The 56,708-nt window shown below is 60.3% G+C and carries 54 protein-coding genes, 4 tRNA genes and 1 pseudogene (1 of these 59 only partly in view); 15 read left to right on the top strand and 44 right to left on the bottom strand.

Annotated elements, in window-relative coordinates; genetic code table 11:
• Positions 1-218 precede the first annotated feature (218 nt).
• A complete protein-coding gene (locus L1C91_RS04900; protein WP_234858289.1) occupies positions 219-1,181 on the bottom strand; it encodes a porin PorA family protein in 963 nt (320 codons plus the stop codon).
• A gap of 61 nt (positions 1,182-1,242) precedes the next feature.
• Between L1C91_RS04900 and L1C91_RS04895 the strand changes: the two genes are divergently transcribed.
• The 3 genes from L1C91_RS04895 (at position 1,243) to L1C91_RS04885 (ending at position 3,743) form a co-directional block, all read left to right on the top strand.
• Positions 1,243-2,103: a TIGR03943 family putative permease subunit gene (locus L1C91_RS04895; RefSeq protein WP_234858288.1), complete on the top strand. Its 861-nt coding sequence runs from the start codon at positions 1,243-1,245 to the stop codon at positions 2,101-2,103.
• Positions 2,100-3,131 (top strand): permease, encoded by a 1,032-nt coding sequence (locus L1C91_RS04890; protein WP_234858287.1) that lies wholly within the window; start codon positions 2,100-2,102, stop codon positions 3,129-3,131. The genes L1C91_RS04895 and L1C91_RS04890 overlap by 4 nt, the downstream gene beginning before the upstream one ends.
• Before the next feature lie 123 nt (positions 3,132-3,254).
• Positions 3,255-3,743 carry an OsmC family protein gene (locus L1C91_RS04885; protein ID WP_234858286.1) on the top strand — a complete coding sequence of 163 codons (489 nt, stop codon included), beginning with the start codon at positions 3,255-3,257 and terminating at the stop codon, positions 3,741-3,743.
• Between the two features lie 139 nt (positions 3,744-3,882).
• Here L1C91_RS04885 and rplL read toward each other — a convergent pair whose 3' ends face one another.
• The 12 genes from rplL to L1C91_RS04825 form a co-directional block, all read right to left on the bottom strand.
• On the bottom strand, positions 3,883-4,269 hold the full coding sequence (rplL, locus tag L1C91_RS04880) for a 50S ribosomal protein L7/L12 (RefSeq protein WP_020975547.1): 387 nt from the start codon (positions 4,267-4,269) through the stop codon (positions 3,883-3,885).
• A 138-nt stretch (positions 4,270-4,407) separates the two neighbouring features.
• Positions 4,408-4,923 (bottom strand): 50S ribosomal protein L10, encoded by a 516-nt coding sequence (gene rplJ, locus L1C91_RS04875; RefSeq protein ID WP_234858285.1) that lies wholly within the window; start codon positions 4,921-4,923, stop codon positions 4,408-4,410.
• Positions 4,924-5,373: 450 nt separating this feature from the next.
• Positions 5,374-5,748, bottom strand: coding sequence for a hypothetical protein (locus tag L1C91_RS04870; RefSeq protein ID WP_234858284.1), 375 nt, complete (start codon positions 5,746-5,748; stop codon positions 5,374-5,376).
• A gap of 443 nt (positions 5,749-6,191) precedes the next feature.
• Positions 6,192-6,899 (bottom strand): 50S ribosomal protein L1, encoded by a 708-nt coding sequence (rplA, locus tag L1C91_RS04865; protein WP_020975544.1) that lies wholly within the window; start codon positions 6,897-6,899, stop codon positions 6,192-6,194.
• Between the two features lie 134 nt (positions 6,900-7,033).
• The gene (gene rplK / locus L1C91_RS04860; protein ID WP_020975543.1) at positions 7,034-7,465 is read right to left on the bottom strand and encodes a 50S ribosomal protein L11; all 432 of its coding nucleotides are present in this window, start codon (positions 7,463-7,465) and stop codon (positions 7,034-7,036) included.
• Between the two features lie 301 nt (positions 7,466-7,766).
• A complete protein-coding gene (gene nusG / locus L1C91_RS04855) occupies positions 7,767-8,660 on the bottom strand; it encodes a transcription termination/antitermination protein NusG (RefSeq protein ID WP_234858283.1) in 894 nt (297 codons plus the stop codon).
• A 79-nt stretch (positions 8,661-8,739) separates the two neighbouring features.
• Positions 8,740-9,078 (bottom strand): preprotein translocase subunit SecE, encoded by a 339-nt coding sequence (secE, locus tag L1C91_RS04850; RefSeq protein WP_234858282.1) that lies wholly within the window; start codon positions 9,076-9,078, stop codon positions 8,740-8,742.
• A 29-nt stretch (positions 9,079-9,107) separates the two neighbouring features.
• Positions 9,108-9,180 (bottom strand) — tRNA-Trp (locus L1C91_RS04845).
• 207 nt (positions 9,181-9,387) lie between these two features.
• Positions 9,388-9,459 (bottom strand) — tRNA-Met (locus L1C91_RS04840).
• A 60-nt stretch (positions 9,460-9,519) separates the two neighbouring features.
• Positions 9,520-9,592 (bottom strand) — tRNA-Thr (locus L1C91_RS04835).
• A 262-nt stretch (positions 9,593-9,854) separates the two neighbouring features.
• A tRNA-Tyr gene (locus L1C91_RS04830) sits at positions 9,855-9,936 on the bottom strand.
• A gap of 244 nt (positions 9,937-10,180) precedes the next feature.
• Positions 10,181-11,176, bottom strand: a complete 996-nt coding sequence (locus tag L1C91_RS04825; protein ID WP_234858281.1) for a polyprenyl synthetase family protein — start codon at positions 11,174-11,176, stop codon at positions 10,181-10,183.
• A gap of 251 nt (positions 11,177-11,427) precedes the next feature.
• Here L1C91_RS04825 and L1C91_RS04820 point away from each other — a divergent pair, with 251 nt between their 5' ends.
• On the top strand, positions 11,428-12,720 hold the full coding sequence (locus tag L1C91_RS04820) for a geranylgeranyl reductase family protein (protein ID WP_234858434.1): 1,293 nt from the start codon (positions 11,428-11,430) through the stop codon (positions 12,718-12,720).
• Between the two features lie 24 nt (positions 12,721-12,744).
• Here L1C91_RS04820 and L1C91_RS04815 read toward each other — a convergent pair whose 3' ends face one another.
• Genes L1C91_RS04815 through L1C91_RS04795 form a run of 5 tightly spaced genes read right to left on the bottom strand, consistent with a single transcriptional unit; the run spans position 12,745 to position 18,019 of the window.
• Positions 12,745-13,434: a demethylmenaquinone methyltransferase gene (locus tag L1C91_RS04815; protein ID WP_234858280.1), complete on the bottom strand. Its 690-nt coding sequence runs from the start codon at positions 13,432-13,434 to the stop codon at positions 12,745-12,747.
• A complete protein-coding gene (locus L1C91_RS04810) occupies positions 13,416-14,618 on the bottom strand; it encodes a glycosyltransferase family 4 protein (protein ID WP_234858279.1) in 1,203 nt (400 codons plus the stop codon). The genes L1C91_RS04815 and L1C91_RS04810 overlap by 19 nt, the downstream gene beginning before the upstream one ends.
• Positions 14,619-14,625: 7 nt before the next feature.
• Entirely contained in the window at positions 14,626-15,087 is a 462-nt protein-coding gene (locus L1C91_RS04805; RefSeq protein ID WP_234858278.1) for a DUF3592 domain-containing protein, read from the bottom strand.
• The gene (gene menD, locus L1C91_RS04800; RefSeq protein ID WP_234858277.1) at positions 15,084-16,868 is read right to left on the bottom strand and encodes a 2-succinyl-5-enolpyruvyl-6-hydroxy-3-cyclohexene-1-carboxylic-acid synthase; all 1,785 of its coding nucleotides are present in this window, start codon (positions 16,866-16,868) and stop codon (positions 15,084-15,086) included. The genes L1C91_RS04805 and menD overlap by 4 nt, the downstream gene beginning before the upstream one ends.
• A 17-nt stretch (positions 16,869-16,885) precedes the next feature.
• Positions 16,886-18,019: an o-succinylbenzoate synthase gene (locus L1C91_RS04795; RefSeq protein WP_234858276.1), complete on the bottom strand. Its 1,134-nt coding sequence runs from the start codon at positions 18,017-18,019 to the stop codon at positions 16,886-16,888.
• A 72-nt stretch (positions 18,020-18,091) separates the two neighbouring features.
• Between L1C91_RS04795 and L1C91_RS04790 the strand changes: the two genes are divergently transcribed.
• The 5 genes from L1C91_RS04790 to menE all read left to right on the top strand — a co-directional run bounded on the left by L1C91_RS04790 (position 18,092) and on the right by menE (position 23,509).
• Positions 18,092-19,009, top strand: coding sequence for a 1,4-dihydroxy-2-naphthoyl-CoA synthase (locus L1C91_RS04790; RefSeq protein ID WP_234858275.1), 918 nt, complete (start codon positions 18,092-18,094; stop codon positions 19,007-19,009).
• 305 nt (positions 19,010-19,314) lie between these two features.
• A complete protein-coding gene (locus L1C91_RS04785) occupies positions 19,315-20,745 on the top strand; it encodes an inorganic phosphate transporter (protein WP_234858274.1) in 1,431 nt (476 codons plus the stop codon).
• Entirely contained in the window at positions 20,746-21,039 is a 294-nt protein-coding gene (locus L1C91_RS04780; protein ID WP_234652672.1) for a hypothetical protein, read from the top strand.
• Between the two features lie 381 nt (positions 21,040-21,420).
• On the top strand, positions 21,421-21,567 hold the full coding sequence (locus L1C91_RS04775; RefSeq protein ID WP_234858273.1) for a hypothetical protein: 147 nt from the start codon (positions 21,421-21,423) through the stop codon (positions 21,565-21,567).
• A gap of 790 nt (positions 21,568-22,357) precedes the next feature.
• Complete coding sequence (menE, locus tag L1C91_RS04770) at positions 22,358-23,509, top strand: o-succinylbenzoate--CoA ligase (protein ID WP_234858272.1); 1,152 nt, start codon at positions 22,358-22,360, stop codon at positions 23,507-23,509.
• Positions 23,510-23,539: 30 nt separating this feature from the next.
• Here menE and L1C91_RS04765 read toward each other — a convergent pair whose 3' ends face one another.
• Positions 23,540-24,439 (bottom strand): glycosyltransferase, encoded by a 900-nt coding sequence (locus tag L1C91_RS04765; protein ID WP_234858271.1) that lies wholly within the window; start codon positions 24,437-24,439, stop codon positions 23,540-23,542.
• 210 nt (positions 24,440-24,649) lie between these two features.
• Here L1C91_RS04765 and L1C91_RS04760 point away from each other — a divergent pair, with 210 nt between their 5' ends.
• Complete coding sequence (locus L1C91_RS04760) at positions 24,650-25,585, top strand: 1,4-dihydroxy-2-naphthoate polyprenyltransferase (protein ID WP_234858270.1); 936 nt, start codon at positions 24,650-24,652, stop codon at positions 25,583-25,585.
• Positions 25,586-25,621: 36 nt separating this feature from the next.
• Here the strand turns inward: L1C91_RS04760 and L1C91_RS04755 are convergent, their stop codons facing one another.
• Positions 25,622-25,963 (bottom strand): DUF4229 domain-containing protein, encoded by a 342-nt coding sequence (locus L1C91_RS04755; protein WP_234858269.1) that lies wholly within the window; start codon positions 25,961-25,963, stop codon positions 25,622-25,624.
• 31 nt (positions 25,964-25,994) lie between these two features.
• Between L1C91_RS04755 and L1C91_RS04750 the strand changes: the two genes are divergently transcribed.
• Positions 25,995-26,384 (top strand): hypothetical protein, encoded by a 390-nt coding sequence (locus L1C91_RS04750; RefSeq protein WP_234858268.1) that lies wholly within the window; start codon positions 25,995-25,997, stop codon positions 26,382-26,384.
• On the opposite strand, the gene L1C91_RS04745 is transcribed toward L1C91_RS04750, so the two are convergent.
• The 15 genes from L1C91_RS04745 to L1C91_RS04675 form a co-directional block, all read right to left on the bottom strand.
• Positions 26,346-27,986, bottom strand: a complete 1,641-nt coding sequence (locus L1C91_RS04745; RefSeq protein WP_234858267.1) for a cutinase family protein — start codon at positions 27,984-27,986, stop codon at positions 26,346-26,348. The two genes, L1C91_RS04750 and L1C91_RS04745, sit on opposite strands and share 39 nt — an antisense overlap.
• Positions 27,987-28,046: 60 nt before the next feature.
• Positions 28,047-28,925 (bottom strand): c-type cytochrome biogenesis protein CcsB, encoded by an 879-nt coding sequence (gene ccsB, locus L1C91_RS04740; RefSeq protein WP_234858266.1) that lies wholly within the window; start codon positions 28,923-28,925, stop codon positions 28,047-28,049.
• Between the two features lie 15 nt (positions 28,926-28,940).
• Positions 28,941-30,533, bottom strand: a complete 1,593-nt coding sequence (locus tag L1C91_RS04735) for a cytochrome c biogenesis protein ResB (protein ID WP_234858433.1) — start codon at positions 30,531-30,533, stop codon at positions 28,941-28,943.
• A 132-nt stretch (positions 30,534-30,665) separates the two neighbouring features.
• On the bottom strand, positions 30,666-31,421 hold the full coding sequence (locus tag L1C91_RS04730) for a cytochrome c biogenesis CcdA family protein (protein ID WP_234858265.1): 756 nt from the start codon (positions 31,419-31,421) through the stop codon (positions 30,666-30,668).
• On the bottom strand, positions 31,418-32,029 hold the full coding sequence (locus L1C91_RS04725; protein WP_234858264.1) for a TlpA family protein disulfide reductase: 612 nt from the start codon (positions 32,027-32,029) through the stop codon (positions 31,418-31,420). Before L1C91_RS04725 ends, L1C91_RS04730 begins: the two co-directional genes overlap by 4 nt.
• A gap of 2 nt (positions 32,030-32,031) precedes the next feature.
• Positions 32,032-32,640, bottom strand: coding sequence for a histidine phosphatase family protein (locus L1C91_RS04720; RefSeq protein WP_234858263.1), 609 nt, complete (start codon positions 32,638-32,640; stop codon positions 32,032-32,034).
• 35 nt (positions 32,641-32,675) lie between these two features.
• Complete coding sequence (gene hemL / locus L1C91_RS04715; RefSeq protein ID WP_234858262.1) at positions 32,676-33,971, bottom strand: glutamate-1-semialdehyde 2,1-aminomutase; 1,296 nt, start codon at positions 33,969-33,971, stop codon at positions 32,676-32,678.
• An 85-nt stretch (positions 33,972-34,056) separates the two neighbouring features.
• Positions 34,057-35,583: a protoporphyrinogen oxidase gene (gene hemG / locus L1C91_RS04710; RefSeq protein ID WP_234858261.1), complete on the bottom strand. Its 1,527-nt coding sequence runs from the start codon at positions 35,581-35,583 to the stop codon at positions 34,057-34,059.
• Positions 35,584-35,588: 5 nt separating this feature from the next.
• Positions 35,589-36,650: a uroporphyrinogen decarboxylase gene (gene hemE / locus L1C91_RS04705; RefSeq protein ID WP_234858260.1), complete on the bottom strand. Its 1,062-nt coding sequence runs from the start codon at positions 36,648-36,650 to the stop codon at positions 35,589-35,591.
• 92 nt (positions 36,651-36,742) lie between these two features.
• Positions 36,743-37,216, bottom strand: a complete 474-nt coding sequence (locus tag L1C91_RS04700; protein WP_234858259.1) for a hypothetical protein — start codon at positions 37,214-37,216, stop codon at positions 36,743-36,745.
• Positions 37,216-38,172 (bottom strand): porphobilinogen synthase, encoded by a 957-nt coding sequence (hemB, locus tag L1C91_RS04695; protein ID WP_234858432.1) that lies wholly within the window; start codon positions 38,170-38,172, stop codon positions 37,216-37,218. The genes L1C91_RS04700 and hemB overlap by 1 nt, the downstream gene beginning before the upstream one ends.
• Before the next feature lie 114 nt (positions 38,173-38,286).
• Positions 38,287-39,990, bottom strand: a complete 1,704-nt coding sequence (locus L1C91_RS04690) for a uroporphyrinogen-III synthase (protein ID WP_234858258.1) — start codon at positions 39,988-39,990, stop codon at positions 38,287-38,289.
• A gap of 149 nt (positions 39,991-40,139) precedes the next feature.
• A complete protein-coding gene (gene hemC / locus L1C91_RS04685) occupies positions 40,140-41,030 on the bottom strand; it encodes a hydroxymethylbilane synthase (RefSeq protein WP_234858257.1) in 891 nt (296 codons plus the stop codon).
• A 7-nt stretch (positions 41,031-41,037) separates the two neighbouring features.
• Positions 41,038-42,327 carry a glutamyl-tRNA reductase gene (gene hemA / locus L1C91_RS04680; RefSeq protein WP_234858256.1) on the bottom strand — a complete coding sequence of 430 codons (1,290 nt, stop codon included), beginning with the start codon at positions 42,325-42,327 and terminating at the stop codon, positions 41,038-41,040.
• Positions 42,328-42,453: 126 nt separating this feature from the next.
• Entirely contained in the window at positions 42,454-42,711 is a 258-nt protein-coding gene (locus L1C91_RS04675; RefSeq protein ID WP_234858255.1) for a glutaredoxin family protein, read from the bottom strand.
• 109 nt (positions 42,712-42,820) lie between these two features.
• Between L1C91_RS04675 and L1C91_RS04670 the strand changes: the two genes are divergently transcribed.
• Positions 42,821-43,855 carry an HAD family hydrolase gene (locus L1C91_RS04670; RefSeq protein ID WP_234858254.1) on the top strand — a complete coding sequence of 345 codons (1,035 nt, stop codon included), beginning with the start codon at positions 42,821-42,823 and terminating at the stop codon, positions 43,853-43,855.
• A 244-nt stretch (positions 43,856-44,099) separates the two neighbouring features.
• Here L1C91_RS04670 and L1C91_RS04665 read toward each other — a convergent pair whose 3' ends face one another.
• From L1C91_RS04665 to L1C91_RS04645, 5 genes are all read right to left on the bottom strand, one after another.
• Positions 44,100-44,201 (bottom strand): 30S ribosomal protein bS22, encoded by a 102-nt coding sequence (locus L1C91_RS04665; RefSeq protein WP_003855542.1) that lies wholly within the window; start codon positions 44,199-44,201, stop codon positions 44,100-44,102.
• Between the two features lie 85 nt (positions 44,202-44,286).
• Positions 44,287-44,481: a helix-turn-helix domain-containing protein gene (locus tag L1C91_RS04660; protein WP_020975501.1), complete on the bottom strand. Its 195-nt coding sequence runs from the start codon at positions 44,479-44,481 to the stop codon at positions 44,287-44,289.
• Positions 44,482-44,681: 200 nt separating this feature from the next.
• The gene (proC, locus tag L1C91_RS04655; RefSeq protein WP_234858253.1) at positions 44,682-45,491 is read right to left on the bottom strand and encodes a pyrroline-5-carboxylate reductase; all 810 of its coding nucleotides are present in this window, start codon (positions 45,489-45,491) and stop codon (positions 44,682-44,684) included.
• A complete protein-coding gene (locus L1C91_RS04650; protein WP_234858252.1) occupies positions 45,491-46,342 on the bottom strand; it encodes a hypothetical protein in 852 nt (283 codons plus the stop codon). Before L1C91_RS04650 ends, proC begins: the two co-directional genes overlap by 1 nt.
• Positions 46,339-47,346, bottom strand: a complete 1,008-nt coding sequence (locus tag L1C91_RS04645; protein WP_234858251.1) for a Ppx/GppA phosphatase family protein — start codon at positions 47,344-47,346, stop codon at positions 46,339-46,341. The genes L1C91_RS04650 and L1C91_RS04645 overlap by 4 nt, the downstream gene beginning before the upstream one ends.
• 33 nt (positions 47,347-47,379) lie before the next feature.
• On the opposite strand from L1C91_RS04645, the gene L1C91_RS04640 reads away from it, so the two are divergent.
• Positions 47,380-48,315 carry a hypothetical protein gene (locus L1C91_RS04640; protein WP_234858250.1) on the top strand — a complete coding sequence of 312 codons (936 nt, stop codon included), beginning with the start codon at positions 47,380-47,382 and terminating at the stop codon, positions 48,313-48,315.
• Positions 48,299-51,034, top strand: coding sequence for an ABC transporter permease (locus L1C91_RS04635; RefSeq protein ID WP_234858249.1), 2,736 nt, complete (start codon positions 48,299-48,301; stop codon positions 51,032-51,034). Before L1C91_RS04640 ends, L1C91_RS04635 begins: the two co-directional genes overlap by 17 nt.
• A gap of 26 nt (positions 51,035-51,060) precedes the next feature.
• Here the strand turns inward: L1C91_RS04635 and L1C91_RS04630 are convergent.
• The 3 genes and pseudogenes from L1C91_RS04630 to mshA all read right to left on the bottom strand — a co-directional run.
• A pseudogene (locus L1C91_RS04630) lies at positions 51,061-51,195 on the bottom strand (winged helix-turn-helix domain-containing protein); the annotation flags it as partial.
• Positions 51,196-51,272: 77 nt separating this feature from the next.
• Positions 51,273-52,019: a phosphoglyceromutase gene (locus L1C91_RS04625; protein ID WP_020975495.1), complete on the bottom strand. Its 747-nt coding sequence runs from the start codon at positions 52,017-52,019 to the stop codon at positions 51,273-51,275.
• A 10-nt stretch (positions 52,020-52,029) separates the two neighbouring features.
• The gene (mshA, locus tag L1C91_RS04620; protein WP_234858248.1) at positions 52,030-53,259 is read right to left on the bottom strand and encodes a D-inositol-3-phosphate glycosyltransferase; all 1,230 of its coding nucleotides are present in this window, start codon (positions 53,257-53,259) and stop codon (positions 52,030-52,032) included.
• A gap of 66 nt (positions 53,260-53,325) precedes the next feature.
• On the opposite strand from mshA, the gene L1C91_RS04615 reads away from it, so the two are divergent.
• Complete coding sequence (locus L1C91_RS04615) at positions 53,326-55,062, top strand: long-chain-fatty-acid--CoA ligase (RefSeq protein ID WP_234858247.1); 1,737 nt, start codon at positions 53,326-53,328, stop codon at positions 55,060-55,062.
• A gap of 169 nt (positions 55,063-55,231) precedes the next feature.
• Here L1C91_RS04615 and thiC read toward each other — a convergent pair whose 3' ends face one another.
• Positions 55,232-56,708, bottom strand: partial view of a phosphomethylpyrimidine synthase ThiC gene (thiC, locus tag L1C91_RS04610; RefSeq protein WP_419178715.1) — the 3' portion only. Its footprint extends 251 nt past the window's final position; only the last 1,477 of its 1,728 coding nucleotides appear in the window; the start codon falls outside the window, past its right edge; the stop codon is at positions 55,232-55,234.

The raw sequence follows: 56,708 nt of genomic DNA, 5'->3' as shown, positions 1-56,708 counted from the left end.
CGCACTGTGTGCACACGATGCTTATGTCGCGCCCAGATAGCACTAAATGGCCTTGTCAAACCGGTTTTTTCGGTTTGTTTGCAAGGCCTGTTTTTATGCTCTGCTGCACGGTTTTCACTGCGTAGCAGGGGCTTTTCCTTATACATGCGCCTTCAACTAATCCCAGCGCAACGGTTAAGCCTATAGGATCCAGCGGCAAATGTAAAGTGTGAATCTTATCACTTCTTTGGTGTGGTTCTTGCTGTACGTCCACGCCGTGTCTGCGTGAGCGCTAACCCTACCCCAACTAAAAGCAGTAGACCACCAACGACACCCGCGACACGCACAGCCCATGTGCGGACTGCTGGGTTCGGCAGTGCGTCGACGTAGGCGATCATCGCATCCACGCTCTTCTGCGTCGCTCGGCCCTGAAACACGCCGTCACGGCCATCAGGCATGGGGCGCCTTTCGGCTCGGTCCAGCACTACCCCACTGTCTTGGTCGACGACATAATCTACATAAAAGTCCTGTCCATTGCCATCTTTCCCTAAGTTTTGCCTGTAGGTAATGACGTCGCGTCCGTAACTGTCGGCGCGCGCCTGAAGCCCAGCGGCGTCATTATCTGTGGTGCCATTGTTGGGGGAGGATTCGAGCCGGGTGGCTTCGCCGGTTTTCATGCTGATGGGGTCGAAGACGGTGTAGCTGTCGGCCTGGGCGCGCTCGGGGAAGGTCAACCATAGAGCACCTTGAGGGGGCGTGATTTGCTGGGTGGGCATGCCGAGGGTCCGCGAAACGGTGACGGGGCTTGTGAGCTCCCCGGTGGCGGGGGTGAATTCTGCGGCCATAACGGTGGCGTCGATGAGCCCCTCAAAGCCATCATCGCCACCAGCACTCCCCTCACTGTCCGCACTACCGGCACTGCCAGCGTTCGGTTCGGCGATGGTGGTGATGCCCAGACGAGCGGTAAGCACCTGCTGCCCTTGCGGGCCGAAGTCACCATTGGGCCCGGGAAACTCGACGTGCTGTTGTTCAGTGAGCCCCGCGGCGTCATCGGTGATGGTGATGGTCCACGGCCCGGAGCCTGCATCAATGCCGGTGGGGTTTGGTGCGATGGTCGGATAGACCAGGGAACCGACGGCCAAACCTGCCCCCAAGAAGATGGTTGTGGCGGTTGCTGCTGTGCGGCGTGGGCGTGCGGACATGCCCGCAATCATACTGACTATGCTGGCCGTCAGAAACGTTCGACGACGAGGAGGCCCGTGGGTGCAGCACGATCATGATCACCGGCTGTCCACGACCCAGTTAGTGGCCTGCGCGCTGTTGGGGTTCAGCTGCCTCATTCTGGCTATCTCTGGGCGCGCCGCGGCCTATGTGCAGGGTTTTTGGTTGCCGTTTGTCGGCTTGGCTTCTGCGTTGATTGTTATTTCGTCCCTGTGGGCACTCTGGACTCGCCTAGGCGGTGATGGTGCGCACCGGTGGGGAGTATCGCGGCGTCGTGATCTTTTATCAACGTGCGTGTTGCTGTCGCCTGCGGTGCTGTTGGCGTTGGCTGCGCCCGGCGCGTTGGGGGCTGGGTCGCTGGGGCACAATGGTGTGCTTGCGGCGGGCGATTCTGGCGCTGGGAGTGTTGGGGGTGGGCCTCACCGTTCTTTTGTGCGAAACACGCCGCACTCTTTTCCGCCGCTGGGCGATGGGCTCAATGAGGTGACGCTGGAGGACATCCAGGACCGTTACGTTTTTGGTGATGCGCACAGTTTGGATGGTCACCAGGTGCGTTTCGAAGGGTTCGTGTCTTATCCACGTGAGCGTGGTTCGCGTGGGGTCGACGGGCAGGATACTTCCGAGCAGCCGGCCGATGGTGCGACGGAAGTGTTAGTAAGCCGCTACAAGATTTATTGTTGTGCGGCAGACGCCGTGCCCTATACCGTCGCGGTGCGCATTCCCAGCACTGCTGGCAATGCCCGGGGCGGGTCCGCCGCTCTACCGCAGGAGGATCAGTGGGTGCAGGTCACAGGGGTGGTTCTGCCGCCTGATGCTCCCCCTGGCACGCCGACTCCACTGTTTCCCACTATCGATGCTTCAACTGTTCGCGCGATTGACACCCCGAAGGACCCCTATCTATGAGCGCGCCGTTAGATTCACCGTCCAGGTCTGCGGCTTCCCCGCGCCGTTCGAGCGTCGGCATCGTGTTGTGGGCAGCTTTTTTGGCGATCACGGTGTCGCAGTTTCACTCTCCCCTGTTCGCCCTGCCCGGCAGGCTGCAGGCGTGGGGCTCGTTATGGGTGGCGATCTGTGTGCAGGCGTTGCCGTTTTTGGTGTTGGGCGTGTTGGTGTCGGCGTCGATTGCGACGTTTGTTCCGGCGAGTTTTTTAGGCAGAATGACGCCGCGTAACCCCTTCTGGGCAGTTCCCGCTGCGGGTGCTGCGGGGGTGGCGTTGCCGGGGTGTGAGTGTTCTTCTGTTCCGGTGGCTGCTTCTTTGATGCGCAGGGGGGTGTCTCCGGCTGCGGCGTTGTCTTTTCTGTTGGCGTCTCCGTCGCTGAATCCGGTGGTTATTGTGTCTACTGCGGTGGCGTTTTATGGTTTGCCGCAGATGGCGTGGGCCCGGTTTGCGGCCGCTGTTGTGGCGGTGTTGTGTGCGGGGTGGTTGTGGTTGATTGTGGGTGATAACAGCACCCTAGCTGAGCATGATGAGCGTCTTGGGGAGTGCACCCCAAGCAAGCCTTGCGCCGCCACTGCGGTGGCGCGGGGGGAGGTGTTTAGGGATGCAGCGCTGGCTGATTTCTTCCCAGCTGCCAGCTATCTGGTGGTGGGGGCTGCGCTGGCCGCTGCAGTGAAGATCATTGTTGCAGCACAGTGGTTTTTGGGGCTCGCGGACACCCCGTGGTTGTTGATAGCTGTGATGGTTGTGTTGGCGATCGTACTGTCGCTGTGTTCGGAGGCCGATGCGTTTGTGGCGGCGTCGTTTACAGCGGTGTCCCCCACCGCACAATTGGTGTTTTTGGTTGTGGGGCCGATGGTGGATTTCAAGTTGATTGCTATGCAGTTGGGGGCGTTCGGTCGGGGGTTTGTGCTGCGTTTCGTTCCGGTAGTCTTGCTTAGTGCAATAGCGTCAGCATGCGTGGTGGGCGTCGTGTTTTTTGGCGGCCTCTAGTGTGGTTTTAGGTCAACAACACCGAGAGAAGGTTACCCCCACCTATCACCGCAACGTCCCTTCATCATCTACCCAGGCCGGTGGGTGGGGAATTCTGAAACAAGCAAACGCGTTACAAAGGACATGTCCACAAAAAACATTGAGATCCCTACCCGCGACGTCAACACCCAACCCAACGACGTCAACACCCCACAACACCCCGCAAACGGCGTCACCGCCAGCACCCCCACCCCACAACAAGCACAAGGCTCCGACTTCGCAACCACCATCGCCAACGCCACCCACACCTGGCTCCTCGACGAACCCACGTCCGTCCCCGGCGCAAAAGACCTCGGCCCCAACCCCTTCCACATGGTCCTCGCCGGACTCGCCGGCTGCACCCACATGACCATGGGAATGTACGCCCGCCGCAAAGGCTACAACATCGGAAACACCGAAGTACACGTCGACGTCACATCCGAAGGCGACACCACCACCTTCCACCGAGACATCACCTTCGACCCCGCACTCGACGCACAACAACGGGCAAAACTGCTAGAAATCGCAAACAAATGCCCCGTCCACCGGCTACTAGAACGCGACATCCACATCGAGACCCGCGAAACACCGTAACCCCACCGGCACATAAACCCCCGCGGCGTCATACCCCACGGGGGGAGCCACAAGCCCCCAGACATAGCAAAAGCCGCGACCACCATACGGTGACCGCGGCTTCAAGCATATGGCGCGCTATGCTGCGCACCTGCAAGAATTACTTGAGGGTAACCTTTGCGCCAGCCTCTTCGAGCTTGGTCTTGGCAGCCTCAGCGTCGTCCTTGTTAGCACCCTCGAGGATAGCCTTCGGTGCGCCCTCAACGAGCTCCTTAGCTTCCTTCAGGCCCAGGCCGGAAACGATCTCGCGGACAGCCTTGATAACGCCGATCTTCTTAGCGCCAGCGTCCTCGAGAACGACGTCGAACTCGCTCTTCTCTTCAGCAGCGTCGCCGCCAGCAGCGGGAGCGCCTGCAGCTGCAACAGCAACCGGAGCAGCAGCGGTGACCTCGAAGGTCTCCTCGAACAGCTTGACGAACTCAGAGAGCTCGATGAGGGTCATTTCCTTGAAAGCTTCGATGAGCTCGTCGTTGGTGAACTTAGCCATGGTGGCAGTCCTTTCAAAAATTATCTGGCCCAACACCACCGAACATGTGAACAGTGGTTTCGCGTCAGGCCGCGAAGTGATGGTTATAAAGGTGTAGAAACTCTAGCCACACGCCACCGGGGCGCGCAACAAAAGCCTTTAGGCGTCCTTCTTCTCCTGCAGAGCAGCGCCGAGGCGTGCGATCTGAGAAGCGGGAGCGTTGAACAGGCCAGCGGCCTTTGCCAAGTTGCCCTGCATGGCGCCAGCAAGCTTTGCGAGAGTGGTCTCGCGGTTATCAAGCTCGGCGATGGCGTCGACCTGAGCTGCGCTCAGAGCGTTGCCGTCCATGTAGCCACCCTTGACCACGAATGCCTTGTTGTCCTTGCCGAACTTCTTCAGCGCCTTAGCTGCGTCAACAGCCTCGCCCTTGATAAAGGCAACAGCGGTGGGTCCGGTAAGGAGATCATCAAGACCTTCAACGCCAGCCTCTTTAGCGGCCAGCTTGATCATGGTGTTCTTGGCGACGGAGTACTGGACATCAGCACCAAGTGCACGACGCAGCTCGGTGGTCTGTGCAACAGACAGGCCACGGTACTCGGTGAGCACGACAGAGTTCGATTCCTCGAAACGGTTCTTCAGCTCAGCCACTGCAGCGGTGTTCTTTGCGTTTGCCATTACTTCGCCTCCTTCCTCAATGGTCATATATGTTTTCCGCCGAGGCTTATGCGCAAAATATGTCTGCATAACAAAAGCCCCGTGCAAGAGCACAGGGCGCATCCAACCTTTGAGGGTTTTCGCTTCCAAGTCCTCCTGCGTGGGCCGATCCTTTGTTGGGATTCCTTCGAGCCTTGCGGCTGACCGACGGTCTTCGGTGAAACCTAAAGCATGACGGTTACCCGCCTATTTAAGTTCCTGAGCAAGGATAATGACGCCGCGTCAATAAAGCAAATCACGCGCCTTGCGCTCCCAACCGGCCCCCTCTAGCCTCCTACTCAACCGGCTCACGTCAGCCCCGCCCCACCTCCGCGTACAAAAAACCGGCAGATTTGCATAGACCACCCCTAAAACCCCAGGTCGAGCTTTTCAAAGATGCAAATCTGCCGGTTTTTTGTACGTCTTGTGCCCCTAGCACGAATAGTCCGCCCAGATCTTCCGACTCTCGCTATCGACGGTCAGCTGCCCACCATAAGGCAGTACCCACTGCGGCCGGGTATGACCAAAAGGCACACCAAACACCGCAGGCAGCGCAGGATTGTAGTACTCCAACTGCTCAAAAATGACGTCGCACTGCGCCTGCCAATCAGCATCCTGTTGCTGCTCGCTCGGAACCACTTCCAGGCTGCTCACCGGGGGTGATGCGACAACAACAGCCGACGCGACGTCATAAATCCCCCACTCGCCCAACGCGCGAACACGCCGCATAATCTGATCGGGCGGAGTAAGCGACTCAGCAGCCTCCAACAAAATGATGTGCCCACGCAGAGACTCCAGCTCCGGCAAGCACCCAGCTGGCGGGTGGTGGGATACTCGACGGGCTCGAATCCCAGGTCACAGAGCCTGCGCATAGCCTGTTCGTGAATGTCAGGGAAAGCGCCCGGGGCCGCGAAACTTGGAGACAATACGGCAATTTTCATGCCACCCGATCCTAGCAACGCAGCTGCCGCCGGAGTCTAGGATTCTTCGATGAGGTTGCCTGGGTGAAGTTGCGTGGAGGCGGGTGCTTAGCCGGTTAAGTGCACCGAGCCTTGCAGATTTGCACCTCCACAAAACGCGACCTGGAAAACGCAGACCGAAAACCACAATCTGCAAGGATCAGTGCACATATTGAACTAGTTGGCGGCGCTGCTTCACATTCTTAAAGCATCCTCCCGTCGCAAAAGCAAAAAGCCCCCACCAGCCATAACGGCCAGCAGAGGCTTCGGAAAAACGCTCAGCGCAGTGTTTTACTCTGCGGTGAAGTTCTTGGAAATGCTCGGGTCAACCGGAACACCAGGGCCATTGGTGGAGGCCAGGGTGATCTTCTTCAGGTAGGTGCCCTTTGCAGAAGAGGGCTTCAAGCGCATGACCTCTTCGTACAGTGCTGCGTAGTTCTCAGCGAGCTGCTCAGCGGTGAAGGAAGCCTTGCCCAGAACAGCGTGCAGGTTGGAAGCCTTGTCAACGCGGAAGGAGATCTTACCGCCCTTGATGTCAGCAACAGCCTTAGCAACGTCGGTGGTGACGGTGCCGGTCTTGGGGTTCGGCATCAAACCACGGGGGCCGAGCACGCGAGCCACGCGACCAACCTTGGCCATCTGATCGGGGGTTGCGATAGCAGCGTCGAAGTCGGTCCAGCCGCCCTGGATCTTCTCGATCAGGTCCTCGGAGCCAACAACGTCAGCGCCAGCAGCCTCAGCCTCGGTTGCCTTCTCGCCAGCGGCGAAAACGATGACGCGGACGGTCTTACCGGTGCCGTTAGGCAGGGAGACGGTGCCACGAACCAGCTGGTCAGCCTTGCGGGGGTCAACGCCGAGACGCATTGCAACGTCAACGGTAGCGTCGTAGTTCTTGGAGCTGGTTTCCTTGACGACCTCAGCGGCCTTCAGGGGGGTGTACAGGCGGCCGGCGTCGATCTTTTCGGCGGCGGCGCGGTATGCCTTAGAGCGCTTGCCCATTTTAAAATCCTCTTTCGATTCGGATTGTGTGGTTGTGCGGGCCGGAGCCGACCCTTCCACAAAATATTTTTTAGTGATGACGTCGCGTTTACCTGATCACACAGGCGCCCGCGGCGTCATAAATGGTGAGGGTTTTAGCCCTCGACCTCGATGCCCATGGAACGAGCGGTGCCGGCGATGATCTTGGCAGCAGCCTCGATGTCGTTGGCGTTGAGGTCTTCCTTCTTGGTCTCGGCGATCTCCTTGACCTGAGCCATGGTGACCTTGCCCACCTTCTGGGTGTGGGGGACGCCGGAGCCCTTCTGCAGGCCAGCGGCCTTCAGCAGCAGCTTAGCTGCCGGAGGGGTTTTCAGCTTGAAGTCGAAGGAACGGTCTTCGTAGACGGTGATTTCAACCGGGACGACGTTACCGCGCTGGTTTTCAGTCGCAGCGTTGTACGCCTTGCAGAATTCCATGATGTTGACACCATGGGCACCCAGTGCGGGGCCGACCGGCGGAGCCGGGTTTGCCTGACCAGCCTGGATCTGCAGTTTGATAAGGCCAGTGACCTTCTTCTTCGGAGCCATCGAATTACCTTCTTCCTTGTTAACGGGTGACCACCAGGCTCGATTGGCCTACCTGGTGGTTTCCGTCCGGATGCCGGGTTTAGCCAGCCACCGGGGACACATATTGTGCACGTTTAAAATTGCGGCGCGAAAGGTTTTCGCGCGGTTGCGCCCGCAGTTTGCAGACACGATCTACCAGCATAGCAACAGCCGCTGGCTTATGAAAACCGGCGGCTGTGTGCGCACTACTTGAGATAATGCGCTGCGCGATGCGTTGTGCTGTGCGTCGTGTTCAACGCGGCGTCATGACGTCGCGGGGGTGTTACATGATTTTTTCGATCTGGTCGAAGGTCAAGTCGACCGGGGTTTCGCGGCCGAAGATGGACACGAGGGCCTTGACCTTGCCGTTTTCGGCATCGATCTCAGAGATGGTTGCAGAAACGGAAGCGAACGCGCCGGTGAGGATGGTGACGGCTTCGCCAACCTGGTAGTCGGACTCTGCCGGCTTCGGTGCGGAGGTCATTGGAGCTGCCACAACCTTTTCGCCGGTGGCGTTGGTCTCTTCGCCTTCGACAGTGGTGTTTTCCTGCGGCATGAGGAACTTCGCGATGTCACGGTGCTTCACCGGGGTGGGATGGCCCTCGTTACCGACGAAGGAGGTCACGTTCGGAGTGTCGCGGACGACGGACCATGCGCGGTCGTTCATGTCCATGCGGACGAGGACGTAACCAGGCAGGAGCTTACGCTTGACCAGCTTGCGCTTGCCGTCGCGGATCTCGGTGACTTCCTCGATCGGCACGACCACGTCGTAAATAGCGTCGTCGACCTCGAGGGTCTGGGCGCGCATATCAAGGTTGGTTTTAACCTTGTTCTCGTAACCGGAGTAGCACTGAATGATGTACCACTCGCCGGGGAGCTTCTTCAGATCACGGATGAAGGCACGCAGCCGGGTCTTGTACTCAGCGATAGCAGCTTCGTCTGCATCCTCCGGAGTCGCTTCAGCGGAGTCCGCCTCGGCCTTGTCCGCGTCTGCAGGCACCTCGGTTGCTTCTGCTTCAGCTACAGCGATGGCTGCGTCAACATCCCCACCCGCATCGGCGATGCCCTCTGCGACCTCAGCTGCTGCTTCGGTCACTGCATCGACGGCGTCATCATTGACGATTTCCAGGTCGGATTCTTGAGCGGTTTGGAAGTCGGGTTGGTTGTTGTCAGTCATAAAAACACTCCACATGTCAAAAATTTATCCCGCCTACCCAGGTGCGGGAAGCGGGATAAAACGAATACTGCGATTAAGACTACTCGCGAATGAGGACTTTCTCAACCCCCAGGCCGGCAAGGAAGTCAACGCCAGCAACGATTGCGGACAAGACGATCAAAAAAGCCAACACGATTGCGGTGTAGTTGACCATCTGGCGACCGGTCGGCCAGATGACACGCTTCATCTCATCGACAACTTCAGGGAAGAAGTCTTTGACTGCTCCCCGGCCGGACTCGTCGAGTTCCGCTTCGTTATCTTCCGCACGTCGTGCAGCGTAAGCCTCTGAAGAAGTTGTTGCGGACGCGGAGACACCAACAACCTGGCGCTTACCGGAAGGACGCAGGTCCTTGTTCTCAGGCTGAAGATCGTCGGACACAACACTCCTAGATTTAAGAGAAAATTTTGCAGGGGCGACAGGACTTGAACCTGCAACCTGCGGTTTTGGAGACCGCTGCTCTGCCAGTTGAGCTACGCCCCTAGGCATGTTCTTCGAAGCAACGTTTTGGGTGGTTCCTCGCGAACACTGTGACAACAGTACCAGAAAGGCAACCAACACCAAACTAAAGGATGTGTGTTAGCCGCACTGAGGACTGCCGACTTTATTCAGAGAACAAGCTGTAGGAAAAAACAAACCCCAGAACATTTAGGCTCTGGGGTGTGTTTTAAGCGTCTACGCTGTTCTCAGTAGCGATGGCGAGAATTGAACTCGCGACACAACGATTATGAGTCGTTTGCTCTACCACTGAGCTACACCGCCTCACCGAATTTTATTGACCACTTCCTCGCCTGGGGCGAAGCAATTATCAATAAAAAACAGAGCCCCCTGACAGAATCGAACTGTCGACCTTTTCCTTACCATGGAAACGCTCTGCCGACTGAGCTAAGGGGGCGCAGCCAAATCAAGATGCAGCGGTTTAATGCTGCGCTCTCGTTGAAGCCTGAACAAGATTAACCCATCACCCCAAATTCTTACAAATCTGCAGTGCAATGGCACTATTGGACCTCTAGTAGAGCATCCAAGGTGCGGCCATTGTTGCTCGATTTTGTGAGTGATTCACTGACAAAACGTGCCGCCGATCTACCGTGCCAGCAGACAGGCCCGGCGGGGCATGCAAAAACCCCGCGCGTCATGGACGTCCGGGGTTTTACCTGTGCCAGGTGATGGATTCGAACCAACGTAGGCGAAGCCGACGGATTTACAATCCGCTCCCTTTGGCCGCTCGGGCAACCTGGCGAGCTACAAAACCTGCGCCTTAAGGCGTGGTTTGTTGCGTGGAAAACTTTACTACACCACCCCCACTGTGGAACAAATCACCAGCTTAAATGGCAATTCTGTAGGCCTGCTAACTCCCCTGCCGGACGCAAATGCTCCCCACCACCCCTCGCCCAACAGGCACTGCTCCACAAGCCCCCGCTCCCCTGCCGCACACAAATGTGCTCTACAAGCCCCCGCTCTACAGGCTCTACAGGCCGCTGCCCTACCCGACGCGTTCGATGGTGAACGCCATCAGTTCGCGCAGCGCACCAGTGGCTGGGGCGTCGGCGGGGAGTTGTTCCAGCCATTTGTTGGCGGAATCTCGGTATGCGTAGACCTGCTCGAGTGCGCGTTGGCGGCCGGTGGATTGCGCGAGGAGATCCAGGGCGCGCGCGACGTCATCGTCGTTGGTCAGGGGACCGGTGAGCAGCCTGCGCAGCTCTTCCCCAACCGCGCTGTCTTCAGCTAGTGCGTACAGAACTGGCAGGGTGAATACGCCTTCGCGGAGGTCGGTTCCGGGGGTCTTGCCGGATTCTTCGGGGGTGGAATAGATGTCGATGATGTCGTCGACGATTTGGAAGATAATTCCGATGTCTGCGCCGAATCCGCGGAGTGCTTCGATGTGTTCGGGTTGGGCGCCTGCGTGGAGGCTGCCGAGGTAGCCCGCGGAGGCGATCAGCACGCCGGTTTTTTCTTTGATGACGTCCATGTAGTGCTCGATGGGCTCGCGGTCTTCGGCGCCGAGGGTTTCGCGCATTTGGCCGGTGACGAGCTCCCCGAAGGTGTCTGCGAAGTGTGCGACGGTGTCGGTGCCTAGTTGGGCCATGAGGCGTGATGCGTGGGCGAGGAGGTAATCGCCGGCGAGGATGGCTACGGAGTTTGACCAGCGCGCGTTGGCGCTTTTGACGCCGCGTCGGTAGGCGGCTTCGTCCATGACGTCGTCGTGGTAGAGGGTGGCCAGGTGGGTCATTTCGACTACTGCGGCGGCTTTGATGACGTCTGGATTGCCCGGTCGGGTGCCGTATTGGGATGCGAGGAGGGCGAACATGGGGCGGAAGCGTTTTCCGCCGGCGAATGCGAGGTGCTGGACTTTGTCGCTGAGGAATGTTTCGCCCTGTGCTAGTTGCTCGCGAAGGAGCTGTTCGACCTGGGCAATTCCGGTGTCGATGGCAGAGTCGAGCCCGGCGCTGCGGGTATGTTTCGCACCGGTCGTGGTCATGTTGTGTGTAGTCCTCGTGGTTGGGTTTGTTTGTCCGGCGACGCTTCCCGTGTGGGGTGCGCTGCCGGGTGGTTAGTCACTAGCCCATAACCGTAGCCGATTAGGTGGGTTGGGCGCACCCTCGGAGGCTGGTTTGTTGTGTTGGGGTGGGGGTGTTGTTGCTTTGGTGTGTTGTGGGCACAATGGGGTTCGTGGTTTCTCCCTTTGGTTTTGGTCTTGATGATGACGTCGCGTCTGCGTTTCCGTCGCAGGTGGCGCGGGTGGATGTGTTGGTGGTGGGGGCTGGGCCTGCGGGGTCTGCTGCTGCGTTTCATGCGGCGCGTCGGGGGTTTGAGGTGTTGTTGGTGGATCAGGCGGTGTTTCCTCGGGATAAGACCTGTGGGGATGGTTTGACGCCGCGGGCGATGCATGAGTTGGAGGCGTTGGGTGTTGCGGATGCTGTGGGGGTTGGGGGTCATCGCAATCGGGGGTTGATGTTGCATGGTTTTGGTGGGTCGGTGGAGTGTCCGTGGCCGGATCCGGGGCCGGTGGGTGGTTTTGCGCCGGTGGGGTCGGCGATGCGGCGTATGCAGTTGGATTGGTTGTTGGCGTCGCATGCGTGTGAGCAGCCTGGTGTGCGTGCGTTGGGTGGTGCTGTGGTTCGGGATCCTGTCGTGGTGGATGGCAGGTTGCGTAGTATTGTGGTGGCGTTCGTTGGGGGTGGTGATCGGGCGGAGTTTCGGGTGGAGCCGCGGTGGGTGATCGTGGCTGATGGTGCTCGTTCGACGTTGTCGAAGCAGTTGGGTCGGGTGTGGCATAAGGAGCATGTGTATGGGATTGCTGCACGTTCGTATTGCGAGTCGCCGTTGGGTTCTGACCCGTGGATCCATTCGCATTTGGAGTTAAAGGACCCGCAATCGGGTGATGTTTTGCCTGGTTATGGATGGATTTTCCCTTTGGGTGATGGTTCGGTGAATCTTGGTTGTGGGGCGTTGTCGACTTCAAGGCGTCCTGCGAAGGTGAATACGAAAAAGCTTCTGCATACTTACAGGCAGTCGTGTGTTGGGCAGGCTGAGGGGTGGGAGTTTTCCGAGCCGCAGGCGGTTGCTAGTGCGGTGTTGCCGATGGGTGGCGCTGTGAGCAATGTGGCGGGTAAGAATTGGGCGTTGATTGGTGACGCCGCGGGGTGTGTCAATCCGCTTAATGGCGAGGGGATTGATTATGCGTTGGAGACTGCGCGGCTTGCGGTGGAGTTGTTGGATGATACGCCCGGGAGGGTGCTGACGGATCTGTGGCCGGGGGTGCTGCGGGCTACCTATGGGCCGGCGTTTTCTTTGGCGCGCGAGTTGGGTCGTTTGTTGACGCTGCCGTGGTTTTTGCCTGCTGCGGGCCCTGTGGGGATGCGCAGTGGGGTGATGCCTACTGCGGCGCGTTTGATGGGCAATGTGGTGACGCCGGAGGACCGGGATGTTGTTGCGCGGGCGTGGCGGACAGCAGGTGGTGTGGCGTTCGGTTTATCGCGGCGTCTGGGTTCAGCCGATCAGCTGTGGGGACAGCAGAACTAGCCGCCGAGCCCACGCTAGCCGGCTTTAGGCGGGTTTGATTCCGCTGTGGAGTGCGGTGATGCCGAAGGTGAGGTTTTGCCAGCCGACGTCAACCCAGCCGCATTCCCGAAGGGCTTGGGCGAGTGTTTCTTGGTTGGGCCATGCGCGGATGGATTCGGCTAGGTATTCGTAGGCCTCGGGATTGCTGGATACGATGCGGGCGACTGCGGGTAGTGCACGCATGAGGTATTCCTTGTAGATCGTCGACCAGATGGGCACGATCGGGGTGGAGAATTCTGCAACGGTGATGCGTCCGCCGGGTTTGGTGACGCGTAGTAGTTCGCGCAGGCCTGCCCGGTAGTCGTGGATGTTGCGGAGGCCGAAGCTGATGGTGACGGCGTCGAAGCTGTCGTCGGCGAAGGGCAGGTGCATGCCGTCGCCGACTACTTTGGGGACGTCGCGGTCTTTACCGGCGGCGAGCATGCCTTGGGAGAAATCGCAGGCGACGATCCAGGCGCCGGATTTTGCGAGTTCTTCGGTGGATACTGCGGTGCCTGCGGCAAGGTCGAGGACTTTTTCACCCGGTTTGAGGTCAAGGCGGCTGCGGGTGCGGGCACGCCACAGTTTGTCTTGTCCGAACGACAGCACGGTGTTGGTGATGTCGTAGTTTTTGCCGACGTCGTCAAACATGCGGGCGACGTCTTTGGGGTTTTTGTCTAGCGTTGCTTTTGCCACGGCCTCAAGGCTACCGCACGCCGTACGCGTTGAACGGGGGCGGCGATGGTGCGGCGCCATCGGGGCGAGGTGGAATCCATGGCTTGTTGGTAGTAGCCGAGGAGTTGTTCGCACAGTGCTTCCCAGGTTTTTCCTTCGATGCTGGCCCGGGCGTTGTGGCACAGTGTTGGGTAGCTGTTGGGTGCGCGTAGTTGGCGGATGGTGTTGACGACGGTGTCTTGATAGGTGTCGACGTCGAGGAGGGCTCCGTGGGAGCCTGGCCTGATCAGGTCGATGGGGCCGCCGGCGTTGGGGCCGATGGCGGGGATGCCGCTAGCGAGGGCTTCTTGGATGGTTTGGCAGAAGGTTTCGAATTCTCCGGTGTGGCAGAAGATGTCGAAGCTGGCGTAGGCCTGTGCGAGTTCTTCGCCGTCGAGGGCGCCGGTGAATACGGCGTTGGGCATGAGTGCTTCTAGTGCGGGGCGTTCGGGGCCGTCGCCGACGATGACGAGTTGCATGTCGGGTTGTGCGTCAACCTGGGCTAGCCGTTCGACGCCTTTTTCGGCGGCGAGTCTGCCGACGTATCCGACGATTGTTTGTGCGCCGGTGGGGTTCCATTGTGTGCGCAGTTGTTGGCTGCGTTTGTTGGGGTTGAAGCGTTGGGCGTCGACTCCCCTGGCCCATTGGTGGACGTTGCGTATGCCGTGGCTGCGGAGGGTGTTGATGGTGGCGCTACTGGGAGCGAGGGTGAGTTGGCATTTGTTGTGGATGGCTTTGGTCCACTCCCAGCTCATGGCGATCAGCGGCGCGAGGTTGTATTTTTGTGCGAATCCGGCGACGTCGGTTTGGTAGACGCCGACGCAGGGGATGTCTAGTTGTTTTGCGGCGGATGCTCCTGCGCCGCCGAGGACGAAGGGGCTGGCTAGGTGGATGACGTCGGGGTGGAAGCTGCGTAGCGCGTTGATCACTGCTGGCATGGGGACGCCGATGGGTAGCGAGTTGATCATCGGCACCATGATGGTGGGCACGCGGACGATGGGAAACCCTGCGTACTCTGGGATTTCTTCTTCGAAGTCGCGGGCGCCCGGCGCGATGACGAGGGCATCGTGTCCGTTGTCGCGTAGGTATTCCAGGATGCGGAGGACGGAGTTGGTGACTCCGTTGACGTTGGGGAGGAAGGATTCGGCGACGATGGCGACTCGCATGTGGCTCCTAGTGTTTGGGGGTTCGTGCGGCGGCTGCGGTTTCGGCGCGGCGCACTAGTGCTGTGTTTGCCCAGGCGACGGCGGCGAATAGTGCGGCGGCGATGAGTGTGCTTGCCAGCATTAATGACGCCGCGGGGATGAGGGATAGCGTCCAGGCGCGGTTTTCAACTTTGACGAGGTCGGGGTTGCTTTTTGCGTAGATTACGTAGACGAGTTGGTTTTCGGATAGTCCTGTTGGGTAGAGCAGTCCGTTGGGGGGTGAGTGGTAGACGCCTTGTTCGTCGCGGAAGTCGACGGTGGTGCGTGCTCCGCTGGTGTTGGTGACGCGTGCGAGGGCTCGGCCGGGGTCGGCGGCGATGGTGCGGTCGTCGATGTAGCAGCCGACGCTGAGGCCGAGGCAGCCGACCATGGCGAATGCCCATAGGGCCATGATCAGTTGGTTGAGTCTTTTGCGCACGCGGGGGTTCATAGTTGTGCCTTGTGGGCGAGTTCGCGTCGGGTGGTACGGGTGGTGATTGCTTCGATGATGACTTTGCCGCGTGGTTTTTCGCAGGTGTCGACGAGTGCGTCGAGGAGTTGCTGGGCGGTTTCGGCGCGGATGTATTCCCAGTCGTATGCGTCGCAGAGTGCGGCGATGTCGACGTTGCAGGGTGTGGCGAAGACTTGTTCGAAGACGTCGCGGTAGTCGGAGTCGCCTGCTTCTAGGGTTTCGAAGATGCCGCAGCCGGAGTCGTTGGCGACGACGATGGTGACGTTGTCTGGTTGGGGGCTGTGCTCGGGGATGTTAAGTCCGCCGGCGTCGTGGAGGAAGGTGACGTCGCCGAGGAGGGCGACGGTGCGGGGCGTGCGGGGTTCTTCCGGGTTGAGTGTTGACGTCGCGGCGGCTACGCCGAGCGTTTGGCTGATGGTTCCGTCGATTCCGGCGGCGCCGCGGGGGGCGTAGGTTGAGACTCCGTCGTAGGGCAGGCCTAGGAAGCTGGCGTCGCGGACGGGGTTGGAGGCCCCGAGGACGAGGGTGTCGCCCACAGCGAGTGTGTCCGCGACGGCTGCTGCGGCGTGCAGTCCGGTGAATCCGAGGGTGTCGTCTTCGAGGGTGGTGCGCACGGTTTCTGCGGCGAGGTCGGAGGCCGCGGAGCATACTTTGAGCCAGTTTTTATCCAGCTCGCCGGTAGTTTTTATGCGTGTTCCGGTGGCGTCGGCGCGCTGGTAGGGGTCAGTGAGTTGGTTGGTGCGGGACAGCACGATGAGCCGCACGTCGGGGTCTTTGAGTAGCTTCATGACGCCGCGGTGCAGCGTGGGGTGGCCTACGACGATGACTTGTTCCGGTTTGGTGTCGACAACGTAGCCTTCCGCGGAGACCTGCTCCGATAGGAACAGTCGCGCGGCCCCCGGGTGCATAGGCAGATAAGGTGCGGGTGCGGTGGGCTCGGCCATGGTGGGGACGTCTTCAAGCCCCTCCACCGGCCATGCTTCGTCACCTGCGATCACGAGGGTGCGTTTGCTCAGGTCCACGGTCACTTCGCCGTGGTCAATCCATTTGTGACTCCCCTGTTGGTTGCGCGTGTTTTTGGGTGATGACGTCGCATCATCTGCGGCCGGAAGATTCTCGCGGACCCAGGCGGTCGCGGCGTCAACACTGCCGACGAGAGGTTGATCAAATTGCAGGTTTAACTGCAAGGGGCGCTGCGGACCAACCTGCGCGAAGGCGTGACCCACCTGGGTGCGCAGCGTGCTGACTGCCTGCGTGAATTCCGCGGCGTCATCTTCAGAGATGCGCTTCGGTAGGGGCACAACGTTGACGCACTCGGCAAACCCACCGAACATTCCCACCTGGTCAATGGTTTGGCTAGCCCCCGTGCCCACCAGGCGAGCGGGGCGATCAGCTGAAGCAATCACCAGGGGAACGTGAGCGTGCGCAGCCTCAATAACAGCAGGTAGACAGTTTGCGACGGCAGTGCCAGAGGTCATCACGACCATCGCAGGACGCCCCGTCACCCGAGCCATGCCGAGGGCAAAAAACGCAGCGGAACGCTCGTCGATGCGGGTATGCACGCGGACCCGGGGATCCCGCGCCACGCACAACGCCAACGGGGCGCTACGCGAACCCGGGCACACCACAACCTCACGCACCCCAGCAGCAACCGCAGCATCCAACACGACCGCCGCCGCCACAACACTAGGGACTACAACGTCAGGGACCACACCGTTAGGGGCCACCGGTGTACCGCCTAAGTCAACGCAAGAATCCATAGGCCCACTCTAGCGGGCTAGCAGGACTCGAGGCCGACAGCCTTACGAAGCTCCACCAACGACGCGCGCAGATGACCCAACCACCACTGCCGCACCTCATCCGACACCCGGGCCTCGGCCGCCGCCAACCGCTGCTCATCCACCACTGGAGCCTGGCGCGGCACCGCAATAGCCCCATCAACAACTGCGAAAAGACTATCCGGAACGACATCCGTACCGGGCTCGAACAACCCGCCCGTGGCCAACCCCGCGGCCAAACGAGGAGCCTCCATGAAATCATCATCCACGAACCCCGCCAGATTCGCCGCAGCCACCAATCCCCCGTACATGCCCACACCTGTGTCCAAAGCACTAGCAATAGTCACCGCAATCCCCTGCTCCGCCAAAAAGTCAGCAATCGCCAACGTACGACGCACACCACCCAACGGCGCCACCTTCAACACCGCCACATCACAGGCACGACGACGAGCCACCTCGAAAGGATCCTCCGCACGCCGAATAGACTCATCCGCCGCAACCTGCGCAAACACACCCATCCGAGGAAAAGCCACGCGCAACTGCGCCAGCTCATCAACCGTCGCACACGGCTGCTCCACATACTGCAGTGGACCAAAACGACGCACAGCCTGGGTAGCCTGCTCTACCGACCACGCACGATTAGCATCCACACGAATCTGCGCAACCACATCGCGGGCAGCACAATATTCACGCACAGCCGCAACCCTCGCGACGTCATCATCCAAAGCCCCCTGCTCCCACGGGCGATCAGCCACCTTCACCTTCACAGTCCGGCACCCCGGGAAGCGATCCAACACCGCAGCCACCTGCTCCGGCGCGACCGCTGGAACCGTCGCGTTGACCTCCACCGAATCACGCTTCACAGCAGGCAAACCCACATGCGACTGCTCAATCCCGGCAGCCAACCACGCAGCAGCCTCCTGCGGCTCATACTCCTTGAACGGGGCAAACTCTCCCCACCCCGCGGGCCCCTTAATCAACACGGCCTCACGCACATCAACCCCACGAAAACGCACCGCCAACGGCACCCCCACCACCCGAACATCCAAGCCGCCCGGCTGGCCGATGCGGTCAAGGTCGATGGAAGCAATCGCATCGACCACCGCGGGATCAAAATTCACATTGGAATCCATGCGACCATCTTGCCCCACACACCACCCATCGCGCCGCACCGCAACCTGACGACGGCGGTAGGCTGAATATCCATGAGCAGCACCAACCCCTTCGACCCCACCCAATGGACCACAGTCGACGGCTTCGACGACCTCACCGACATCACCTACCACCGGCACAAAGACGCCGGCATCGTCCGCATCGCCTTCGACCGCCCCGAAGTGCGCAACGCCTTCCGCCCCCACACCGTCGACGAGCTCTACCGCACCCTCGACCACGCACGCCGCACACCCGACGTCGGCTGCGTTTTGCTGACCGGCAACGGCCCCTCACCGAAGGACGGCGGCTGGGCATTCTGCTCCGGCGGCGACCAACGCATCCGAGGCCGCAGCGGCTACCGCTACGCCGACGGCGACACTGCCGACACTGTTGACGTCGCGCGCGAAAAGGCCGAAGGCGGCCGCCTGCACATCCTTGAGGTACAGCGTCTGATCCGCACTATGCCGAAGGTGGTCATCGCCGTAGTTGGTGGTTGGGCTGCCGGCGGCGGGCACTCCCTGCACGTGGTGTGCGACATGACGATCGCATCCCGCGAGCACGCGCGCTTTAAGCAGACTGATGCGGATGTCGGAAGTTTTGACGCCGGCTATGGTTCCGCATACCTGGCAAAGATGGTGGGTCAGAAATTTGCCCGCGAGATCTTCTTCCTGGGACGCACCTACGATGCGGAGACCATGCAGCGCATGGGTGCGGTCAATATTGTGGCCGATCATGCCGATCTGGAAAATGAGGCGATCCAGGCCGCCAAGGAGATCCTCGGCAAGTCCCCCACAGCACAGCGCATGCTGAAGTTCGCCTTCAACCTCACCGATGATGGCTTGATGGGACAGCAGGTGTTCGCCGGCGAGGCCACCCGCCTTGCCTACATGACAGACGAAGCCGTTGAGGGCCGCGATTCTTTCTTGGAGAAGCGCGACCCTGACTGGTCGAAATTCCCGTACTACTACTAGCGCTCTACTACTAGCGCTACCCGCAGAGGGCCAAGCGGGTGCAATATGTCACACTTTGTTGGTGCCGCTCGGGTGAAGAGGTTTCCTGCCGCATGTCCGAACATCACGGCCAATACTGCAGAGGCACCCCCGCGCCCCCGGCTCATCCTTGAAAATCCGTGGGAGTCACCCATGATCGGCCACCTCCCAATGCAGCATCACACCCAACATTGGGGGTAAAAAGGGTCGGTTTAGACCCGTTTTTATCGCGGGCAGCTACCGAATCCTGGTTTTCACCACCCCCCACACTCGGGCATACTACAACCGTGACCGAACTGATCATCCTCCTCATCGTGGTGGCCACAGCACTAGCCTTTGACTACACCAATGGCTTCCACGACACAGGCAACGCGATGGCAACATCCATCGCTACAGGCGCACTCAAACCCAAGGTGGCGGTCGGTATCTCCGCCTCGCTCAACCTCGTGGGCGCGTTCCTGTCCGTCGAAGTCGCCACCACCGTCGCCAAAGGCGTCGTCGACCTCGACAAATTCGACCTCATGAATCCCGACCAGGCCCACCAGCTACTCCTCGTAGTCTTCGCAGGCCTCATCGGCGGCATCGTGTGGAACCTCCTCACCTGGCTGTTCGGTATTCCCTCGTCTTCGTCGCATGCCTTGTTCGGTGGCATGATCGGCGCAGCCCTCGCCTCCCTCGGTATGGGGGGAGTCGTCTGGCACGGCGTCGCCGCCAAGGTCATCATCCCCGCACTCGCAGCACCCGTCGTCGCCGGCATCGTCGCCATGGTTGGCACCTGGCTGGTTTACAGGCTCACCAACTCAGTTCCGGAAGGCCAAAAAAACAACTACTTCCGCTTCGGACAAATCGGCTCCGCCTCCCTGGTCTCCCTGGCGCACGGCACCAACGACGCGCAGAAAACAATGGGCGTTATATTCCTCGCCCTCGTCGCCACCGGCAACCTCCACCAGGACGACCCCATCCCCTTCTGGGTGAAGGCCGCCTGCGCGATCTGCATCGCCCTCGGCACCTACATGGGTGGCTGGCGCGTCATCCGCACCCTGGGTAAAGGCCTCGTCGAGATCGACTCCCCCCAAGGCATGGCCGCCGAAACCTCCTCCGCAGCCATCATCCTTACCTCCTCCCACTTCGGAATGGCGCTGTCCACCACCCACGTCGCCACCGGCTCCATCATGGGCACCGGCCTCGGCCGCAAGGGTGCCGAAGTCCGCTGGGGGGTCGCCGGCCGCATGGCACTGGCGTGGATCATCACCCTTCCCGCAGCAGCTGCCGTCGGCGCTGCGACCTGGTGGCTCGCTCACTTGATCGGCCTAGGCATGGGTGACCTCTGGGGTGTCATCGCAGCATTCGCCGTGCTCGTCGCCCTCGCCGGCTACATTTTCAGCCACTCCCTCAAGGCCCCCGTTAATAGCTCCAACGTCAATGACGAATGGGACGAAAACAGTGATGACGCCGCGACCGCTGCGCGCGCAGGCGCCCACACTGCCGCACAACCTGCCGCAGCACCAACCCCCGACAATGCAGCCGACGCCGCTGCCGCTGCTTTCGACCCGGCAGAAGACCCCCTGGCAATAGTCGAGGTCATCGACAACCCGATGACTGGTGCCAGCCTCGCCGACAGCACCCAAGCCGCCTACGATCCCCGTGATGACGCAGCCGCCACAACCCCCGCGACGTCAACACCCATGGCAGACCAGCAGAGGAAAGAGGGCCGATAAATGAGCTTTGGCACCATGATCGCAGACCTAGGTGAAGTTCTTCTCGCTGGGCTTGTCCTCGGCGCAGGACTCCCCGCACTTTTTGCGCTTGGAATTCGCCTGGCCGCCGGCCCCGGGCAGGTCAGCGAAGACGGCACTATCGTGCACGGCGCCGACGCCTCCCCCGTCGCGAAAGCTGCGGCCTACCTGTGCTTTGCGATCATCATCGCAGCAATCATCGCGGGGATCCTGTGGATTACTAAGGCGACGATTTTCCAATACACCGGCTTGGATGTGTTCGGCACCGAAGCCTAACGCACCTTCCGACCCGCGCCTAGAGCACCCCCGCGCCTAGCCTGAGCTCAAACAGCCCGGCTAGGCGCTTTTTATGCCCGGGTAGTTTTTATGTCCAGGTAGTTTCCTCCACCGTTTTGGCCTGTTGAGGGAATCGAACACTGAAGACGGCAGCGCGCACCAAGAAGCCTGAAAGCCCATGCGCACAGTGAAAAATCTAACAAAAATTTCTCCAAAAACCCTTGCCAAATCGAACACAAACAGCCAACCCAATCGATAAGTTTTTTGACACTAGATTTTCGCCAGGGGGCGCAGTGGTTGTGCTGATTCCACAAGCAACACTTCACGCATAAGCTTCACGCACTCATCGACACCATCGAGGTATCCGACGCCCAACAAATCATGGAACTATTCCACCGCCAAGCATCCTTCGGTGGTATCATCGCCCACCTACTCGGTAAGCAAAAAGCCCACTGCAAGCGCGGAAAACGCCTCGTGAACTTCATCATCGAAACCTTCAACGTGGAATGTGCAGACGCCAACCAATGATGCTACCTCGGCAAACAACTTTTCGAAGCAGCACCAGAGCCCTCCGACGATGACGTTAAGAAGGCACTCGAAGAAGAAAAACAGCAGAACAGCAACAACGATGCCTACGGCGACGGAACAACCGAGGAAACACCCGAGCAAGCCGCAGAACGCAAACGCCGCGAGCTAGAACAGCACAAACGCGACGTCAAAAAAGAAATCGAAGCACTCACCCAAAAGACACCCAGCCGCACCCTCCACTCCATCGACGCAACCCTTGGCGCGCTCTACTCCGGCATTCCTCCGCCCCTTAAACATGCCCGACACACCCACCACCACAAATTTTTTTAATACCCACCACCTGGAATTTTCCTACTTTTTTGAAATTTTTTAAGAAATATCCTTGCGCGCCCCGCATTCATGCATTAGTGTTGATCCTCACATCAACAAATAATGGGTAAAAACCAACTATTAATTTTTACCCACGATAGCCGGACACCAAGCGTTTCCCGCCCCGCCGATATGGCTTCCCAGGGCGCACGAGAACCACTTGCTAACGCAAGGCCGTCGACCGATCCGAGTAAGGAGTAGAACATGACACGCATCATCAACTGGCTCCGCCCGAGCATCCCGACGCATCTGGCGGTCATCGCAAAGCCCAGCAACTAAAGCCCAGGATTCACATCTAGCCCGGGGTTCGCCACCAAGCTGCCGCCGCGCTGCCACCAGGCAGAGCCGCCGCGCAGCCACCAGGCAGCCCTAGGCCCGTCAATCACCTTTGGTGAGGGCCTTGTGGGCTAGCTTTATGTGAATGGGACGTTTGCTTTTCACCCTGCCGGTGCCTCCTCAGTCTCCAGAGTTGATTCTGGATGATCTTGAGCAGGCGCTGGCAGGGTTTTCTACGTTTACGCCGGTGCCGCTGGGTTCTCATCCCCATGAGGCTTTGGGGGTGGGCAGGCCGATCGATGAGGACATTGCTTTGGTGGTTGCGACGTCCGGGTCGACGGGTGTGCCGAAGGGCGCGCTGTTGAGTCCCACGAATTTGGTGTCGAGTGCCGATGCCACGCACGAGGCGCTTGGGGGGCCTGGGGTGTGGTTGTTGGCGTTGCCGGCGCATCATATTGCAGGGATTCAGGTGCTTGTGCGCAGCCTTGTGGCTGGAACGGTGCCGATCTCGATTGACGTGTCGAAGGGTTTTGATGTGTCTGTGTTCGCGAAGGCTGCACGGAAGCTGGATGCGGAGGCGGGCGCGTTTCCCCGGTATACCGCGTTGGTGCCGCTTCAGTTGCGTAAGGCGTTGGAGTCTCTGGAGGGTATTGAGGCGCTGCGGTTGTTTGATGCCATTTTGATTGGTGGGGCCCCGTTGGATGAGAACACGCGGGTGTCGTGTGGGAAGTTGGGGATCCGTGTGGTGCGGACTTACGGTAGCTCAGAAACGTCTGGCGGGATTATTTATGATGGGCGGCCGTTGCCGGGTGCGCGGATGGCGTTGGCGGGTGATCGTGTTGCGGTGGCGGGCCCGATGGTTGCGCGGGGTTATCGGACGTTTGCGGGTGGTCCTGCGTTGCCTGCGTCGGTGTTGGGGGCGTTTCGTCCGGATGGTTGGTTTGTCACTTCGGATACTGGGGTTATTGAGGATGGGGTGTTGAGGGTGACGGGCCGGGTGGATACAGTGATTGATTCGGGTGGGTTGAAGTTGCATCCGGAGGTGTTGGAGCATGCGTTGATGGCGGTTCCGGGTGTTGACGCCGCGGTGGTTGTGGGTGTGCCGGATGAGCGTTTGGGTCAGGCGATTTGTGCGGTGTATTCGGGGACGCTGTCGCCGGGTGAGGTTGTTGAGGCGTTGGATGATGTGCCGCGTTGGCAGTTGCCGAAGCGTTTGCTTCGTGTGGGTTCGGTGCCGGTGACGGGGCCGGGTAAGCCGGATCGCCAGGCGATTGTGCGTTTGTTTATGGAGTCGTAGTCCCGGTGGCGGGGTTGCGTTGGGGTGTTTTTAGTGCGTGTTTTGGGTACTGCGTTGGTCTTCGGCGACTAGCCGTGCGATGTCTTGGGGTTCGTAGACTTGTGCGATTTGTGCGTCGTTGCCGCCGCCGAAGGTGTTGTGTAGTACGAGGGCGCCGAGTTGGGTTGTGGGGATGATGTTGAAGTGGTGTGGGGTGGGGTCGACTTGTTGGATGGTGTGGTTGCTGCGTAGCGCGCATCGGTGGAGCCATACGTCGTCGGCGTGGGGGCTGAGTTGCATGAATTGGGGGCCTTGTTTGACGACGTAGTTGATGAAGGTTGGTGGGTAGTGGACGCCGGAGACGCCGGTGGCGAAGTTGAGGATTGATGGTGTGGTGGTGTTGACGGCAGTCCAGCGTACGTAGGGTTGGAGGGTGCCGTTGTGGGTGTTGATTCGGTGGGCTCGGTAGGCGGTGATGACGTCGCGGGGGTTGCTGTTGTTGTTTGTGTGTGCGGCGCGTTCGAGGAGGCGTGGGAGGAACCAGGTTGGGTAGAGCATGTCGTCGTCGACGGTGACGATGGATGTGTTGGTGCCTTGGACGTGCCGGAACGTGCCCCAGTATTTGGTGTGGGGTCCGTATGCGCCGTCGGAGCATCGGATGTCGAGGCCGCGTTGTGCGAGTCTTTTTAGTGGTGTGGGGCGTGGGGCGTCGTAGTCTTTTTTGTCGAGCCAGAGGATGATGGGTACGCCGGAGTGTGCGAGGGATTCGATGGTGTAGTGGACTTTGTGGAGGCGTCGGCCGTGGGTGGTGAGGCTGATGGCGACTGGTGTGTACGGGGTGAGTGTGGGGATGGGGTGTGTGTCGTGGCGGTTGCGGGTGGCGAGGGTGAGGCAGCGTGCGGAGGTCCATGCTGCGCCGGCGATTTGGCGGGCGAGGTAGGTGATCCACACGGGGTGTTGTTCCTCCTGGTGTCGTGTTTTTGGTGTGGTTGGGTGGGTGTGGTTTCGGCTATGTGCAACTTTATATGTGTTTTATTTTTGTTTGTATTTTGCGGGTTGCTGGGGTGGTTGGTGGTGTATTTGTTGGGGTGGCTGTGTGGTGGTTGTGGTGGGGTGTGGGGTTGTTTTGGTGGGTGGGTTTTTTGGTTTTATTGTGGTGGGATGGCTTCTGCTCAACAATGGTTCCAGGGTGCGCGGCCGCATACCTGGGCGAATGCTTTTGCTCCTGTCGTTGCTGGTAGTGGGGCGGCTACCGCGTCACTGTATGAGGTTGATGTGTCGGGGCGGCAGGAGGTTGTGGGCGCGTGGGGCTCCGCGGCGTCAGGCTGGGGGGACCAGTTGCTACGTGCGTTGCTTGCTGCTGTGGTGGCGTGGGCGTTGATTGTGGGGGTGAATTTTGCCAATGATTATTCGGATGGGGTTCGGGGTACGGATGATGATCGTACGGGGCCATTGAGGTTGACGGCGTCGGGTGCGGCGAGCCCGGGGTCCGTGAAGCGTGCCGCGTTTGCTGCGTTTGGTGTGGCTGGCGTGGCTGGGGTTGTGTTGTCGTTGTTGAGTGCGTGGTGGTTGGTTGTTGTGGGGGCGTTGTGCATTGTGGCGGCGTGGTTTTATACGGGGGGTAAGAATCCGTATGGGTATCGGGGGTTGGGGGAAGTGTCGGTGTTTGTGTTTTTTGGTTTGGTGGCTGTGTTGGGGACGCAGTTTACGCAGGCTGGGGTGGTGTCTTGGCAGGGGGTGTTGTGTGCGGTGTCGGTGGGTGCGATGAGTGCTGCGGTGAATTTGGTGAATAATTTGCGTGATATTCCTTCGGATTCGGAGGCGGGGAAGATCACGTTGGCGGTGCGTTTGGGGGATGTGTGGACGCGGCGTGTGTGGTTGGTGTTGGCGTGTGTGCCGGTGGTGGCGTCGCTTTTGTTGATGGTGTCGTCGGTGTGGTGTGTTGCTGGTTTGTTGGCGGTGCCGTTGTTGTGGGCGGCGTCGGGCCCGGTGCGTGAGGGGGCATTGGGTGCTGCGTTGATTCCGGTGTTGGGCTCGACGGGTAGGGCGATGTTGGTGTGGAGTGTGGTGACCACGGTGACGTTGGGTTTGTCTTAGCCGTGGTGGGGTTGTTTTAACGGTTGTGGGGTTGTTTTAGCGCCCTTCGAGTTCGCTGTGGATCCATTGTTTGTGGGCTTTGCGGTTGGCGTCCCATGCGGCGACTTCTTCTGTGACGCGGTTGCGTAGGCCGCGGAAGATGAGCATGGAGAGGGGGAAGGCGACCAGCAGCGCAAGGAGGGAGGACATGATGAGGGGGATGGGGGCGCTTGCGGCCATGGCGATGGCTTGGATGATGATGGTGAGGATGATGAACAGTCCGAGGCGGGCAAGCCCGTAGAGGATGATGTCGCGTCGGGCCCTGTTGCGCAGGTTGGTGTCCAGGTGGGGTTCGGGGTGGGGGTTTGGTGCGGCTTCGGGGTTGGTTTTTTTATCCACGGTGGACCATTTTAGTTCTATGATGCCGGTTATGGGACGCCTACTTCTTCTTTTGTTGTTTGTTGCTGCGGTTGTGTTGTTGTGGAAGGCGTATGGACCGTATATTCATCGGGCTTTGGGGTTGGGTTCTAATGGGGGTAATGGGTTTGTTGGGGTGGGTCGGGGGAATCGTCGGGGTGCTGCGCGTCCGGTGGTGAAGGGGCCGGATGATGATGAGGAGTTTTTGTGGCGGTTGGAGAGGGATCGTTTTAAGCAGCGGCGTGCGCAGGAAGAGGCTCGGAAGCGTGAGGAGAAGCAGGCGCGCAGGCGTGCTGAGCGTGAGCAACGCGGCGTCATTGGTGATGGGAATGTTTCTGACCAGGATGGAGCTGATCAAGGGGGTTTAGATGACAGCGGTGGCGATGCTGAGGAAGGTCAGTAGGTCGATGCCGTAGATGCGTAGTCGCTGGTGATCGTCCATGAGACCATTGACTATGCTGTCGAGGATGGGGTTGGCGACGGTGGCTGCGGGGTCGTGCCCGGGGAGGTTTTGAGTGTCGATGAATTGTTGGAGTTGTTGGTTGTGGTCGGGGTCTAGGTCGTATTCGTAGATGAAGCTGATCCACCAGCGGGCCCAGCGGACGCCTTCGTTGCCGAACATGGTGTAGATGAGGCCTATGCGTTGTTCGAGGGGGATTTCCCAGTCGGCGATTTGGGCGATGAGGGGTGGACCGGCTTGGGTGATGTCTTCGTTTTCGCCTTGGATGTAGATGGTGGCGTTTTTGTTGGGTGCGGTGGGTGTGAAGGTGGCGGGGAGTTGGGCGATGGTGCGGCCGTCGAGTTCGATGGTGAGGTCGAGGTTGGGGATGGGGGCGATTTGGGTGATGTAGAGGGCGACGGATCCGCTACCGCCTTCGCGGATGCTGCGTTGACTGCGGAGGACTTCGATGCCGTTTGCGTAGCCGTGGAGGGTGACGGTTTGGGCTTCGTGTTCGTTGCGGAGGAGGCGGGAGATGCTGAGTTCAACCCATCCGTTTTGTAGGTGGACGGTGGCTGGGGGTGTTTGTTGGTCTGCGGGGGTGGTGACGTCGTGGGGGTTGGGGTGTGTGGGTGTGTTCCAGGTGGTTGTGGCGTCGGCCCAGGCGCAGTCCATGTAGTTGGTGTAGATGGTTGCGTTGCAGCGAGCTGTGGTGACGTCGTAGCTGGTGTGGAGGCTGGTGCCGCGGGAGCCTTCGGTGGTGCGTGTGTCGCAGACGAGGTCGCCGGGCATGCAGTAGCTGCTGATTCGGTTGCCGGCGTTGTTGCGGTAGTTGTCGAGGGTGGGAAGGACAAGTTGGTAGCCGATGCTGTCGGTGACGGCGCGGCTGATGCCGCCGATGGTGTTGGTGGCGGCCATGTGGATGTGGGCGTTGGTGTTTTCTGGGCCTTGGGGGCGGCGGGAGGGGTCGGCGATGAGTATGTATTTGGTGACGTTGTCGATGTTGTGGGTGTTGTTGTTTTGGACGGCTGCGGCTTGGGTGAGGTTGATGACGTCGGCGCCTTGGCTATAGCCGGCGAGGATGAGTTGTGGTGGGTTTGTTGGGCAGGGGTTGTAGATGGTGTGGAGTGTTTGGGTGAGTTGTTGTTGGCCGATGGATGCGGAGGTGTGGAAGTTGTCGAGGGTGGGGAGGATGCCGCCTTTGTATTCGATGGGGTGTGCTGGGTAGACGAGGGTGGCTACTTTTGCTCCGTTGAGACTTGTGTGTGCGCCTGGGGTGTTAAGGCTGCGGGCGAGGAGTCCCCCGCCGGTGAGGGTTGTGAGGTCGTTGGTGGGGTTGGTGGTGATGGCGGGGCTGTTGGCGAAGAGGTCGTCGCCTTGTTGTTGGTAGGTGAGTTGGTTGGGTTGTGGGCCTTGTGGTTCTTCGGAGGAGCCTCGGACGAGGAGGAGTAGTTTTTCGCCGCAGTGTGTGCTGGTGGGGTTGGTTTGGGCGTGTGTGGGTGTGAGGGTGGCGAGGATGAGGGTTGCGGCGAGGGTGAGTTTGGTGAGTTTTCCGACGAGGCTCATGGGTCGTGCTGGGTTGTGCTGGGGTGTTGGTGTTGGGGGTTGTGGGGTGTTGCGCGGTGTTTAGTTGAGGCCTGCGTAGGAGTGGAGGCTGTTGGCGACGAGGTTGATGAAGAAGAGGTTGAATACCATGGCGGTGAATGCTGCGACGTTAATCCAGCTTGCTGCTTTGCGCCAGCCGGCGGTTGCGCGGGCGTGGAGGTATGCGGCGTAGAGAACCCAGGTGACGAAGCTCATGGTTTCTTTGGGGTCCCAGTTCCAGAATCGCCCCCAGGAGGATTCTGCCCAGATGGCACCGAGGGCTACGCCGAGGCCGAAGACGGGGACGCAGATGATACCGGCGCGGTATGCGAGGCGGTCGAGTTTTTCGGCGTCGGGTAGTGGGTTGACGAGGCGTCCGAGCCAGCCTTGTGGGTTGCGGGAGCGCAGGAGGTAGAGGATGGATGCGAGGCTGGAGATGAGTCCGAAGCCTGCGCCGATGGAGACGGTGGAGACGTGGATGGGTAGCCAGAAGGAGCGGAGTGCGGGGACGACGGGGCCTGCGTTGACGTAGAGTTTGGTGCCGCCGTAGAAGAGGAGGATGAGGATGGGGACGAGGACCCAGGTCCAGAGTATGCGCAGGTCGCGGCGGTGGAGTACGACTGCGGCGACGGTCATTGCGAGGACTGCGGTGACGGAGATGTATTCGTAGAGGTTGCCCCAGGGGACTCGTTGGGTGGCGACGCCGCGGAGGATGACGGATCCTGCGTGGATGATGATGCCGAGCCACACGAGGGATTGGGTCATGTTGCTGAGTTTGTCTGCGGTGCGTGCGCTCGTGGGTTTTGTTCCTCCGGCTGCGACGTAGGCGGCGATGGAAAGGATGAGGGCGAGTGCGTAGATCAGGAAGGCTGATCGGAATGCGTAGTCAGACAGTAACGCGAGGTCTTGGTTCACCGGCATAGTCTGTTACCTTACTCAATTCTTGGGTTCGTGCTGAGTCTGGGGTTCGTGCTGGGTGTGGGTGGGTTCTAGGTTGACGAGTTGTCGGGCGAGTCTGTCGAATTCGCTGCCCCAGCCTGCGCGGTCGGTGCGGGAAAGTCCGCCCATTTCGATGCCGTCGTTGGTGACGCGGATCCAGATGCGGCGCCGTTTGATGGCTAGTGAGCCGACGAGACCTGCGAGTGTGGCGATGGTGGAGATAAGGACCCATTGTTGGAAGGGGTCGTGGCTGACTTGGAGGTTGATGAATTCGTTGGCGCCGTCGAAGGTGACTTTGGTGCCGTCGTCGAGGGTGACACTGTCGCCGAGCATGAGGTTGACGCGTTCGATTTTTTGGAGGGAGCCGTTGTGGAGTTGTTGTGGGTCGAGGGTGAAGATGTTTTGGCCTCGTCCGGTGTCGAGTCCGTTGTCGCCGCGGTAGATGTCGATGGCGACGGCGGGGTCTTTTTGTTCGGGGTAGGAGGAGGATAGGAGTGCGTTGTTTTCTCCGCTGAATTGGGCGGTGGGTGCGAACAGGCCTTGGATGGCGAGTTGGTTTTGTCGGCGTTCGTAGTCTGTGGGGTACATGCCGGAGGGCGGGTCGAAGCGGAGGACGCCGGAGGAGAGGAAGTAGGTGGCGTCTTCGGGGGCGAATTGGATCATTTGGGTGCGGGTTTCGCCGTTGGGCCAGGTGATGGTGAAGCGTGGGGCGAAGCCGTGGCCTTGGAGGTAGATGCGGTCTCCGTCGAGGCGTAGTGGGTGGTTGACGCGGAGGTCGTAGTTTTTCCACTGGTCTTTGGGGGCGAAGATGTTGTCGCCGTCGGCGTAGGAAATGTTCGAGTTGAACATTTCTGCTTGGCCGTTGGGTAGGTAGTCGGCGTGGAAGTCGTGAACGTCGATGCAAAAGGGGGTGAGGTCGGAGTTTTTGAAGAGGGCTCCGGCACGGACGCTGTCGTAGTTGGCGAGCGCGGTGTTGCAGAATTCGGAGTTTTCGGTTGGGTTGGGGGCGCCGTTGGCGCTGACTCCTGTGTTGGTGACGACGATGGCTTGGCCTTCGTAGTAGTACATTTTTCCGAGGCCGATGCTTGCGAGCATGCCGACGAGGCCTAGGTGGAAGATGAGGTTGCAGATTTCGCGGCTGTATCCGCGTTCTGCGGAGAGGCTGGGGTGGCCTGCGCGGTCTTGTTCGGCGGTGTAGCGGGCGGTGCGCCAGCCTTTGAGTTGTTGTTGTGCGTGGTCGAGGATTTCTTCTGGGGTGCCGGGGTGTGTGGGGGTTCCGAAGGCGCGGTGTGGGAGGCGTTGCATCCTTAGGGGTGCGCGGACGGGTGCGTTGCGGCTGGCGCGGTAGTGGTCGATGGTTCGGGGGATGATGCAGCCGATGAGGGAGATGAATAGGAGGATGTAGATGGCTGTAAACCAGGTGGAGGAGAATACGTCGAAGAGTTGCAGTTTGTCGTAGATTTCGGCGGTTTTTCCGCCGTTGGCGATGTATTCTGCGACTTTGCTTTCGTTGAGGGAGCGTTGTGGGAGGAGTGCTCCGGGGATGGCTGCGATGGCGAGGAGGAAGAGGAGGACGAGTGCTGTGCGCATGCTGGTGAGCCAGCGCCAGGCAAGCTGGGGGTATTTCTTCACTGTTGTTCTTTCACTCCGGTTGTGTTGTGCACAGCGGGTGTGTGGTGGCTGTGCACGGTGTGTTTTTCGCAGCGTGTGTGCATGTGGTTTTTATAGTGCGGGGTTCATGCTGAGCTGGCGGAAGAATCCCACAACATGATCCCACAGGCCGGTGAGTAGTGCACATCCGACGAGGACGAGGGCTATGCCGCCGATGAGTTGGATTGTGCGGGTGTGGTTTCCGAGCCAGTTGATCCAATTGAGGGCGTGGGTGGAGAAGATAGCGAAGAGTATGAAGGGCAGGCCGAGGCCGAGGCAGTAGCCGATGACCATGAGTGCACCGCGGGCTGCGGTGGCGCCTTGGGTTCCTACGGAGATGGAGATGATGGATGCGAGGGTGGGCCCTAGGCAGGGGGTCCAGCCGAGGGCGAAGATGGCGCCGAGGAGGGGTGCGCCGAGCCAGGTGCTGAGTTTTTTGGGGGCGATGCGGGTGGTGTTTTGTAGCCATGGGAGTGCGCCCATGAAGGTGAGCCCCATGAGGATGGTGATGATGCCGCCGATTTTTTGTAGCCAGGTGGCGTTGAGGGTGATGGTGTTGATTGCGCCGAAGATGGAGACGGTGGCGAGGAGGAATATGGTGGTGAAGCCGAGGACGAAGAGGAGTGCGGCTGCGGCGACGTGTGTTTTTTTGTTTATGACGGCGCGTCCGTCGACGATGTTTACGCTGCCGCCGACGATGCTGGCGAGGTAGGACATGTAGCCGGGGACGAGGGGGACGACGCAGGGTGAGGCGAAGCTGATGAGGCCTGCGAGGGCGGCGGCGAGGAAGCCGAGGATGAGTGGGCCGTCGGTGACGAGTTCTGTCACTGTTGTTCCTCTAGTAGGGGTTCGACAATGTTGAGTACTTCGTCGGCGTTGATCTCGCGGAGGAAGACGGCTGCGGGGCGGTGTTGTTTGTCGAGGATGATGGTTGTGGGGGTGACGGATGCGGGGACGCCGCCGAGGGCTGCTGCGGTTTTGAAGGGTGGGTCGTAGATGCTGTCGTAGGTGACGCCGGCGTCTTTGAGGAAGTCGCGGGCTACTTCGGGTGAGTAGTCGCGGACGTTGATGCCGAGGACGGCGCCGCCTTTGTTTGCGATGGTTTCTTGGACGGTTTCTAGGTCGTCTACTTCTGTGCGGCAGGGTCCGCACCATTGACCCCAGGCGTTGAGGACGAGTACTTTGCCCGCGTAGTCGTCGAGGCTGATTGTTTCGCCGGGGTGCATGAGGGATTCGCCGCTGAAGTTGTTGAGGGGTTTTCGCTCATCTTGTGGGTATTGGATGAGGGTTTGTCCGCCGGGGGCGTAGAAGCTGAAGGTGGTGTTTTGTTTGTTGGTGGTGTCGTCGTTGCTGCAGGCGGTGAGGCTGAGGGTGGCGATGAGTGCTGCGGCGAGGGCGAGGGGTTTTGTGCGGCGTGGTTGGGTGCGTGCGGGCATGGTTATAGCTCTTGGGCGGGTTCGGTGTAGTAGATGTCGGTGAGGATGTTGTCTTCGAAGCCGAGGCTGGTGACGCTTGCGAGGTTGCATTGGCGGCTTGCGGGGTTGTGAGCTAGTGGGAGGCCTTGGGCGAATCGTTGGACGCAGACGATGGGTAGTTGGTGGCTGATGAGGATTGCTTCGTGGCCTTCGGCTGCGTCGCGTGCGTTGAGGATGGCGCGCCACATGCGTTCGAGGATGTCACTGTAGGGTTCGCCCCAGCTGGGTTCAGTGGGATCTTTGAGTAGGGGCCAGTAGGCGGGGTTCCACAGGGCACTGTTGATGCCTTTGATTTTGAGGCCTTCGAGTTGGTTGCCTGCTTCGATGAGGTCCTCGTCGGTGGTGATGGGTAGCCCGGTGATTTCGGTGAAGGGCTGGGCGGTTTCTTGTGCGCGTTGCAGTGGGGATGCTGCGAGGTGGATGACGTCGTGTGTAGTGAATGCGCGCGCGGTTGTTACGGCTTGGGTGTGGCCGCGGTCACTGAGGTGGTAGCCGGGGATGCGGCCGTAGAGGATTTTTTCTGGGTTGTGCACTTCGCCGTGGCGGACCAGGTGGACCAGTGTGTGGGTCATGTGTTCCTCTTATTTCGGGTGTGTTGTTGGGCTTTTTATTTGCTGGGTGTGGCTGCTGCTGCGGCTTGTGCCGCTGGGGCGAGTGCGCGTTCGATCTGTTCGAAGTCGTCGTCGCTGAGTGCGGTGGACACGAACCAGGTTTCGAAGACGCTGGGGGAAACGAAGACCCCATTATCCAACAGTGCGTGGAAGAAGGGTGCGAAGCGGTAGGTTTCGGCGGCGGCCATGTCGGCGTAGTTGTTGCCTTGGCCTTCGGCGAAGCGGACGCTGAGCATGTTGGAGGCGCGTTGGATGTGGTGGGCGACGCCTTCTTTGCTGAGGGCTTGGGTGACGAGGCTGTGGAGTCGGTCGGCGTTGGCGTTGACGGTGTCGTAGACGCTGTTGTCTGCGAGTTGAAGGCTGGTGAGACCTGCGGCGACGGCGACGGGGTTTCCGGCGAGGGTGCCGGCTTGGTAAACGGGCCCTTGTGGGGCTAGGTGTTCCATGATGTCGCGGCGGCCGCCGAAGGCTGCGGCGGGGAGTCCGCCGGAGACGACTTTGCCGAAGGTGATAAGGTCTGCGGCGACGCCGTCGATGCCGTACCAGCCTTGGTAGGAGGTGCGGAAACCGGTCATGACCTCGTCGAGGATGAGTAGTGCGCCGTGGGCGTGGGCGATGTCTTTGAGTTGTTGGTTGAATCCGGGCAGGGGTGCGACGGTGCCCATGTTGCCTGCGGCGGCTTCTGCGATGATGCAGGCGATGGTGTCGCCGTGTTCGTTGAATGCTGCGCGGACGGCGTCGATGTCGTTGTAGGGGACGACGATGGTGTCGGCGGCGGTTCCTGGGGTGACGCCTGGGGAGTTGGGTTCGGAGTAGTCGAGGACTCCGGAGCCTGCGGAGACGAGGAGGGAGTCGACGTGGCCGTGGTAGCAGCCTTCGAACTTGAGGATTTTGTTGCGTCCGGTGTATCCGCGGGCGAGGCGGACGGCGGACATGGTTGCTTCGGTGCCGGAGTTGACGAGGCGTACTTCTTCGGCGGCGGTGCGGCTTACGATTTCTTCGGCGAGGAGGATTTCTGCTTCGGTGGGGGCGCCGTAGGAGAGGCCGCGGGTGGCGGCTTGTTGAACGGCTTCGACGATGGCGGGGTGTGCGTTGCCCATGAGCATGGGGCCCCAGGAGCAGAAGAGGTCGATGTATGTGTTGCCGTCGACGTCGTAGAGTTTGGATCCTTGGGCGGAGGCGATGAAGCGAGCTTGTCCGCCGACGGAGTTGAATGCTCGTACGGGTGAGTTGACGCCGCCGGGGGTGAGTTGGCGGGCTTTGTCGAGCAGTTCTCGGGATCGGGTGTGCATGGCGTTCAAGTGTACTTCTCCTACCTGTTAGGAATCTGTGAGTGTCAGGAATCTGTCAGTGTTAAGAGTTAAGAATCCGAGGGTGTCAGGATTTTGTGAGTGCGCGGGTGGCGTGGTGCGCGGCGTGTTGTGCGTCTTCGATGATGGCGGGGACGCCGACGCCATGCTTCCAGGCTCCTGTTAGGGCGATGGCGCCCAGGGGTTGGAGTGCGGTGTCGATGGTGGCTATGCGTTCGGCGTGTCCTACTTGGTAGCAGGGCAGGCCGCCGTACCAGCGTTGGACGAAAATTTCTTCCACTCCGGCGGTGCGTGCGTCGAGGCCGCAGACTGTGTGGAGGTCGTCGAGGGCGGCGTCGACGAGGGTGTCTTCGTCGGCGCGGGCGATGTCGCTGAGCGCGGCGAGGGGGTTGGTGTTGTCGAGGCGTCCGTAGGACACGCGGACGAGGTCTCCGGGGCGCGACCCGATGTGGGGCCATTTTTTGGAGGAGAAGGTGAAGGCTTTGGCTTGCACTGTGGGGTTATCGGCGCGGGAGACGAGGATTCCGGAGTAGTCGGGAAGCCCGCCTTCGGGCAGGCGCAGGCCGACGACGGTGGAGGATGCCACGGGGATGGTGCGCAGGTGTGTGGCGGCTTGGTGAAGGGCCTCTACCCCACTGCGAGAGCAGAGAGCTGCTGCTGTGGGTGCGGGGACAGCGAGGATGAGGGCGTCGACGGTGTCGTTGATGCCTTGGCCGCGGATGGTCCATTGACCACTACCCTGCTGTGCGTTTTGTGCGGGGGTGATGCCGCTGATGAAGGCGTCGATGTGGATCTCGGCGCCGGATTGTTCGGCGAGGGTTTCGTAGAGGTCGGCGTAGCCGCCGACAAAGGTGGAGAAGACTGGCTTTTTGGGTACACCGGGTTGGTCGCCGGGTTGATCGGTGTCGGCGACGTAGGTGGATTGGTTTTTTGTGAGGACTGTTTTTACTGCGCTGGTCAGGCGGGGGGTTTGGCCTGCGGCGACCATGGCGTCGAGTTGTTCAGCGAGGCGTGGGAGTGCTGCGCGAACGCCGATGAGTTCTGGGCTGGATGCGTAGACTCCGCCGAGTAGTGGTTCGACGATGCGTTGGAGGACTTGTTCTCCGTGGGCGTCGCGGACGATGTCGGCGACGGATGCGTCGGCCTGGGTCATGCCGGTGGGGGCTTGCCAGGTGACGGGGTGGTCTTCGTCGATGCGGCGGGCGGTGGCTTCGTCAACGAGGTGGGCGACGCTGTCGGCTGCTGCGGGAATACCCATGAGGGTGCCGCGGGGCAGAGGTTTAAGTTCGCCGTTGCCGTCGGGCAAGTAGAGCATGGAGGGCATGCCGCTGGGTTCGCGTAGGCGGTCGGCTAGCCCTAGTTCGGTGAAGAAGTCTGTGGCGTGTTGTGCTTTTGCGAGGTAGGCTTCGGCACCCATGTCGACGGGGCCGTGTTCGAAGGCGACGGTGCGGAGTTTGCCGCCGATGCGGTCTTCGGCCTCATAGATTTTAATGGTGGCCTGTGGGAGTAGCTTGTGGGTTTCGTGGGCTGCGACAAGCCCTGCGAGGCCTGCGCCGATGATGCCTACGACGGGTGCTTGGGTGTGTTGCTCCATGGGTTCTATCTTTCCTCATGAATGATTTCAACGGCGCGGGTGATGGCGTCGGCGTCGGTGGTGGGCAGGACTCCGTGGCCGAGGTTGAAGATGTGTCCGGTGGCGTTGCCTGCGGCGATGGCGCGGGCGGCTTCGTCTTTGATGCGGTTGATGTGTGTGCGCAGCGCGTCTTCGCTGGCGAAGAGGAGGGCGGGGTCGAGGTTGCCTTGGAGGACTTTGGGTTGTGACGCCGCAGTGATGCGGGAGGCTGCGACGTCGAGGGGGATGCGCCAGTCGACGCCCACGACGTCAGGACCTGCTTCGGCCATGGCGCCGAGGAGTTCGCCTGTGCCGACGCCGAAGTGGATGCGGGGGATGGAGTAGCCTGCGTCGCGGACGCTGGCGAGGATGCGTTGGGAGTAGGGCAGGACGTAGGTGCGGTAGTCGGCTTCGGAGAGGAACCCTACCCAGGAGTCGAAGAGTTGCATGGCGTCGATGCCGGCGTCGAGTTGGGTGCGCAGGAAGGTGGTGATGGTGGGGACGAGGCGTTCCATGAGGGCGTGCCAGTCGTCGGGGTTGTCGTGCATGAGGGTTTTGGTGCGTTCGTGGTTTTTGCTGGGGCCGCCTTCGATGAGGTAGCTGGCGAGGGTGAAGGGTGCGCCGACGAAGCCGATGAGGGCTTGGGTTGGGGTGAGTTCTTCGTTGATGAGGGTGATGCCTTGGGCGACTTCTTCGACGTTTGTGTCGAGGATGGGGAGGGCGTCGATGTCTGCGCGGGTGCGGATGGGGGCGGCCATGACGGGTCCGCGGCCGGGGACGATGTCGACGTCGATGCCTGCGGCTTTTAAGGGGACGACGATGTCGGAGAAGAGGATGGCGGCGTCGACGTCGTGTCGGCGGACGGGTTGCATGGTGATTTCTGCCAGCAACTCCGGCATGAAGCAGGAGTCCAGCATGGGGATGCCTTCGCGGACTTGTTTGTATTCGGGAAGGCTGCGGCCTGCTTGTCGCATGAACCAGACGGGTGTGCGTTCGGGTGTGAGGCCCGCTGCGGCTTGGAGGAGGGGCGCTTGCGGTGTGGGCAACATAGGCGCCATTGTGCCAGCACATCACACTTTGGTGAAAGCGAGCGCCCCCTAAAGCTTGAGAGCTATGTCAACCTTTAGTTTGAGGTGTTGTTTTAGTTCTTTTCCGGGCTGCGGTCTTTAAACACGATATAGGCGGATATGCAGGCGAGAACGCCGGTGAGGATGTTTGCCCAGCCGTTGGCGATGAGCAGCGGTGCCGGAACATCGACCGCGAGGGGGAAGAAGGCGCTGAGGATGCGGCTGCCGAGGAACACGGACCATACCATCAGGATTCGTGACGCCGCGATGGATTCTGGCCTGCGTTGGTAGACGTATGCAGCGACCAGGCCTGCGCAGGTCATAGCGAATTTGATGAAGCCTGCGAAGGCGACGGAGCTCCACATCAAGATCGGGCGCATGGCTTCTACTTGGGCTGCGCCTTCTTCACCTGCGGGCCCATCGGCGCCGACGGCGGAGAATACTTCGTCGAAGAGTTGGGGGTTGGATATTTGGATCCAACCGAAGACTATTTGGTGGACGAATTCGACGATGATCAATACCCACCAGAGGCGTACGAGAAGTTTCATCACAGGTCTGCCTGGCGGCGAAGTTCGCGGGCGGCGTCTACCGCTGCATAGGTGAGGATCATGTCGGCACCGGCGCGTTTGATGGAGGTGAGTGCTTCCATCATGACGGCGTCACCGTCGACCCAGCCCTTATTGGACGCGGCTTTGATCATGGCGTACTCCCCCGACACTTGGTATGCCGCGACGGGGACCGGGGATATGTCGGCCACCTGACGGAGCACATCGAGGTAAGGCAAAGCGGGTTTGACCATGACGATGTCTGCACCTTCGGCGACGTCGAGTTCGACTTCCAGTAGGGATTCGCGGGCATTGCCGGGGTCCTGCTGGTAGGTGCGGCGGTCGCCTTGGAGGCTGGAGCCGACGGCGTCGCGGAAGGGTCCAAAGAAGGCGGAGGCGTATTTCGCCGAGTAGGCCATGATCGCAACATCGGTGTGGCCACGATCGTCGAGGCCTTCCCTGATGGCGTCAATTTGGCCATCCATCATGCCGGAGGGGCTGACCATGTGAGCACCGGCGTCCGCTTGGGCCTGCGCCATTTTCACGTAGAGGTCGAGGGTGGCGTCGTTGTCGACGACGCTGCGACCCCATCGATCCTGCGTGAGTACGCCGCAGTGCCCGTGGTCGGTGAATTCGTCCAGGCAGGTATCGGCCATGACGATGACGTCGTCGCCGAAACGCTGGCGCACCGCTGCGATTGCCCGGTTGAGGATGCCGTCGTCGGCCCATGCCTGGCTGCCTAGGGCGTCTTTGGTGTCGTCCGCGGGGACGCCAAACAGGTCGATGCAGCGAACGCCAACGGACGCGGCGTCATCAATGGCTTTGAGGAGCGTATCCATGGAATGCCGCATCACGCCGGGCATCGAGGTGATTTCTGTGGCCTCGGATTCGGTGGTGACGAACATCGGGAGGATGAAGTCGCTGGGGTGCAGACGCGTTTCGGACACGAGGCCTCGCATCGCCGGGGTGGTGCGCAGCCGACGAGGACGCCGGACGATCCCGCGGGAGGTGGCGTGTGCGGCGTGGGCCGCATCATAGCTAGCGTTGGACAAACCCTTGTCGGAGATCACTTGTTAAGAACCAGCCTTTCGAGCACGACGCTTTTTCCTAGGGGGCGGCAACTGGCCTGCCGCGCGGAGGTGAGCCACGTGATCCGCCAGGGCATCGACGAGTTCTGCGACACCCGCGACCTCGGGCTGCACGTCAACACGCAGGCCTAATTCGGTGGCTGCCGCAGCAGCCATGGGCCCGATACAGGCAATGATAGTGCGGGCATGGGGCTTGCCCGCGATGCCCACGAGGTTACGGACCGTGGACGCGGAGGTGAAACAGACTGCGTCGAAACCGCCGGATTTGATCATTTCGCGGACTTCGGCGGACGGTGGGGCTGCACGAACGGTGCGGTAGGACACGACGTCATCGACTTCCCACCCGAGCGCGTGGATACCGTCGACAAGCACGTCGGTGGCAATATCTGCGCGCGGCAGGAGGACGCGCCCGACGGGGTCGAGGTCGGGGTCGAATTCGGGGAAAACGTCGACGAGGCCAGCGGAGTTCTGCTGGGTCGGTTTGGGCAGCAGTTCCGGGGTGATGCCCAGGGCCTCGATGGCTTCAGCGGTTTTAGCGCCGACCGCCGCGATGCGCACGCCAGCGAAGGAGCGCGAGTCCAGGCCGAATTCTTGCATCTTCGCCCACAGGGAGCGAACGGCATTAACACTGGTCAGGACGATCCACTGGTAGCGGCCCTCGACGATACCCTTGATTGCACGTTCCATTTGCGCGGGATTGCGCGGCGGTTCCACCGAGATCGTCGGGACTTCCATGGGGATGGCACCGTGGGCGGACAGACGGGTAGACATGGGGCCTGCCTGCTCTTTGGCGCGGGGCACCAGCACACGCCAGCCGTAGAGCGCACGGTTTTCCCACCAGGCGTATTTGAAGCGTTCATCGACGCTTTTACCAATGGTGACCACCATGGGCGGTGACGTCGCGAGGACGGGGGCGTCCGCGGCGTCAACATTGCCGAGCATGCCGAGGGTGGTATCGAAGGTGCGCTGCAAGCGGGTGGTGCCGTTGACGGTGACGCTGACGGGCACTGCCGAGCCCACTCCGCGGTTGAGGAGCTGCTCAGAGATGACCGGCAGTTGCGCGCTGACCACTTGGAGAACCAGCGGCTGGGGTGCGCCCACAAGTCCGTCCCACAGGGCGTCATCGGTGGCGAGGACATCCGCGGGGATGGAGGAAATATCGGTTTCTGTGTAGGTGGAGCCCAGGGCGATACCGGCGAAGGCTGGCACGGTGGAGGGCACCGACATGCCGGGCACGATCTGGAAATTCATTCCAGCGGCCTGTACTGCTTCGATTTCGGATTGGATGCGTTCGCTGCTCAGGGGGTTTCCGGCGACGAGACGGACGACGTCCGCACCTTGGCTGAGCCTTTCGGCGAGCATCACTACGATGTCGGCGGGGGTTGATGCCTCTGGCACATCCACGATGTCTGCGGCTGAGGGGGGCTCGGGGCGGGGCGGGCGCCTGCGCGTGCCCTGTTCTTTGGCTTGTTGGACGATGCGCTCGTAGTCACGCTCGGCCTCGTCGAGTTTGTCTTGGGGGACGGCCAGTTCGCTGGCGACGACCCCACGCACCCCCGGCAGGACCTGTGGGTCACACACGCACATGCGGGTACGGCTGAGGATCTCGCGGGCACGGATGGTCAGCAAATCCGGATTGCCGGGCCCTGCCCCAACAAACCACACGGTACTGCTAGCCGGAAGTGTCATAAACGTCAGTCAGCCTTAAAATTCGTCGAACACTCCTGGCTTGTTCCCCTGGGGGGTCGGCCAAGAATGAGAGAAACACACGCGCACGCATTCTTAAAGGTGAACACGTCAACCTTTACACGATAAAGCAAACTTCGCCCAGGGTCTAACTACCCGATGTTTAGGCCGCGGGCAGTCAGGTGGGCGCCGACGAGCTCCGCGAGACGTTCGGCTGTGTCTGGACTATTGAGGCAACCACTGACGCTGACTTTCTCGTAGACGCCATCGGGATCAAAATGCCCTGCGGTCAGCTTTAATTGATCGCCGTCGATGGTAGCGGATGCGCCGATCGGGGCGGTGCATCCCGCCTGTAAGACACGCAAAACCCCGCGTTCGGCATCGGTACACAGCGTTGTTTCGGGGCACGCAATTGAGTTGAGCAGTGCGACGGTATCCTCGTCGTCTGCGCGGCATTCGACCGCTAGCGCTCCTTGGGCCGGTGCACACAGCAGTTCCTCAGTGTCGAACACGTAGGATGCGTCCGGCAGTACGCCGAGACGGTTGAGGCCTGCAGCGGCGAGCACCACGGCGTCAAGACGTCCATCGCGGACCTGCCCTATGCGTGAATCAATATTTCCGCGCAGGGGCACCACGTCGAGGTCGGGGCGCAGCGTCCGGATCTGACCAACGCGGCGGGGGGCAGAGGTGCCGATACGAGCACCTGATGGGAGGGTGTCCAAGGTCAGCCCGTCGCGGGCAACCAGAACGTCCCGACGGTCTTCCCGCTGGGGCACGACGAGGTGGAAGCGGGGATCATCGGCGGAGGGTAAGTCTTTGAAGGAGTGCACGGCGACGTCGATGCGGCCGCCGTGGAGTGCCTCGCGCAGCGTTTGGGTGAACACGCCAACGCCGATGCGCTCAACTGGCGCCTGGGAGCGGTCACCCGGGGTGGAGATGATCTCTAGGCGCCACTGGGCCCCCTGCTGCCCCAGTGCTTCGGCGACGTGGGTGCTTTGAGTACGCGCCAGCGCACTGCCCCGGGTACCAATCCGCAACACCATAATTTTTCTACCTTTCGTCCAGCGCAAACATGCGCTGCAATACGTCTGAGGATTCCACTGTTTCGTCGGCCTCTACTAGGCGCTTGGCCTGCACAATCGGTTCGTGTAGGAGTTTGTCAGCGACGCGACGCAGTGCAGAGTGCATTTCTTCAGCCTGCTGTTCACTGAGGCCTAGCCGGGTGGTGATGCGCGAGAGCTCTTCGGCAACAACAGTGTCCCCGCGGCGTCGCACTGCGGCGATATCCCCGGAGATTCGGCGTGCGCGCAACTGGCCGGCCACTTGGGATAATTCTTCGGCTACGATCTGCTCGGCCATCTGCTCCCCTGTCGCCGACACCTGGTGGTGGTGCTCACCCAAGCGGGGAATGTTCACCAGCGTTGCCCCATGGTCTTCCACCGAGTCCTGAATATCGCGCGGCATCGATAGGTCGATGAACAAGGGGACACGCTGCCCCACCCGGGCCTTCGACGCGGCAACATCTTCACCCCGGATGGTGTAGCTGCGGGCGCCAGTGGCAGAGATAACAACGTCGACACCGTCTAGGGCATGAGCCCTGGCATCGAAATCAACGACGCGCGCGGGAACACCGGCCTGCCGGGCATGTTCAGCCAAAGCCTCGGCCCGGCTGCGGGTTCGGTTGGCGATGACCAACTCGGAGGCCTCCAGTCGGCCTGCATGGGTGGCGGCGAGTGAGGCCATCACCCCAGCACCGAGAACCAACACGCGGCGCCCCCGAAGCGAGGTAATTCCCGCAACCTCGAACGCCAAGGAGACCATGGATGCACCAGCATCGTCAATCTCCGTTTCGCTATGGACCCTTTTGCCTGCGCGCAACGCAGATTGGGCGATGCTGTGCAAAACGGGCCCTGCGCCTGCACCGCGGTAGGCCTGGCGCACCTGCCCGATGATTTGCTGCTCCCCCACCACCATAGATTCCAAGCCTGCGGCAACCCTGATGAGGTGTTCAGCTGCCGGCGTTCCTGCGAAGGTGTAGGTTACTGCCCGCACGTCCGACACAGGTATCGCACTGTGTTGAGCAATGACGTCGAGGATGTCCGTGTGGGCAGCAACCATCGCGGCGTCATCGTCCATCTGGTCTGCATCGTTTTCCTGCGCGAGCACCGCGTACACCTCGAAGCGGTTGCAAGTGGACACAACCATAGCTTCGGAAATGGTGGGCAGCGACAGCAGGTCGGCGGTGAAAGCGTCTTGTTGTTCCGGCGCCATGCTGAGGCGTTCGAGGATGTCGACGGGCGCGCAGCGGTGCGACGACCCGACACAAACGACCCGATCCATTGGCGATCCTTCAACAAGCGAGAAAACTATAACCTGAACCAAAATGCTCAAACTTTAGGCTGATACCTATTCCACTCTAAAGAATTAGGTTCACTGTCAAGCAAACCTAGACCGCCTACACAGGACTCACAACAAAGCAAGTGCTAACTCACCGTTATCAACCTCCCAGCAGGCAAACTCCTCCCCATCAATGACGACCACCGGCACCCGATCCCCGAACTCCGCAGCAAGCCCGCGATCAGTGTCAACGTCGACGATCTCGAGCACGCAGCCCGCCTGTTCAACCACCGGAGCAATCTGCGCCTGCACCCGGGCACAAGAACCACAGGTACGCCGCACCATCAATTCCACCAGTTTTCCGCCGCAACCCTCAGTCGAAGACATTCGCATCCACCTTTCATCACACTTTTAACCCACGGCCGCAGCCCCACAGTTGACGCAGAGCCTAGGATATATAAAGAACCCCAGACCGACCCCGCCCGAAAGGCACCCGTTGAGCACCACCCCAGAGGAATTCATCGCCCATTGGACAGCCTCACGTGGCAATCTGCGGCGCTTCCTCGAAGAACACGCTTTACCCCCGGTCAATGACCGCGCCCAGCGGACAGCTGGTGAAGCCGCCGCACGTGCCGCATTCACCGCCGTGGCGGATTCCTACGAACTAGAAGAAGAAGACTTCGCCTCCGGAGTCGCTACCGTCAGCGGGGCCTTCCAAGCAGCAGACGCCACCCAACGCGCCACAGGACACAACACCACCAACCCCTCCCCCACCCCGGCCACCAGCACAGCCGCCTTCTTCGACGTCGACAACACCCTCATCCAAGGCGCCTCAATCATCGTCTTCGCCACAGGACTGTACCGCCGGAAATACTTCTCCCTGCGTGAACTCATCCCCGTGGCGTGGAAACAATTGAAATTCCGGGTCACCGGAAACGAAAACGCCGATGACGTCGAAGAAGGCCGCCAACAAGCCCTAGAGTTCATCAAAGGGCGCAGCGTCGAGGAACTCGTCACCCTGTGCGAGGACATCGTGGACACCCACATGTCGGACAAAATCTGGCCAGGAACCCAAGCCCTCGTGCAACAACACCTAGACGCCGGCGACCAAGTATGGCTCGTCTCCGCCACCCCGGTACAGCTAGCGCAGATCCTCGCCCGCAAGCTCGGCTGCACAGGCGCCCTAGGCACCGTCGCCGAGGTTAAAGACGGCCGATTCACAGGCCGCCTCGTAGGCGATATCCTGCACGGCCCCGGCAAAAAACATGCAGTCGCCGCACTAGCCGCAATTGAAGGCCTCGACCTCGACACATGCACCGCATATTCAGACTCAATTAATGACGTCCCGATGCTCACCATGGTCGGCCATGCCGTTGCCGTCAACCCCGACCGCCAGCTACAAAAAATGGCCAAGCTACACGAGTGGCCGATCGAGGACTACCGCAGCATCCGCAAGGCCATCAAAACCTTCGGCCTACCCGCAGTGCTCGCCGCCGCCGTAAGCCTGACGTGGCGCGTATTACGCCGCTAACTGCAGCGTAGCTTTACAGCTGGTGGGGATAAGGTCATGTTCTTCACTACACTCGCCTAGCGGCTCATAATCGTTCAGCCCATGACCTTATCCCCACCACATCAAGCATGATTCCGACAACAGTCACCGGGCAGATCAAAACCGTTCAGCCCATGACCTTTCCCCACCATGTCAAAGAAAGCCCCTACATACGCAAACGCACCCCAGGCTGGTACCTTCCTGGGGTGCGTGGATGCGCGAGGACTTACTTGCCGAGTTTCCGTCGCTGAACGCGAGTACGGCGGAGCATCTTGCGGTGCTTCTTCTTGGACATGCGCTTGCGGCGCTTCTTAATAACTGAACCCATGGGGTTTCCTCGCTTTATTACTTCGAAGTCTTAAAATGTACGACTAGCCATCATAGCCTTCTGGCTACGAGTGGCAAAACTTGATCTAGCCCGCAGCGTATGTGGAGCTGTTCAAGTAGGCGCTGATGGCGCTTTCGTGCACACGGAATGAGCGGCCCACGCGCACTGCCGGGAGTTCACCGGAATGCACCAGGCGATACACGGTCATTTTTGATACGCGCATCATTTCGGCAACTTCAGCTACCGTCAAGAACTTTCCGTTGTCTTGGTTGTTGTTCATATATATCTACCCTTCAGCCCGTGACGCGCTGTAGGCTTCCCCTCCCACAGTAGGTGTCACGCACGTGCTTGTTATAGCCTAGCGTGAAACCTGTGACTGATGCGACTCAAGTGACAAATATCAAAACTTTTAACTCGATAGACGAATGAACGCCCAGCGCACGGGGCACATGGGCGTCATAGAGGGTGTCCGGGAAAGTTTTACCCCCGGCGGCCGATCTGGGCAGAACGCTCGGCACACGCTCGCGTGGCTTTGAAGAACGCCGCGCGGAAACCGCTGGACTCCAGGGACTCAACTGCTGCGACGGTTGTGCCGGCGGGGGAACTGACGTTAGCGCGCAAAACGCTCGGCTCGGAGGAGGATTGCTCCATGAGGTCTGCCGCGCCACCGATTGAGGCGAGGGCGAGCGTGGAGGCCAGCTCCCTTGATAGCCCGAGGCTGACGCCCGAGTCGATGAGGGCCTCGGCGAGGAGGAACACGTAGGCGGGTGAGGAACCAGCGACAGCTGTCACCGCGTCCATGTCCGATTCGTCTACTACCACCACAATGCCGACGGATTCAAGGATCTCCGTGATGTAGTCCAGTTGTTGCTCGGTGGTGAAGCGTCCCGGCGCGAGGGCGGTCACCCCCTTGGAGATGAGCATCGGGGTGTTAGGCATTGCACGGAACACTGAGGTTCCTGCGCTGAGAGCCTCTTCGATTGTGGCGATGGTGATGCCTGCGGCCATGGAGACCACCGCGACGTCATCACCGATATCTTGTAGCGCGGGGTCCGCTAGAACGGATGCGACGTCTTTGGGTTTGGTACAGATGAAGACTGCGTCGGCGCCATCGACGACTTCTTCGATGGAATCCGATACCCCAACGTGATAGGTGCGGTGTAGATAGTTGCCGCGTTCGGGGCGGCGATTGACGACGCGGATCCGTCCGGGTTCGCGGCCGGCGGCAAGCAGGCCAGCGACCAGGGCTTCACCGATTTTTCCTCCACCAATGACGGCGATGTGTCCCATTAGTGAATCCCGGTGATCAGCGCGGGGCCGAAGGTTAGGACGGCACCAGCCAGAGCAGCGAGGAGCATGCTCAAGCGGTCGCGTTCGGTGCGCATAACGTGCACGATGCCGACGATTCCTGCGGTGGCCAGCAGCGCCAGAATCGGGGCGACGGGCAGCCCCATGTTGGCCCAGAGGTATTCGAAGCCCTTGAACAGGGCTGCACCCAATACGACGGCGATAGCCGACATGAGGATGACCGCGAGGATGGACACTCGGGCGCCGTCCTCAGTGTCGAGTGCTTCGGTGTCGCGCTCTTCGGAACTGGTGTCCCCAGCGTCGAACAGCGGATGCCCCTCGGCAGCCTGAGCGGTTTCCGTGCGCTCACTGGATGCAAACAAAGCCGATACTGCAGGCACGGCTGGGCCAGCGGGCTCTGCCGCAGGCTTAGCAGAGGGTTCTTCAGCAGGCTTGGCAGCGGGCTCTGCCGCGGACTTGACCTCTGGCTGGTCTTTAACCTTCGGGATGACCTTGGTTTCGTCGGCAGCAGGCGTAGGCTTGTCCGGCTTGGCTGCAGCCTCGTCAGCCTTCTCGGTCTTGGCCGGCTTGTCGGCCTTCTCAGCGTTGCCAGCATTGTCCGCATCCTCAGGCTGCGCTTGTAATGCTTCTTCCAGTTCGGCGTCGAGAGGAACAGAAGTGTGGCGCGGCTGCTCCGGAACACTATCAACCACCGGCAGATTACCGGTCAACTCCGCGACCGACACGCCGCCTTCCTCAAGGCTGCGCCGGCGGCGCCGCGGACGCGACGTCGTCTGCTCACCCCCTTGGCGGGCTAGCAAATCCGCAACGCTGAGTTTGCCTTCCTCACTCACTTCTTCCGTCCTTCCTTCGAGCCTTGAACCTGGGTGTCCAAAGCGACACCCGTTCCGGCCAGTTCGGTCATTTCCGCCATCGCCGCGGTATCAATCCTGCGGAGGATCACACCTTCACGCAATGCCCACGGACAAATCTGAAGCTGTTCCAAACCAAGCGCACGCATCGCGGCCTCGGCGACAAGAGCGCCAGCAACGATCTGATGTGAGCGTACAGCACTCACGCCCTCAAGTTCGGCACGATCGGCCGCAGTCATGCGAGAAATAAATGCAATCAGCTGACGCAGGCCCGGCGCGGTCAGAGTCCTTGTGACCCGAGGCCCAGCAGACGACGGTGCCGCACCTGTGAGCCGGGCGAGGGTCCTGAACGTCTTAGAGGTGCCGACGGCCAGGTCCGCGCGGCCACAATTGCGCATTGCGCGGGCTGGTTCCACCAGTTCGGCGTCAATGTAGTCGCGCAGGATGTTGACCTTTTTGCGTTCTGGCGGGTCGGTGTCGAACCAGTTGTGTGTAAGCCTTGCCGCACCCAGGTCGAGTGAGAATGCGGCGTCAGGGTTTTCGTCAGTTCCTGTCGACAGCTCCAAGCTTCCGCCGCCGATGTCAAGGTTAGTGATGCGGCCTGCGGACCAGCCGTACCAACGTCGCACCGCTAGGAATGTCAGGCGGGCTTCGTCTTCACCGGACAGGATTTCGAGCCGCACTCCGGTTTCCTTCTCAACAGTATCGAGGACATCGTCGGCGTTGGTGGCTGAGCGAATAGCGGAGGTGGCGAAGGGCAGCAGTTCTTCGCAGCCCAGCTGTGTGGCCAATTCTCGTGCTTCGCCTACGCCGGAGACCAGCTTGGATACGCCTTTGTCGTCGATGGCTCCGTCTTTGTCGAGGAACTCGACGAGTTTCATGGTGGTCTTCCAATCGCTCATGGCGGTGGGGTGGCCACCGGGTTTCGCATCGACCGCCACGAGATGGACGGTATTGCTTCCCACGTCTAATACACCTAATCGCACACGTCAAGGGTAGACGCTCTAGGGTGTAGAGGTGTGAATCGTGAAGTGTTTCTTGGGTTTCCGGCGAATTCTGCCGCGGGTGCGTCGATCGCCCGGGGTGATGAGCTTGCGCCGGATTTCCCCACGGAATGGTTCGAATTTGTTGATCCTGAGGACCCTTTGCACACGATTACGGTGAATGTGACGTGGCTGGAGTCTCATTTTGCGTGTGGGTTTGGTACTGATCGCTGTCGGGGTATTGACGCCGCGTTGCCTTCGGTTGGCTGTTGTAATCACGGCGCATTTTTGTCAGATGAGACCGACAAGGAGCAGTTGGACGATGCAGTGGCGCGGATGCCGCTAAAGTTTTGGCAGTATGCTCAGTATGCGGAGCAGTTGGGGGCGGATCCTGCACCCGAGGACCCTTGTGAGCCGTGGCTCGAATGGGACGAGTTGGACAATGACGAGGGCGAGCCGGAGCCCGCGTTAAAGACTCGCGTGGTTGATGGTGCCTGTATTTTTGCTAATCGCCCGGGGTGGCCTACGGGCGCGGGGTGTGCGATCCACCAGTGGGCGTTGGATGTTGGTGAGGATTTGACGGTGGTGAAGCCGGAGGTCTGTTGGCAGTTGCCTTTGCGTCGCGTGGAGCAGTATGAGGATCGTGCGGATGGGGTGGAGATTTTGCGGACGACCATCACCGAGTATGACCGCCGGGGGTGGGGTGATGGTGGTGAGGATTTCGATTGGTATTGCTCGACGTCTCCGGGCTGTCACGATAACCCGGATCCCATGTGGATCAGTCATCGTGCGGAATTGGTTGCGTTAATTGGTGACGCCGCGTACGAGGTGTTGGCGCGTCACTGTGCGGCACGCAGTCGTGTGGGGGCTGCGTGTGTGCATCCGGCGACTGAGGCGGCGGGCAGGGCGACGACAATGGCCCCCGCGACGTCATTAGTGGATGGTGATGGTGTTGTTGAGTCCGCTCAATAGGATTGCTATTCGCACCGCTATCCAGCACAAGGTGCGTTTGGCGTTGACTGTGGTGGCTGTGGTTGTGGGGACGGCGTTTATTGCTGGTTCGATGCTGCTGACGCAGTCGCTTCGGGAATCTTTCGACACCATTGTTGATACTGGTGTGGAGGGTATCGATGTGGGTGTGGTGGGCAGTCAATTGTCCCCGCGGGGTGTGCCTTTGAGTGTGGTTGAGCAGCTGGAACGGCGCAGTGATGTTTCCGCGGTCAACATTATTGGTGATGGGCCGGGGGCTCCCTCTGGCACGAAGCGCATTGGGCAATCCACGTTGGTGATTACCGGCGCGGATGGCCGCCCGCTGCGCACGGGATCGTCCGGTGCGCATCCTTTTGCTTGGTACGGCGATGACACCGTGGGGCCGGTCCCGACGATTGTCGAGGGGCAGCCGCCGCAAGAACCGAACCAGATCATGTTGAATGAAAAGGCTGCGGCGCGGGGCGACCTGAGTGTGGGCAGCCCGGTGACGATTGTCACGAGCGCCGGCAAAATTGAGGCGTCGGTGAGCGGGATTTATTCCTCACCGAAGGACACGACGGGGTGGATTGGCGTGTATTTCACCCCGGAGCGTTACTTGGAGCTCTTCACGGATGGCTTGTATGCCCCACAGGTGGCGCTGAGGGCCCAGGGGGTCAGCCCCATGGAGTTACGCAACCGGTTGGGTTTGCAGTATCCCCTGTTGACGCCGTTGTCGCAGGAGCAGATTGCGGACAGGATGGGAAGCGAGCAGGCCACCAAGCTGGAGTTCATGACGTACCTGTTGGCGGCGTTTGGTTTTATCGCACTGTTGGTGGGTGCTGTGATTATTTCCAATACGTTCACAATGGTGCTGCGGCAGAGGCGGCGCGAGTTTGCACTGTTGAGGAGCATTGGGATTTCCTCGGGGCAGATTTCCCGCTCGGTGCTGGTTGAGGCTGTGTTGGTGGGGGCGGCTGGTTCACTGGTGGGGGTTGTGGCGGCTGTCGGCGTGGTGAGTGCACTGTCGTCAACGGTGGCCTTCTTTGGTGACGACTTGTCGGCGTTTAGTTTCCACGTGACTAAGCAGGCGTTGCTGGTTCCGATGGCTGTGGGGGTTGCGGTGACTGTGTTGGCGGCGATCGAGCCGAGCATCAGGATCGGTAGAACTGCGCCAGTTGATGGGCTTCGCGGCACCGAGTCCCCTGCCGATTCGCGTTCACGGGTGCGCCCACTGTTGGGTGTTGCGGCCCTGTGCTTTGGTATCGCCGCCACGATTGTTGGGGCGTGGGCGACCGCTGCGGAGGGGCGTGAGTTAACAACGGGCTATCGTTTGGGCATTGTTGGCGGCGGCGCTGTGGCCTTCGTGGTGGGCTTGGGATTGTTGGGCCCGTCGATCACCCGGGGGGCCTCGCCTGTGGTGGGTTGGTTGTTCCTGCCCCACCTTCCGCCCTCGTGGGCTGCGTGGCTGTCGCGTCGGCGTCAAGGGCGCAAGCCTGCTGGGGGCAAGCACCGTGTGGCCGCGCGCGGCCAGCGCCCCATGGCGCGAGCACGACGGGCGGTGGTTCAGCTAGCGACCAACAACAATGCCCGAAACTCCAGGCGCACGGCGTCGACGTCGTTGGCTTTGGCACTCGGTGTAGCGTTGGTAGCGTGCGTGAGCACTTTGGGTGCAACCACTCGGGCTAGCATCGCCGGTGTTGTTGACACGTCGGTCAAGGCGCCGCTGGTTTTGGATTCTTTGGGTTCCAGTGGGCTTGCGGGCAGCACGAGTGCCTTTTCCATTCCCAGTGAGGCGATCGCTGACGTGGATCGGCTCCCGCAGGTCACCAGGACTGGCACTCTGATGTATGCGCCGCTGCAGGTCAATAACTGGAATAACGCCACCACCACTGTGGTGTCCACCAATCTGTCGCCCTTCATCGACATGGGCATCAAGAAGGGTTCCTCGCGCTTCAATGGCCGCCCCGGCGCGATGGTCTCGACGACCTATGCGAAAGAAACTGGCCTGCAGGTTGGTGACTACATCCCGCTCCGCCCCATGGACGGCCAACCTGGTAGCGGCATTGTGGTGCCGGTGGTAGGGATTTATTCGGAAACCAACCTCTTTGGCCACATTGTGGTCAATTCTGCTGCGACGAGCCGGGTTTTGCCCGACCCCCAGGCCTACACGCGAAAAACGACCTACATTGATCTTTCTGACGCCGCGTTGGCTGATCTGCAGGGCACCCGCGGCGTCATCGAGGATGCGGTGTCTTCTTTCCTCGTGGTTGAGGTGAAAACCAAGCAGGAATACCGTGGCGCGTTGGGCACGCAAATGAACCAGATGCTCTACATCGTGTACGCCTTGTTGGCGCTGGCGGTGCTCATCGCTTTGATGGGGATTACCAACACCTTGCTGCTGTCTCTGAGCGAGCGCACTCGCGAGCTGGGTATGTTGCGTGCCGTGGGGTTGCATCAGCGCCAGATTCGCCGCATGGTGCACATGGAAGCCGTGCAGATGTCCATCCTCGGTGTCGCTTTGGGCTTGGGCATTGGGCTGTTTACCGGGTGGGCTGCAGTCAGCGTGCTGCAGTCGCGTGGTTTGGGCGAAATGACTATCCCCTGGCTACAAATCGGTGTGCTGGTGGTGGGCGCCATCGTCACCGGTGAGTTCGCCGCGTGGATTCCCGCCCGGCGCGCCGCGAAAACCCCGCCTTTGGAAGCGATTTCTCACGACGGCTAGACAGCTCGCTGTTTAAGCGTTGGGGTTCAGGTCTCGAATTTGTAACCCAAGCCGCGGACGGTGATGAGGTGCTGCGGCTGCGATGGCTGCGGTTCAATTTTCGCCCGCAGGCGTTTGATGTGGACATCCAGTGTTTTGGTATCCCCCACGTAGTCCGCCCCCAACGAACAGAAAATACGCCCCCACGACGAGACAGCCGGCGATGAAACCACCGCCGGCTGCACATGCAAAAACTACACTACTTAGCACCTTGAGCTGCAACAGCGGCGGCACCAGCTGCGGCAGCCTCCGGATCAAGGTAGGTGCCACCGGGGTTAGTCACCTTGCCATCAGCATCAAGCTCGTAGACCAGCGGAATACCCGTCGGAATGTTCAAAGCGGCGATGTCCTCATCAGAAATACCATCAAGGTGCTTAACCAACGCACGCAAGGAGTTACCGTGAGCCGCAACCAACACGGTCTCGCCACCAAGCACGCGAGGAAGGATCTCAGCCTCGAAGTAGGGCACGAAACGCTCCACAACATCCTTCAGGCACTCAGTGGAAGGAACAACATCAAGGTTCGCGTAACGAGGATCATTGCTCTGCGAGTACACAGAGGTCGACTCCAGCTCCGGCGGCGGAGTGTCGTAAGAACGACGCCACGCCATGAACTGCTCCTCGCCGTACTTATCCTTCGTCTCAGCCTTATTCAAGCCCTGCAGCGCACCGTAGTGACGCTCGTTCAAGCGCCAATCGCGCACGACAGGAATCCACAAACGATCAGCAGCATCCAACGCCAAATGAGCAGTGCAGATAGCACGACGCAACAGCGAGGTGTACACGACGTCAGGAAGGATATTCTGCTCCTTCAGGAGCTCACCACCACGCTTGGCCTCGCCCTCACCCTTCTGGGTCAACGCAACGTCAACCCAACCGGTGAATTGGTTGGACTCATTCCACTGGCTCTGGCCGTGGCGCAGCAGGATCAATTTTCCAGTACTCATGCACACCACCTTACTCCGCAACAGCGTCACGCACCCCCTGATAGACCTCCTCCAACGACACAGCAGTCTGCCGCCAGCTAAAGCGCTGAGCATGCTCATGCGCAGCCTCCGCCATCGCCAAACGACGCCCATCATCATCCAACAAACCCGCCAACGCATCGGCCCAATCCGACGGGTCATGCCCATCAACCAACACACCCGTCAACCCATCAACAACAGCAATCGGCAAACCCCCAACCCGAGCAGCAACAACCGGCGTACCCGTCGCCTGAGCCTCCATCGCCACCAAACCAAAAGACTCATTAAAACTCGGCACCGCCAACACATCAGCAGCCCGATAAATACTCACCAACTCCTCCGGCGGACGCGGCGACAAAAACCTAATCCTGTGCGCAACACCCAACTCCTCCGCCATCTCCTTATACTGCTCCGGTGCCGTTAGAGCACCAGAAGCCCCACCACACACCACCGCATACACACAACGATCACGATCCCGCGCCAACAACTGCGCCAACGCACGAATCAACACCTGCGGCCCCTTAAACGCCTGCAAACGCCCAACAAAAGCCACCACCCGCGCATGCAAAGGAATACCCAAATCCCGGCGCGCCTGCTCCGTCGCACGATCCGTACCCGGAGTAAACAAATCCACATCAGCACCCGGAGCAATCACAACCACACGAGCCCCCGCGGCGTCAGCATCATAATGCCGCACCAAATTGTCATGCTCCTCAATCGTGTTCACCACCAACACATCAGCATTATCCACAATCTGCTGCTCACAAATACGCCGAGCATCACTTTCCTGCCCATTATGCAAATTCTTCACCGCAGCCAACGTATGCGCAGTATGCACCCACGGCACACCCCACAAACGACGCAACAACCACCCCACCTGACCAGACAACCAATAATGGGAATGAATCACGTCATAATGCAGCCCAAAATCCTCCGTCGCCTGCACAATACCCCCCGCAAAAGCCGCCAACTGAGTCGGCAGATCCTCCTTATCAAGCCCCTCATACGGGCCCGCAACCACGTTAAACACCCGGAAATTCTCCGCGACGTCAACAACCCGACCCTGACTAGGCCGCGTCGCCCGAGTAAACACATCCACCTGCACACCCCGCCTCGCCAACTCAACAGCAGTCGAATAAACATAGACGTTCATGCCACCAGCATCACCCGAACCCGGCTGCTGCAAAGGAGACGTATGCATAGAAATCATAGCCACGCGCATGCACACCACCCTAAACCACCGACTCGACTAGACTCGTTTCGGGTTAACAAAGGAAAGGGCACTCCAATGACGGACACCACACACGCAGCGAACACAAACAGCAGGCCGTGGCTCCAGCACTACCCCGAATGGGTACCACACACCCTCGAATACGGCGACACCACCCTGCTCGACGTCTACGACAACAACCTGGCACTCAACGCGGACAAGCCAGCGACCTACTTCTTCGGCAAAACCCAAACCTATGCCGAACTCGACAAACAAGTCCGCCGCGCCGCCTCCGGCCTACGCGCCTTTGGTGTACGCCCCGGGGACCGCGTCGCCATCCTGCTACCCAACTGCCCCCAGCACCTCGCCGCGTTCTATGCCGTACTCAAACTGGGCGCCACCGTCGTCGAACACAACCCCCTGTACACCCCGCACGAACTCGAGCACCCCTTCAAAGACCACGGCGCACGCGTCGCCATCTGCTGGGACAAAGCAGCCCCCATGCTCGAAAAACTACGCGGAATCACAGATTTGGAAACCATCATCAGCGTCGACATGACGCTAGCGATGCCCAAAACCCAACAATTCACACTCAAACTACCCATCCCCGCCGTACGCAAAGCCCGCCAAAAACTCACCGGCGACGCCCCCAACACAGTGCCGTGGGAAATCCTCCTCGGCAATGCCATCGGCGGTGACGGACGCGACGTCACCACCCCAACCGACGTCACCGTCGACACCACAGCCCTCATCCTGTACACCTCCGGCACGACCGGTGTCCCGAAAGGCGCCCAACTCTCGCACGGCAACCTGTTCGCGAACATCCAACAGGGCAAAGCCTGGGTGCCCGGCTTAGGCGAAAAAGGCCAAGAAATTCTGCTGGCCGCACTGCCAATGTTCCACGCCTACGGCCTCACCATGACAGCCACCCTGGGCGTCTATGTCGGCGGCGAGATCGTCCTCCTGCCCGCACCCGACCTGCGGCTGATCATGAAAATCATGAAGAAGCACACCCCCACCTGGCTGCCAGGCGTGCCAGCCATTTACGAACGCATTGTTGACGCCGCGGAAGAAAGCGGCATCGATATCTCCGGCATCCGCAACAGCTTCTCCGGCGCATCCACCCTGCCCGTCCACACCGTGGAACGCTGGGAGCAATTCACCGGCGGCCGCCTAGTCGAAGGCTACGGCCTGACCGAAACCTCCCCCATCATCGTCGGCAACCCCATGAACGACGACCGCCGCCCAGGCTACGTAGGTGTGCCCTTCCCCGACACCGATGTGCGCATCGCCAACCCCGACAACCTAGACGAAACACAACCCTACGGTGTGGAAGGCGAAGTGCTGGTTCGCGGACCCCAAGTATTCCAGGGCTACCTCAACCAGCCGGAAGCCACCGAAAAATCCTTCCACGGCGAGTGGTACCGCACGGGGGATGTCGGCGTCATGGAAGAAGACGGATTCATTCGCCTGGTGGCGCGCATCAAGGAGGTCATCATCACCGGTGGCTTCAACGTGTACCCCCTTGAGGTGGAGGAAGTACTGCTCGACCACCCAGACATTGAGGACTGCGCGGTCGTCGGTTTGCCCCGCGAAGACGGCTCGGAAAACGTGGTCGCAGCCATCACTTTGGTAGAGGGTGGTGCTCTTGATCCTGATGGGTTGAAGGAATACTGCCGCGAATTGTTGACCCGCTACAAGGTTCCGCGGACTTTCTACCACTTTGAGGAGTTGCCTCGCGATCAGATGGGCAAGATTCGTCGCCGTGAGGTGCAGGAGCAGCTGGTCGCTCGCTTGGAAAAGAAGAAGCGCTAACCTGCCCGCGACCAGGGCTTTGGGAGAATAGAGGGGTGCTATTCTCCCAAAGAATCCCCTACACACCCCAACCTTGTGCAAATAGACCACCCCTAGACGCACAAAGAACCCCAGTACCCCCGTTTTGTCAGTGATTCACTAACAAACTGGTCCGCACCAGCTGGTCGGATCAGTTCCCTACAGGAGGCGTCGTCTGTGTCTTCAACGATGTCAAAGGCACGTACACGGTGCCTCCCTTCGCCTCAAATTCTTCCGACTTTTCCCGCATCCCTGCCTCGATAGCTTCAACGGAATCAAGGCCGTGCTCCGCGGCGTAATCACGCACATCCTGGGAGATTCGCATCGAGCAGAATTTGGGCCCGCACATGGAGCAGAAGTGGGCGGTCTTCGCTGGCTCGGCGGGGAGGGTTTCGTCGTGGAATTCGATCGCGGTGTCTGGGTCCAGCGCGAGGGCGAATTGGTCGTGCCAGCGGAACTCAAAACGTGCCTTGCTCAGCGCATCGTCGCGTTCCTGTGCGCGAGGATGACCTTTGCCTAGGTCGGCTGCGTGGGCGGCGATCTTGTAGGTGATCACACCGGTTTTGACGTCGTCTCGGTTGGGCAGGCCCAGGTGTTCTTTCGGGGTGACGTAGCACAGCATGGCGGTGCCAGCCTGCCCGATGATTGCCGCGCCAATAGCGGAGGTGATGTGGTCGTAGCCTGGTGCGATGTCGGTGGCGAGGGGGCCGAGGGTGTAGAAGGGGGCGCCGTGGCACCAGTCTTCTTCCCATTCGACGTTGACTGCGATTTTGTGCATTGGGACGTGGCCGGGGCCTTCGATCATGACTTGGCAGCCGCGGGAGCGGGCGATGAGTGTGAGTTCGCCGAGGGTTCGTAGTTCGGCGAGTTGAGCCTCGTCGTTGGCGTCGGCGATGGAGCCGGGGCGTAGGCCGTCGCCAAGGGAGAAGGTGACGTCGTAGGAGGCTAGGATGTCGCAGAGTTCGGCGAATTCGGTGTAGAGGAATGATTCGCGGTGTTCTTTGAGGCACCAGGCCGCCATGATGGAGCCGCCGCGGGAGACTATGCCGGTTACTCTGTGTGCGGCTAGGGGGATGTAGCGCAGTAGTACTCCGGCGTGCACTGTCATGTAGTCGACGCCTTGTTCGCATTGTTCGATGATGGTGTCTTTGTAGATTTCCCACGTTAGTTTGGTGGGGTCTCCGTTGACTTTTTCTAGTGCTTGGTAGATCGGTACGGTGCCGACGGGTACGGAGGAGTTACGTAGGATCCATTCGCGGGTTTCGTGAATGTCGGCTCCGGTAGATAGGTCCATGATGGTGTCTGCGCCCCAGCGGGTTGCCCACACCATTTTTTCTACTTCTTCTGCGATGGATGAGGTTACGACGGAGTTGCCGATGTTTGCGTTAATCTTGACGGCGAATTTTTTGCCGATGATCATCGGTTCGATTTCTGGGTGTTTGTGGTTGGCGCAGATCACGGCGCGGCCTGCGGCGACTTCTTCGCGGACTTCTTCTGGTGTGAAGCCTTCGCGTGCTGCGCAGAAGGCCATTTCTGGTGTGATGATGCCGGCGCGTGCCCAGGCTAATTGTGTGGGTACTTTGAGTTCTGGGTGTTCGCTACTCGCCGCTGCTGGGGCGGGTTTGGGC

The organism is Corynebacterium argentoratense, assembly GCF_021491455.1.
GTDB lineage: Bacteria > Actinomycetota > Actinomycetes > Mycobacteriales > Mycobacteriaceae > Corynebacterium > Corynebacterium argentoratense_A.
This window is presented reverse-complemented; position numbering and strand designations above follow the sequence as displayed.

Coding starts and splice junctions, on each gene's coding strand:
- L1C91_RS04700 (WP_234858259.1), bottom strand. CDS start 37,216: ATGAAACTTCTCGTACGCCTCTGGTGGGTATTGATCATCGTCGAATTC.
- L1C91_RS04675 (WP_234858255.1), bottom strand. CDS start 42,711: ATGTCTTCGACTGAGGGTTGCGGCGGAAAACTGGTGGAATTGATGGTG.
- L1C91_RS04760 (WP_234858270.1), top strand. CDS start 24,650: ATGGCTTCTGCTCAACAATGGTTCCAGGGTGCGCGGCCGCATACCTGG.
- L1C91_RS04725 (WP_234858264.1), bottom strand. CDS start 32,029: ATGCCCGCACGCACCCAACCACGCCGCACAAAACCCCTCGCCCTCGCC.
- L1C91_RS04690 (WP_234858258.1), bottom strand. CDS start 39,990: ATGACACTTCCGGCTAGCAGTACCGTGTGGTTTGTTGGGGCAGGGCCC.
- hemE (WP_234858260.1), bottom strand. CDS start 36,650: ATGTTGCCCACACCGCAAGCGCCCCTCCTCCAAGCCGCAGCGGGCCTC.
- rplJ (WP_234858285.1), bottom strand. CDS start 4,923: ATGGCAAACGCAAAGAACACCGCTGCAGTGGCTGAGCTGAAGAACCGT.
- rplL (WP_020975547.1), bottom strand. CDS start 4,269: ATGGCTAAGTTCACCAACGACGAGCTCATCGAAGCTTTCAAGGAAATG.
- ccsB (WP_234858266.1), bottom strand. CDS start 28,925: ATGCCGGTGAACCAAGACCTCGCGTTACTGTCTGACTACGCATTCCGA.
- L1C91_RS04810 (WP_234858279.1), bottom strand. CDS start 14,618: ATGCGAGTCGCCATCGTCGCCGAATCCTTCCTCCCCAACGTCAACGGA.
- mshA (WP_234858248.1), bottom strand. CDS start 53,259: ATGCGCGTGGCTATGATTTCTATGCATACGTCTCCTTTGCAGCAGCCG.
- hemG (WP_234858261.1), bottom strand. CDS start 35,583: ATGGAGCAACACACCCAAGCACCCGTCGTAGGCATCATCGGCGCAGGC.
- L1C91_RS04625 (WP_020975495.1), bottom strand. CDS start 52,019: ATGAGTACTGGAAAATTGATCCTGCTGCGCCACGGCCAGAGCCAGTGG.
- L1C91_RS04775 (WP_234858273.1), top strand. CDS start 21,421: ATGGAACTATTCCACCGCCAAGCATCCTTCGGTGGTATCATCGCCCAC.
- hemA (WP_234858256.1), bottom strand. CDS start 42,327: ATGGATCGGGTCGTTTGTGTCGGGTCGTCGCACCGCTGCGCGCCCGTC.
- L1C91_RS04890 (WP_234858287.1), top strand. CDS start 2,100: ATGAGCGCGCCGTTAGATTCACCGTCCAGGTCTGCGGCTTCCCCGCGC.
- L1C91_RS04615 (WP_234858247.1), top strand. CDS start 53,326: ATGACGGACACCACACACGCAGCGAACACAAACAGCAGGCCGTGGCTC.
- L1C91_RS04790 (WP_234858275.1), top strand. CDS start 18,092: ATGAGCAGCACCAACCCCTTCGACCCCACCCAATGGACCACAGTCGAC.
- L1C91_RS04795 (WP_234858276.1), bottom strand. CDS start 18,019: ATGGATTCCAATGTGAATTTTGATCCCGCGGTGGTCGATGCGATTGCT.
- rplA (WP_020975544.1), bottom strand. CDS start 6,899: ATGGGCAAGCGCTCTAAGGCATACCGCGCCGCCGCCGAAAAGATCGAC.
- nusG (WP_234858283.1), bottom strand. CDS start 8,660: ATGACTGACAACAACCAACCCGACTTCCAAACCGCTCAAGAATCCGAC.
- L1C91_RS04885 (WP_234858286.1), top strand. CDS start 3,255: ATGTCCACAAAAAACATTGAGATCCCTACCCGCGACGTCAACACCCAA.
- L1C91_RS04750 (WP_234858268.1), top strand. CDS start 25,995: ATGGGACGCCTACTTCTTCTTTTGTTGTTTGTTGCTGCGGTTGTGTTG.
- menD (WP_234858277.1), bottom strand. CDS start 16,868: ATGGATTCTTGCGTTGACTTAGGCGGTACACCGGTGGCCCCTAACGGT.
- L1C91_RS04660 (WP_020975501.1), bottom strand. CDS start 44,481: ATGAACAACAACCAAGACAACGGAAAGTTCTTGACGGTAGCTGAAGTT.
- L1C91_RS04665 (WP_003855542.1), bottom strand. CDS start 44,201: ATGGGTTCAGTTATTAAGAAGCGCCGCAAGCGCATGTCCAAGAAGAAG.
- L1C91_RS04805 (WP_234858278.1), bottom strand. CDS start 15,087: ATGAACCCCCGCGTGCGCAAAAGACTCAACCAACTGATCATGGCCCTA.
- proC (WP_234858253.1), bottom strand. CDS start 45,491: ATGGGACACATCGCCGTCATTGGTGGAGGAAAAATCGGTGAAGCCCTG.
- L1C91_RS04900 (WP_234858289.1), bottom strand. CDS start 1,181: ATGTCCGCACGCCCACGCCGCACAGCAGCAACCGCCACAACCATCTTC.
- hemL (WP_234858262.1), bottom strand. CDS start 33,971: ATGCACACCCGATCCCGAGAACTGCTCGACAAAGCCCGCCAACTCACC.
- rplK (WP_020975543.1), bottom strand. CDS start 7,465: ATGGCTCCGAAGAAGAAGGTCACTGGCCTTATCAAACTGCAGATCCAG.
- menE (WP_234858272.1), top strand. CDS start 22,358: ATGGGACGTTTGCTTTTCACCCTGCCGGTGCCTCCTCAGTCTCCAGAG.
- hemC (WP_234858257.1), bottom strand. CDS start 41,030: ATGGTGTTGCGGATTGGTACCCGGGGCAGTGCGCTGGCGCGTACTCAA.
- L1C91_RS04825 (WP_234858281.1), bottom strand. CDS start 11,176: ATGACCACGACCGGTGCGAAACATACCCGCAGCGCCGGGCTCGACTCT.
- L1C91_RS04720 (WP_234858263.1), bottom strand. CDS start 32,640: ATGACCCACACACTGGTCCACCTGGTCCGCCACGGCGAAGTGCACAAC.
- L1C91_RS04780 (WP_234652672.1), top strand. CDS start 20,746: ATGAGCTTTGGCACCATGATCGCAGACCTAGGTGAAGTTCTTCTCGCT.
- L1C91_RS04745 (WP_234858267.1), bottom strand. CDS start 27,986: ATGAGCCTCGTCGGAAAACTCACCAAACTCACCCTCGCCGCAACCCTC.
- L1C91_RS04735 (WP_234858433.1), bottom strand. CDS start 30,533: ATGCGCACAGCACTCGTCCTCCTCTTCCTCCTCGCCATCGCAGCCATC.
- hemB (WP_234858432.1), bottom strand. CDS start 38,172: ATGCGAGGCCTCGTGTCCGAAACGCGTCTGCACCCCAGCGACTTCATC.